Raw genomic sequence first — 41,501 nt, 5'->3', positions numbered from 1 at the left:
GCGGTCGAGCTCGGGCCCGCGGAGGTGGCCGAGCGGGCGGCGCGGCTGCGTGACGCCCTGCAGCAGGAGCTCACGGCGTAGCGCTCGGGGCATCGGTGGTGCGCCCGGGCGGTCGAGCTCGGGCCCGCGGAGGTGGCCGAGCGGGCGGCGCGGCTGCGTGACGCCCTGCAGCAGGAGCTCACGGCGTAGCGCTCGGGGCATCGGGGGTGACGGACGGGTAACCGGTTTGCTCCCGTCGTGGGCCTCGGGTTAAGGTTGCTTCACACCGACGCGGGGTGGAGCAGCTCGGTAGCTCGCTGGGCTCATAACCCAGAGGTCGCAGGTTCAAATCCTGTCCCCGCTACGAGAACGAAGGGCCCGGATCCTCCAGGATCCGGGCCCTTCGTCATGTCGGGTCATGCCGGGTCATGCCGGGTCGTACGGGGCGGTGCCGACCGGCGGCGCGGGGCCGCCGGGTCGCGTTTGCCCTCAGGCCGCGCAGTCGGGGCACAGGCCCCGATAGGTCACCTCGACCGCGGAGACCGCGAAGCCGAAGCGTTCCCGCGTGGGGAGGTCGGCCAGCGGGTCGCCGGTCGGGTGGACATCGCGGATCGTCCCGCAGCGCGCGCACACCAGGTGGTGGTGGGCGTGGTGCGCGTTCGGGTCGTAGCGCTTGGCGCGGCCGTCCGTGCTGACCTCGATCACCTCGCCGAGCGAGACGAGCTCTCCGAGCGTGTTGTACACCGTCGCGCGCGAGATCTCGGGCAGTCGGTCGGCCGCCAGCGCGTGTACCTCGTCGGCGGTGTAGTGCACGTGGTCCCCATTGAGGACCTCGGCGACGACACGCCGCTGCGCGGTGAGTCGCCAGCCGCGTCCCCGGAGCCGTTCCAGCAGGTCACTCATGCCATTCACCTATCAGTCAGATAAGGACAAGGGTAGCAGCGGGTCAGTCCATGCCCGGATCAGGTATCACTCTCCAGAAGTTCTTGACTTAGACATTGTCCAATATAGGATGCTGTGTAGCCCCAGACCAAGGGACACCTGAGTACGCAGGAGGCGCACGTGACGGTCCAGAGCGAAACCACTGGCCCGCTGACCACGGAGTCCGGGGCTCCGGTAGCGGACAACCAGAACAGCGAGACGGCGGGCGTCGGCGGTCCGGTCCTCCTCCAGGACCAGCACCTGATCGAGAAGCTCGCCCGCTTCAACCGGGAGCGGATCCCGGAGCGCGTCGTCCACGCCCGGGGCGCCGGTGCCTACGGCACCTTCACCGTCACCGCGGATGTGACGAAGTACACCCGCGCGAAGTTCCTCTCCGAGGTCGGCAAGCAGACCGAGACGTTCCTGCGCTTCTCGACGGTCGCGGGCAACCTCGGCTCGGCGGACGCGGTGCGCGACCCGCGCGGTTTCGCGCTGAAGTTCTACACCGAGGACGGCAACTACGACCTCGTCGGGAACAACACCCCGGTGTTCTTCATCAAGGACGCCATCAAGTTCCCCGACTTCATCCACACCCAGAAGCGCGACCCGTACACCGGTTCGCAGGAGGCGGGCAACGTCTGGGACTTCTGGGGCCTGTCGCCCGAGTCCACCCACCAGGTGACCTGGCTGTTCGGCGACCGCGGCATCCCCGCCTCGTACCGCCACATGAACGGCTACGGCTCGCACACCTACCAGTGGAACAACGCGGCGGGTGAGGTCTTCTGGGTCAAGTACCACTTCAAGACCGACCAGGGCATCAAGAACCTGACCACCGTCGAGGCGGCCGAGACCTCCGGCCTGGACCCCGACAGCCACCAGCGCGACCTGCGCGAGGCCATCGAGCGCGGTGACTTCCCGACCTGGACCGTGCAGGTGCAGATCATGCCGGCGGCGGAGGCGGCGAACTACCGCTTCAACCCGTTCGACCTGACCAAGGTCTGGCCGCACGAGGACTACCCGCCGATCGAGATCGGCAAGCTGGAGCTCAACCGCAACCCCCAGAACATCTTTGCCGAGGTCGAGCAGTCGATCTTCTCGCCGGCGCACTTCGTGCCGGGCATCGGCCCGTCCCCGGACAAGATGCTCCAGGGCCGTCTCTTCGCGTACGGCGACGCCCACCGCTACCGCGTCGGCATCAACGCCGATCATCTGCCGGTGAACCGTCCGCACGCCGCCGAGGCGCGCACTTACGGGCGGGACGGCTTCCTGTACGACGGCCGCCACGCGGGCGCCAAGAACTACGAGCCGAACAGCTTCGGCGGCCCGGCCGAGACCGGTCAGGCGCTGTGGCAGGGGTCCCCGGTGGCCGGTCGGACCGGTGACCATGAGGCCCCCTCGCACGCCGAGGACGACGACTTCGTCCAGGCGGGCAACCTCTACCGGCTGATGTCGGACGAGGAGAAGGAGCGCCTGATCGAGAATCTCGCGCAGTTCATCGCGGAGGTCCCGCGCGATGACATCGCCCAGCGTGCGATCGAGAACTTCCGCAAGGCGGATGCCGACTACGGCAAGCGACTGGAGACCGCGGTTTTGGCCCTGCGCGGCTGACGGACGCTTGTCGTAACACCGAAGAGGCCGGACGCCATGGGGCTCCGGCCTCTTCGTCGTGCCGGGAGCCTTCGTGGTGCCGGACCGGGCAGGGCAGCCCGGTCCGGCGGTCTAGGTCAGCGCGGGCTGCGGGACCGGGGCCCAGCAGCGGATGATGTCGCGCACCGACACCACCCCGACGGGGTCACCCGCGTCGAGGACGATGAGATGGCGGAAACCGCCGTGGGACATCGTGCGCGCCGCTTCGTCCAGCGTCCACCCGGGGGCGGCGAAGACGACGTCGGCGGTGGTGTGGGCGTGCGCGGTCTCGACGTCCGGGTCCTGGTCCGCGCCCAGCGAGTTGAGGATGTCACGCTCGGTCAGAATGCCGAGGCCGCTGGTGTCGGGATCGAGCACGATCGCCGATCCCACGCGGCGCGCGGACATCAGCCGGGCCGCCTGACGGAGCGTATGGGCGGGGCCGATGGTGAGGACCACCGAGCTCATGGCGTCACGGACGAGCATGGGCATGGATGGAGCCACCTCCTTGGTGAATCCATTAGAGAATGGATTCACAAGTTCACAAGGTTCTGGATTCTCATGTTCACATGCCTTGGTGGACTCAACAAGGGCGCGTGGAGGCCGAGCCACCGCTCAGTGCGCCCCCGGCTCACTACCGCAGATAGTCCAGCATCGCCCCGTGCAGCAGCCCGTTGGACGCCGCCGCGTCCCCGCTGTTGGGCCCCGGCACCCCGTCCAGCCCGGTGAATCGGCCGCCCGCCTCCTGGACGATCACCGCGTTCGCCGCCATGTCCCACAGCGACAGCTCCGGCTCGGCGCAGATGTCCACCGAGCCCTCGGCGACCATCATGTACGGCCAGAAGTCGCCGTAACCCCGGGTGCGCCAGCAGGCGCGGGTCAGATCGAGAAAGCCGTCGAGCTTGCCGCGCTCCTCCCAGCCGGTGAGCGAGGAGTACGCGAACGACGCGTCGGAGACCTTGCCCACCCGGGAGACCCGCAGCCGGGTCGCGGACGACAGGCTGCGCCCGGTGTACGCCCCGAGCCCCTCGGCGGCCCACCAGCGGCGGCCCAGCGCCGGTGCCGACACCACCCCGACGACCGGCCGGTCGCCGCCCTCGCCACGCTCCATCAGGGCGATCAGGGTGGCCCAGACCGGAACCCCGCGCACATAGTTCTTGGTGCCGTCGATCGGGTCGATGACCCAGCGGCGCGGACCGCTGCCCTGGCTGCCGAACTCCTCGCCGAGCACCGCGTCACGCGGCCGGGCACGCTGCAGTGAGCTGCGGATCAGCTCCTCGGCCGCCTTGTCGGCCTCGCTCACCGGCGTCATGTCGGGTTTCGTCTCGACCTTGAGGTCGAGGGCCTTGAACCGCTCCATGGTCGTGGCATCGGCGGCGTCGGCCAGCACATGGGCAAGGCGCAGGTCATCGTGGTAGTCGGCCATGGCCGAACAGTATCGATACGGAAAGAGCCGGATCCACACGGCGGGCCCGTGGCCCGGCGCATCGGAGCGCGCCGGGGCTCTTGACAGTATCTGGCGGGCCGTCAATTCTGTCGGGCACATGCCGGTCTGGGAGGCGATGATGCCCGCAGCGCGTGAATCCTTATTGGACGCGGCCTTCGCCGCCCTCGGCGGTCGCCCGTGGTCAGGAATCCGGATGGTCGATGTCGCGGCGGCGGCCGGGGTGTCGCGGCAGACCCTCTACAACGAGTTCGGCAGTAAGGACGGCCTTGCCCGCGCTCTTGTGCGGCGCGAGGCCGATGCGTATCTGAACGGTGTCGAGCGGGTGCTGGCCGGGATTCCCGGCGCCACGGCCCCGGGGGAGCGGCTGGCCGCCGTGGCCGTGTGGACGGTCCGCGCCGCGACCGAGAATCCGCTGGTGCGTGCGGTGCTCACGGGATGCTGGAGCGAGCGGCTGCCCGCGCCAGGCGTCCGGACCGCGCCGATCCGGCCGCCGCGGCCGCCCCGGTCACGGCGGCCCGGCGCGATGGAGCCGCTGCCCACGCCAATCGAGCTGATCGGCCAGGTCCGGGACCGGGCGGTGCGGCAGCTGGAGGGCGAGTGGCCGCGGGGCGGCGTGGGCGAGCTGGCGCGGGCCTGTGAGACGGCCGCACGGCTGGCGCTGTCGTATGTGGCCGCCCCGGCCCCGGCGGCGGATGTGGCGAGCGTGGTGCGCACCGCCCTGGCGTGAGGCGCCCGCGTCCTCAGTGGGCGGAGCCGGAGAGCTGGAGCCCTATCACGCCGACGATCACCAGGCCGATGGAGACGATCTTGAGCGTGGAGACGAGATCGCCGAGGAAGACCATGCCGTAGATCGCGGTGCCGGCGGCCCCGATCCCCGTCCACACCGCGTACGCGGGTCCCACATCGAGTTTCTTCAAGGACAGTGTGAGCAGCCCGAAGCTGCCGAGCGCGAACACGCAGAAGGCGATCGTCGGCCAGAGGCGGGTGAAGCCGTGCGAGAGCTTGAGGCAGACGGCGAAGCCCGTTTCGAGGAGCCCGGCGACCACGACCAGCAGCCACGCCATAGAGATGTCCTCCCGTACCGCTGACGGCTGCCTTCGCCGGAGGGTTCCTTGTCGGACCTTGATCCGATTATCCATTTACCTCATGGGGTGTGCGGCAAACGTGGCCGTCGGGAGGCGCCGGCGCCCGGTCAGTCGCCCTCGCGCCGCTCCCGGGTGGCCAGCAGCCGCCGCAGGGAGTACAGCCGGGCCGGCTCGGCGTGGCCCTCGGCCACCCACTGGTCCAGCGCGCAGTCCGGCTCGTCGTGGCTGCAGGCGCGCGGACAGCCCTCGGTGCCCGGCTCCAGGTCCGGGAAGGCGTGGATGACCCGCGACGGGTCCACATGGTGCAGCCCGAAGGAGCGCACGCCCGGGGTGTCGATCACCCAGCCCTTGTCGTCCGGCAGCGGCAGCGCGAGCGCCGAGGTGGTGGTGTGGCGGCCCCGGCCGGTGACCGGGTTCACCCCGCCCGTGGCCCGCTTGCGGTCCGGGACCAGGGCGTTGACCAGCGTGGTCTTGCCGACGCCGGAGTGGCCGACGAAGACCGTGATCCGGTCCGCCAGCCGCTCCCGCGCCCGGTCGCAGGCATCGCCGTCGGCCAGCTCCTCGCGGCTGGTGACGACATAGGGCACCCCGAGCGGCTCGTAGGTCTCCAGCAGGTGATCGGCGGATACCAGGTCTGACTTGGTGAGGACGAGCAGCGGTTCCAGGCCCGCGTCGAAGGCGGCCACCAGACAGCGGTCGATCAGCCGCGGGCGCGGCTCGGGGTCGGCGAGCGCGGTGACGATCGCCAGCTGGTCGGCGTTGGCGACGACCACCCGCTCGTAGGGGTCGTCGTCATCGGCGGTCCGCCGCAGGACGGACGACCGCTCCTCGACCCGTACGATCCGGGCGAGCGTGTCCTTCTCGCCCGACAGATCGCCGACGACCGCGACCCGGTCGCCGACCACCACACCCTTGCGGCCCAGCTCACGGGCCTTCATGGCGGTGATCGTGCGATCCCCGACCAGGACGGTGAGCCGGCCGCGATCGATCGTGAGGACGAAGCCCTCGGCGGCGTCCTCGTGCTTGGGACGGATGTTGGTGCGCGGCCGGTTGCCCTTGCGGTTGGGGCGGACCCGTACGTCGTCCTCGTCGGTGTGCTTGCCGTAGCGGCGCATGGCGGAAGGCTCTCAGACTCTCCGCGCCGAGGGTGCCGTCGCGCCGAGCATGCCGGTCCACAGGCCGGGGAAATCGGGCAGGGTCTTGGCGGTGGTCGCCACGTTCTCGATCTGGACGCCGTCGACGGCCAGGCCGATCACGGCGGCGGCGGTGGCCAGCCGGTGGTCCTCGTAGGTGTGGAAGATCCCGCCGTGCAGCGGACGCGGAGTGATCCGCAGCCCGTCCTCGGTCTCGGCGACCTCGCCGCCCAGCTCGCCCAGCTCCTTGGCGAGGGCGGCGAGCCGGTCGGTCTCGTGCAGCCGCAGATGCGCGATACCGCGCAGCACGGACGGGGAGTCGGCCAGCGCCGCGACCGCCGCGATCACCGGGGTGAGCTCGCCGACCTCGTGCAGATCGGCGTCGATTCCGGTGATCCGGCCGGTGCCGGTGAAGGTCAGACCCGCGTCGGTCAGCTCGCAGGAACCGCCCATGTCGGTGAAGATCCGGCGCAGCGCGTCGCCGGGCTGGGTGGTGTGCTCCGGCCAGTCAGGGATGGTCACCCGGCCGCCGGTGACCAGGGCGGCCGCAAGGAACGGCGCCGCGTTGGACAGATCGGGCTCGACGACCAGGTCCCGGCCCAGCAGCGCGCTCGGCGCGACCCGCCAGACGCCCTGCTCGCCGCCCGCCTCGGCGGTGTCCACGCGCGCGCCCGCCACCCGCAGCATGTCGACGGTCATCCGGATGTGCGGCAGGGAGGGCAGCGCGGCGCCGATGTGGCGGACCTCGACGCCCTGGTTGAAGCGTGGCGCGGACAGCAGCAGCGCGCTGACGAACTGCGAGGAGGACGAGGCGTCGATGCGGACCGGACCGCCGTCCAGCGCCCCGCCGCCGTGCACGGTCATCGGCAGGGCGCCGCGGCCGTCGTCGTCGATCCGGGCGCCGAGCGCGCGCAGCGCGTCGATCACGCCGTGCAGCGGGCGCTCATGCGACCGCGGGTCGCCGTCGAAGTGGATCGGGCCGTCGGCCAGGGCGGCGACCGGCGGCAGGAACCGCATCACGGTGCCCGCGTTGCCGACGTCGATGGTGGCCGGGCCGTGCAGACCGGACGGGATGACCCGCCAGGCCTCGCCCTCACCGTCGGGGCCCACCCCTTCCTCGATGCCGACGCCCATCGCGCGCAGCGCCTCGGCCATCAGCAGGGTGTCGCGGGAACGGAGCGGGCGGCGCAGCCAGCCGGGTTCGGCGGCGAGCGCGGCCAGGATCAGACCGCGGTTGGTAACCGACTTCGATCCGGGCACGGTGACGGTCGCGTTCACCGCTCCGTCGGCGGTCGGAGCGGGCCAGAGGGCGGTGTGCGCGCCCGGGGAGGTCTCAATGCCGGTCATGGGTCTCACTTTAGTGGCTCGCCGAAGGTGCGAATCTTGATCAAAAGCGGCGAAACCCAGTCGAAACACAGCACTGGTACACGCGGGCGGACGGGGCACGCCGGGGGCTCGTGCGCGTCACAACCCCAGCAGCCAGCGGCCGCCGCCGATCAGCGAGCACAGCGAGACGACATGGAAGAGCAGCAGCCAGGCCACGGCCGGGACGCCGGTGAGCCGGGCCAGCTGGTCGGGGTCGGAGTCGTACGCGCCGCCGTAACGGCGCTTGCGCTGGAGCTCGAAGGGCGGGCGCACGCCGCCCAGCAGCAGGAACCAGACCACCACATACGCGAACCCCGCCTGCACGTCCGGCTTGGTCAGCCAGGAGACGAGGAAGAAGGCGGCCCCGGCCGTGACGACCGTAAGGACGCCATAGGCGTTACGGATCATCACCAGCATCGCGGCGAGCAGCGCCGTCGCGCCCCACAGCAGCGCTGTGATGTGGTTCGCGGCCAGCAGCCAGGCGCCGGCCAGGCCGATCATGGACGGCGCGGTGTAGCCGGCGGCGGCGGTGAGGATCATGCCCAGGCCGGTGGGCTTGCCGCGCGAGACGGTCAGCCCCGAGGTGTCCGAGTGCAGCCGTATGCCGTCCAGCCGCCGCCCGCTGAGCAGCGCGACCAGGCCATGCCCGCCCTCGTGGGCGATGGTGATGGCGTTACGGGTTATGCGCCACGTGGTCTGCGAGACGACGGTCGCCAGCGCGACGATGCCGGTGGCGGCGACGAGCCAGGTGCTGGGGTCGGGCTGGGCGCCGACGACGCGGTCCCACAGATCGGCGGCGTTCGTTGCGTCCATGTGCGGGCGGCTCCTCGCGTCTCTCTCGCGGTGCGGGGGGTAATCGGGTCGGTTTCCCGGCTCGGTGGCCACCGGGCGCGGGCGTCGTGGCAGTGTGGCACCTATGTGCGGTCGATACGCAGCGAGCCGGAGGCCGGAGGATCTCGTCGGGCTCTTCGGAGTGGAGAAGTGGGAGCCGGCGGAGACCCTGGCGCCCGACTGGAACGTCGCGCCCACCAAGGACGTGTACGCGGTGCTCGAACGCCCTCTCAAGGACGCCGCCGAGCCGCGTCCGGTTCGCCAGCTGAGGGCGCTGAAGTGGGGGCTGGTGCCGTCCTGGGCGAAGTCGCCCGAGAGCGGGGCGAAGATGATCAACGCACGGGCGGAGACGGTGCACGAGAAGCCCTCGTACCGGCGTCCCTTCGCCTCGCGCCGCTGCATCCTGCCCGCCGACGGCTACTACGAGTGGGTCACCGGGCCGGGGGAGCGGCAGCTGGAGGAGAAGGGCAAGCGCAAGCGGCCGCGCAAGCAGCCGTACTTCGTGACGCCGGTGGACGGCTCGGTGATGGCCATGGCCGGGCTGTACGAGTTCTGGCGGGACCGCACGCTGCCGGACGAGCATCCGCGGGCGTGGTGGGTGACCTGCACGGTGATCACGACCGAGGCCGAGCAGGAGCCGTTCGGGGCCGGGAACGGCGGCGAGGGGGAGGGTCCGCGGTCGCTGGCGGACATCCACCCGCGGATGCCGCTCGTCCTCACCGAGGACCGCTGGGCCGACTGGCTCGACCCCGCCCGCACCGACCCCGACGACCTCCGCCCCCTGCTGGCCCCGCCCCCGGCGGGTCTGTTGCGCGCCTATCCGGTGGCGACGGAGGTCAGTGATGTCCGTAACAACGGCCCGGAGCTGCTGAAGGAGCTGGAGGCGCCGGAGGAGAGCACGCTCTTCTGAGCCCCCCGGCTGAGCCCCCCGGCTGCCCCCGGCTGCCCCCGGCTGCCCCCGGCTGAGCCCCCCGGCTGAGCCCCCCGGCTGTGCCTCCGCGCGGCTGTGCCTCCGCGCGGCTGTGCCTCCGCGCGGCTGTGCCTCCGCGCGGCTGGGCCTCCGCGGGGCTGGGCCTCCGCGCGGCTGGGCCCCCGCGCGGCTGTGCCTCCGCGCGGCTGAGTCCCCGCGCGGCAAGATGGTCGGGTGAGCGCGAAGGTGAGTACGAAGACGACCGAAACCGTGGAGACCCCGGCCGGGGACGCCCGGATCACCTGGCACCGTGCCCCCGGCGCACGCGCCGTGCTGGCCGTGAGCCACGGTGCGGGGGGCGGCATCGAGGCGCGGGATCTCCAAGCGCTGGCCGGGGCGGTGCCGGAGCACGGGGTGAGCGTCGCGCTGGTCGAGCAGCCGTGGCGGGTGGCGGGCAAGAAGGTCGCACCCGCCCCGAAGACCCTGGACACGGGGTGGCGCGCCCTGTGGCCCGCGTTGGAGAAGGCCGGGCTGCCGGTCGTCGCGGGCGGTCGCAGCGCCGGGGCGCGGGTGGCCTGCCGGACCGCCCGGGAGCTTGGGGCGCACGCCGTGCTGGCGCTGTCCTTCCCGTTGCATCCGCCCGGCAAGCCGGAGAAGTCCCGGGCCGAGGAGCTGCTGGGCGCGGGGGTGCCGACGCTGGTGGTCCAGGGCGGGCGGGATCCTTTTGGCCGCCCCGGGGAGTTCCCGGAGCTGCCCGCCGGGACGGAGCTCGTCGAGGTGCCGCACGGCGACCACGGCTTCGCGGTGCCGAAGGCGGCGGACATCGGTGAGAGCGAGGCGCTCTCCGTGATCACCGGAGCCGTCACCGACTGGCTGGCCCGGATCCCGCGCTGATGGGGGAATGCGACAGCGGGGGCGGATGTTGTACGCAGCGTCGGTATTGCCGCGCAGAGGCACCGTACGAGGAAAGGGAGTCCCCCGCATGGGTTCGCTTGCTTGCCCCGCCCGTCCGCATGCCGGTCTGGAGTGGGCTCGGCTGCAGGCGGTGCAGACCGCGAGGATTGAAGCGGCAGGCGGACCGGATCGTCGTCTATTCTCCGATTCGAGCGGGTCGGCATCCGGCACCGCCGCGAAGTTGGAGGAGGTGGGTCAGGTCACTGGGACCGACGCAGAGACCGACGGCGTTACCGAGGGAGAGCCGGTCGAGCAGTCACAGGAGTCGTCCGCGGAGCGCAATGCGCGCTTTGAGCGGGACGCTCTGACTTTCCTCGACCAGATGTACTCGGCCGCGCTGCGCATGACGCGCAACCCGGCCGACGCGGAAGACCTTGTCCAGGAGACGTATGCCAAGGCGTACGGATCCTTCCACCAGTTCCGCGAGGGCACGAACCTCAAGGCGTGGCTGTACCGCATCCTGACCAACACGTTCATCAACTCGTACCGCAAGAAGCAGCGCGAGCCGCAGCGCAGCGCGGCCGAGGAGATCGAGGACTGGCAGCTCGCGCGCGCCGAGTCGCACATGTCGACCGGGCTGCGCTCCGCCGAGTCGCAGGCCCTCGACCACCTGCCCGATTCGGACGTCAAGGAAGCCCTGCAGGCCATTCCCGAGGAGTTCCGCATAGCGGTCTATCTCGCGGATGTCGAGGGCTTTGCCTACAAGGAGATCGCCGACATCATGGGGACACCCATCGGTACGGTGATGTCCCGTCTGCACCGTGGGCGCCGCCAGCTGCGCGGTCTGCTGGAGGACTATGCCCGTGGGCGCGGGCTCGTCCCGGCGGGCGCGTCCGCCGCGGCGGACGAGTCGCACGATCGGAAAGGCGCGGACTCATGAGCTGCGGAGAGCCGCACGAGACGGACTGCTCCGAGGTTCTCGACCACCTCTACGAGTTCCTCGATCACGAGATGCCCGACGGCGACTGCGCCAAGTTCGAGGTGCACTTCGACGAGTGCTCCCCGTGCCTGGAGAAGTACGGTCTGGAGAAGGCCGTGAAGAAGCTCGTCAAGCGGTGCTGCGGGCATGACGACGTGCCCAGCGACCTGCGTTCGAAGGTCATGGGCCGGATCGAGCTGATCCGCGCGGGCGAGGCGGTGCCCGAGCGCGAGATCACCGCTGAGACCAACGAGATCACCGCTGAGACCAAAATGCCGAAGACCGTCCAGGAGTGACCGGCGGCGGGCCGCGACGGCCCGCCGCCGAAGGGCGACCAGAGCGACCTTAAAGGCGGCGCGCCCCAAGCGGTCCGATCATCACCCGAAGGGGTGCAATCGGGCCGTCCATCCGGTCTCATCCGCCGCTTACGGCTCTATTCTCCCCAGTCTGACCCACCCCTACAGGGGTGGCTGAGCGGACGCTGATGGGGAGGAGGGCGCCGTGCGGGCACTTCCCGTCGGGGCGCGCGCCTATGTGTTGTGCGCCGTGCTCGCCGGGGTGCTGTGCGCCGCCCCGGCCGTCGCGCGGTCAGGAGCGGCTGTTCCCTGGGCCACCCTCGCCCTGCTCGCCGCGGTCTACGCGGCCGGCGCCCGCGAGGCCAGGGCCCCCTGGCCCGAGTGGTGCGGCCCCGTCCTTTTGGCCGGGGCCTTTCTGCTGCCGCCCGCCGCCGCGGCGCTCGTGCCCGTGCCCGGCGCGCTGCTGGCCCGGGTCGAGCGGCGCCCGGCCGGGGTGCGGCGCGCCTGGCGCGCCGCACGGCTCTCGCTCGCCCTTTGGGCCGCCTCGTACGCCTTCGGGGCGCTGGGCGGCCCACACGCCCTGCGCGCCGCCCAGGACCCCGGTGCGCCCGGCTTTCCGCACGCCCTGACCGCGGCGCTGGGCGCCGCGGTCGTCCTGTGCCTGGCCGGCACCGCGCTGGAGGGCGGCGTCCTGGTCACCGCCGAGCGCCACTCCCCGCGCGCCGCCTGGCGCGGCGGGCTGCTCGGCTCCCTCGCCCCGCATCTGGTGCACGGGCCCGTGGCGCTGGCCATGGCGGTGCTGTGGCGCAGCCCGTACGGGCCCGCGGCGGCCCTGCCGGTGCTGCTGCCGATGTACGTCTGCGCCTGCGGCTTCGCCCTGTACCACCGTGAGCGCGCCGCCCATCAGGCCACCATCCGCGCCCTCGTCCAGGCGGTCGACATCAAGGACCGCTATACCCGTGGCCACGGCGAACGCGTCGGCCGCGCCTCCGCGATGATCGCCCGGGAGCTGGGAATGCGCGGCGACCGGCTGGAGGCGCTGCGGATCGCGGGCATCCTCCATGACGTCGGCAAGCTCGGCGTACCCACCCGGCTGCTGCGCAAGAACGGACCGCTGACCCCCGAGGAGCGCCGCGTCATCGAGCTGCACCCGGAGTACGGGCACGAGATGGTGCGCGGCATCGGCTTCCTGGGCGAGGCGCGGGCGGCCATCCTCCACCACCACGAGCGGCTGGACGGCAGCGGCTATCCGTACGGGCTCGCGGGGACGCAGATCCCGGAGGTCGCGCGGGTGGTGGCGGTCGCGGACGCCTTCGACGCGATGACCTCGACGCGTACGTACCGCAGGGCCCGGCCGGTGGAGACCGCGGTGGAGGAGCTGAAGCGGTGCGCGGGATCGCAGTTCGACCCTCGCATGGTGCGGGCCCTGGCCCGTGCCCTGAACCGCCACGGCTGGCACGCGGCGGTCACGGCGGACGCCGTCTCGACCGCGCAGGGCGCAGGTGAGGGGCGCGGAAACGTCCCGGCACGCCCCGCCGGCGTCCCCGCGCCCCTGGTGCGCACCGCGGCCACCGGCGCGGCGGACGATGCAGGTCCGCCGCCCGCCGCGGACGGCCCGGGCGGTGGCCGGTGAACCCGGAGGAAGAGCCGGACGCCGGGCGGCCCGGCCCGCGCGGCCGGGACGAGGGCGCGGCTCAATGGCCCGCCAGGGGAGGCGGTCGCGCTCCGGCGGGGCCCGCACGCGGCCCCCGCCCGGACGGGCCGCCCGGCGGCCTCGGCCGGATCGCGGAGCGGCACGCCCGTGCCGTCCGCCGGGCCCGCCGCCGGGACGAGGGCACGGCCGCCCGAGAGCAGAAGCGGAGCTGCCGCGCCCGTCACGGGCAGCGCGGGGGCGCGGCCGTACGGGAGCGCATATCGCGGCGCCACGGCGCGCTCACCCTCGGTGCGGTGTACGGCGCCGCCGGGGCGCTTGCCGCCGTCGCGCTGGGCTGGACCGAGTGGCACGGGGTGCGCGAGCCGCGGGCGGCGCTGGCCTTCGGGATGCTCATCGCCGTCGGGGAGGCGATCCGGTGCGCCGGTGCCCCGCCCGCGCTCCCGCGCGCGGGCGGGGCGCATGAGCAGCGCGGTGAGCCCGCGCCCGTCGCCGCCGCGGGCGCCCTCGGCTACGCCCTGCTGGGGCGGCTCGGCGGCGAGCCCACCACCCACGGTGTCCTCCAGGTCGTCACCGTCGTCGTGGCGGCCTCACTGGCGGGCATGGTGCCGCGGCTGGCGCTCGGGCGCCCGGCCGGCCCCGGGCACGCGGCCCGCCGGGTGCTCACCGTCGCGTTCGCCGCCACCTGCTTCCAACCGCTCCACCACAGCGGCCGCTTGGCCTCCTGGCTCGGCCATGGCCCGTACGTTGTGGCGTACTTGCTGGGCCTGCTGGCCCTGACCGCGCTGTGCGACGCCGTCCTGGCCGCCACTGTCGCCCGTGCCCGTACCGGCTGGCCGTACGGGCCGCTGCTCCGCGACGAGCTGCGGGCACTGCCCGGGGTGGGCTCGGCGATCTGCGCGACCGGGGTCGTGATGGCGCTCACCGCCGCCGTCGCGGGGCTGTGGGCGCTGCCGGTCCTGGCGGTGCCGCTGCTGCTGATCCAGTACTCGTTCCGCCGCTGTGCCGGCATACGGGCCACCTACCGCCAGACCATCGCGTCCCTGGCCCGCTCGACCGAGATAGCCGGGTACACACCGACCGGTCACGCCCGTAAGGTGGCCGCCCTCAGCCGGGCCGTCGGCCGTGAGCTGGGGCTGTCCGAGCCGGCCCTGACCGTGCTGGAGTACGCGGCGCTGATGCACGACATCGGGCAGCTGTCGCTGCTGGATCCCGTGCCCGCCGGGGCCACCGAACCGCTGCCGGCGGCCGAGCAGCGGCGGATCGCACTGCTGGGGGGCGCTGTGGTACGCCAGACCGGGGTACCCGCGGAGGTGGCAGTGGTCGTCGAACGGCAGGCGGACCCCTACCAAGAGCAGCCGCCGGCAGCACGTATCGTGCGCGCGGTGAACGCGTACACGGAGCTGGCGAGCGGTGGGACGGGCGGTCCGGCGGGCGCTCCGCTACGCGCCCTGGAGCGGCTGCGGCTGGCCACGGCGCGTGACTACGACCCGGTGGTGGTCGAGGCGCTCGCCACGGTCCTCTCGCGGCCGGTTCAGGGGGTTCAAGGCCGTCGTACAGGGAGAACTCATGGGTAATAAGCGGGTCTCCCGAGAGGCATGGTTGGATGCCAGGAGAGGGGTGTCGGGCCGATGGCCGGTGGCAAGGAGGTGTGGTGGGGCATCGTGTCCCGGCCGAAGTGTGAGGGGCCGGGCTGAGATGTCCGCGAATGTGTGGCAGGTTGTCTTCCAGGGAGGGCGACGCCGTCCGCGAAGGCATCTGGTGCGGGACTACTTCGATACCGGCAGGCGGGAATCGTGAAGATCTTCGGCAAGGTACGGCACCGGCCATCCGCCTCATGGCGGCAGGCCACGGACCGTGCGTTCACGCTCATCGGCGACGGCCGGTACGAGGACGCGGGCGCGCTGCTGACCCGCGCCGCCGACCTGGAGCCGTGGCTGTCGGAGTCCTGGTTCAACCTCGCGCTGCTGCACAAGTTCCGGCACGACTGGGAGCAGGCGCGCGCCGCGGGACTGCGCGCGGTGGCCCTGCTGGACCGCGAGACGGGCGCTCCGGACTGGTGGAACGTGGGGATCGCCGCGACCGCCCTGCAGGACTGGCCGCTGGCCCGCCGCGCCTGGCAGGCATACGGGCTGAAGGTGCCCGGAGAGGCGTCCGCGTCCGGTGAGCCGCTGGGCATGGAGCTGGGCAGCGCGGCGGTGAGGCTGTCGCCGGAGGGCGAGGCCGAGGTCGTCTGGGGCCGCAGGCTGGACCCGGCGCGGATCGAGGTGCTGTCCATCCCGCTGCCGTCCTCCGGGCGGCGCTGGGGCGAGGTCGTGCTGCACGACGGCGTCCCGCACGGCGAGCGCGTGACCTCGGCGGGCCCCTCGTACCCGGTCTTCGACGAGATCGAGCTGTGGGCGCCGTCCCCGGTGCCGACCTGGGTGGTGCTGCTGGAGGCGGCCACCGAGGCCGACCGGGACGCCCTGGAGCGGCTCGCGGCGGACGCGGGCTTCGCGGCCGAGGACTGGTCGTCGTCGGTGCGGCTGCTGTGCCGCTCCTGCTCGGAGAGCCGGATGCCCAGTGACGAGGGCGAGGGTGAGCACCTGGACCCGCACGACCACAGTGAGCCGGGTCACCCGGGGCCGCTGGGTCACCGCACGGCGGGCTCGGGCTCGCTGTGGGTACCCGAGCGCGAATGCGGGATCGCGGCGCCGAGCGGGCTGGTGCGGGGGCTGCTGGACGGATGGGTCGCCGACAGCCCGGACACCCGGGAGTGGCGTGACCTGGAAGAGGTCTGCTGACCGCCCGGGAGCAGCGCTCACGCCCCGGCCGGCCGGGCGGGCCCGTACTCTGTAGGGCGACGCATCACGGTTGACGGAAGGCATACGGCGGACGATGGCGCAGCAAGGGACTGAACAGCAGGTGGACGACGAGTTCATCGTGGACACGGAGGACTGCGAGGAGCGCGAGCGGGCCCACCGCGAGCGCGGTACCGCCCGCCCGATCACCGTTGTCGGCAACCCGGTGCTGCACAAGGAGTGCCAGGACGTCACCGTGTTCGACGAGGAGCTGGCCCGGCTGATCGACGACATGTTCGCCAGCCAGCGGGCGGCGGAGGGCGTGGGCCTGGCCGCCAACCAGATCGGTGTCGACCTCAAGGTCTTCGTCTACGACTGCATGGACGACGAGGGCGTCCGGCACGTCGGCGTCGTGTGCAACCCGGTGCTGGACGAGGTGCCCGCCGACAGCCGGGTGCTGGACGACTCCAACGAGGGCTGTCTGTCGGTTCCCACCGCCTACGCGGCGCTGGCCCGCCCCGACTACGCGGTGGTGCGCGGCCAGGACGCCGAGGGCAAGCCGATCGCGGTGCGCGGCACCGGCTACTTCGCGCGCTGTCTGCAGCACGAGACCGACCACCTCTACGGCCGTCTCTACATCGACCGGCTCTCCAAGCGCGAACGCAAGGATGTGCTCCGGCAGATGGCCGAGGGGACGCCGCGCTACGAGACGGCGCCGAACGACTGAGCGCGCTCGACGCCACGGCCAAGGGCCGGATCCCGGGAGGGATCCGGCCCTTCGCGTGTCGAATACGGCTCAGAAGTCGTCGTCGAAGGAGACCGAGCCCTCCACCGCGACCTGGTAGGCCGAGGCGCGGCGCTCGAAGAAGTTGGTCAGCTCCTGGACGTTCTGCAGCTCCATGAAGGAGAACGGGTTCTCCGAGCCGAAGACCGGCGGGAAGCCGAGGCGCTGGAGGCGCTGGTCGGCGACGCACTGCAGGTATTCCTGCATCGACGCGGTGTTCATGCCCGGCAGCCCCTCGCCGCACAGATCGCGGGCGAACTGCAGCTCCGCCTCGACGGCCTCCTTCAGCATGTCGATGACCTGCTGCTGAAGCTCGTCGTCGAAGAGGTCCGGCTCCTCCTCGCGCACGGTGTCCACGACCGAGAACGCGAACTCCATGTGCATGGACTCATCGCGGAACACCCAGTTGGTGCCGGTCGCGAGGCCGTGCAGCAGCCCGCGCGAGCGGAACCAGTAGACGTAGGCGAAGGCGCCGTAGAAGAACAGCCCCTCGATACAGGCCGCGAAGCAGATCAGATTGAGCAGGAAGCGGCGCCGGTCGGCCTTGGTCTCCAGCCGGTCGATCTTCTCGACGGAGTCCATCCAGCGGAAGCAGAATTCCGCCTTCTCCCGGATGGAGGGGATGTTCTCCACCGCCGCGAAGGCCGCGGCGCGGTCGTCCGGGTCGGGGAGGTAGGTGTCCAGCAGCGTCAGATAGAACTGGACGTGCACGGCCTCCTCGAAGAGCTGCCGCGACAGATACAGCCGCGCCTCGGGGGAGTTGATGTGCTTGTAGAGCGTCAGCACCAGGTTGTTGGCCACGATCGAGTCGCCGGTCGCGAAGAAGGCGACCAGCCGGCCGATCAGATGCTGCTCCCCGGGGGAGAGCTTGGCCAGATCGGTGACGTCGGAGTGGAGGTCGACCTCCTCCACGGTCCAGGTGTTCTTGATCGCGTCACGGTAGCGGTCGTAGAACTCCGGGTACCGCATCGGCCGCAGGGTCAGCTCGAAGCCCGGGTCGAGCAGGTTCTTGTGACGCCGGGGGGCGGCGCGAAGCGCCGTCGACGAGGGGTGGTGGTCGGGCGACGGGTGGGCACTCATTACTGGCATGCCTCGCAGGACTCGGGGTTTTCCAGGGAGCAGGCGACGGCGTCCTCTTCGGCGGCGGGCGCCTGCTGGACGGGGATGGTGGCCGCGGCGGATCCACCGCGCGCGGACTGGGCGATCCGGGTCGCCGGTCGCGAACGCAGGTAGTAGGTCGTCTTGATGCCCTGCTTCCAGGCGTACGCGTACATCGAGCTGAGCTTGCCGATGGTCGGCGAGGCCATGAACAGGTTCAGCGACTGGCTCTGATCGAGGTAGGGGGTGCGGGCCGCGGCCATGTCGATCAGGGCGCGCTGCGGCACCTCCCACGCGGTCCGGTACAGCGCCCGTACGTCCGCGGGCACCCAGGAGAGGTCCTGGACCGAGCCGTTGGCCTCGCGCAGCGCCTCGCGGGTCCGGGCGTCCCAGACGCCGAGCTTCTTGAGGTCGTCCACCAGATAGGAGTTGACCTGCAGGAACTCCCCGCTGAGGGTTTCGCGCTTGAAGAGGTTGGAGACCTGCGGCTCGATGCACTCGTAGACGCCCGCGATGGAGGCGATGGTCGCGGTCGGCGCGATCGCCAGCAACAGCGAGTTCCGCATCCCGGACTTCTTCATCCGCTCGCGCAGGGCCTCCCAGCGCTCCGGCCGGGTCGTCACCGCGTCCGCGTAGTGGTCGGGGTGCAGCACCCCACGCGCGGTGCGCGTCGCGGACCAGGCCGGATGCGGTCCGTGGCGCTCGGCGAGCGCACAGGACGCCTCGTACGCGGCGAGCATGATGCGCTCGGAGATCTGGGTGGAGAGCTTCTCCGCCTCGGGGGAGTCGAAGGGCAGCCGCAGCCGGAAGAAGACGTCCTGCAGCCCCATGAGGCCCAGCCCCACCGGCCGCCAGCGGGAGTTGGAGGCGCCGGCCTCTTCCGTGGGGTAGAAGTTGATGTCCACCACGCGGTCGAGGAAGGTCACGGCGGTGCGGACCGTGGCGTCCAGCCGCTCCCAGTCCATCGTGCCGTCCTCGCCGAGGTGCGCGGCCAGGTTGACCGAGCCGAGGTTGCACACGGCGGTCTCGCCGTCGTCCGTGACCTCGAGGATCTCGGTGCAGAGGTTGGAGGAGTGGACGACCTTGCCGGGCTCGGCGGTCTGGTTGGCGGTGCGGTTGGCGGCGTCCTTGAACGTCATCCAACCGTTGCCGGTCTGTGCCAGGGTGCGCATCATCCGCGCGTACAGCCGGCGCGCCGGGACCTGCTTGAGCGCCCGCCCCTCGGTCTCGGCCTTGCGGTAGGCGGCGTCGAACTCCTCGCCCCACAGGTCGACCAGCTCGGGCGCGTCGACCGGCGAGAACAGCGACCAGTCGGCGTCCGCCTCGACCCGGCGCATGAACTCGTCCGGGACCCAGTGCGCGATGTTGAGGTTGTGGGTGCGGCGGGCCTCCTCGCCCGTGTTGTCCCGCAGCTCCAGGAACTCCTCGATGTCCGCGTGCCAGGTCTCCAGGTAGACGCAGGCCGCGCCCTTGCGCCGGCCGCCCTGGTTGACGGCGGCCACCGAGGCGTCCAGCGTGCGCAGGAACGGCACGATGCCGTTGGAGTGCCCGTTGGTGCCCCGGATCAGCGAACCGCGCGCGCGGATGCGCGAGTACGACAGGCCGATGCCGCCCGCGTGCTTCGAGAGCCGCGCGACCTGGTGGTAGCGGTTGTAGATGGAGTCGAGCTCGTCCAGCGGCGAGTCCAGCAGATAGCAGGAGGACATCTGCGGATGCCGGGTGCCGGAGTTGAACAGCGTGGGGGAGCTGGGCAGATAGGAGAGCGTGCTGGTCAGCCGGTACAGCTCGGCCACATCGGCCAGCGCCCGCTCGGAGCCGTCCTCGGCGAGCCCGCAGGCCACCCGGAGCAGGAAGTGCTGCGGGGTCTCGATCACCTGACGGGTGATCGGGTGGCGCAGCAGATAGCGGCTGTGCAGGGTGCGCAGCCCGAAGTAGCCGAAGCGGTTGTCGGCGCCGTCGGCGAGCGCCTGGTCCACCAGCGCGTCGAGCCGGGCGGCGTGCGTGGCCACGAACTCAGCGGTGGAGTCGGCGATCAGGCCCTCCTGGTGGCCCACCCGGACGGAAGCGGAGAAGGAGACCGCGCCCTGCCCGGCGGCCTCCTCCGTGATCGCGAGGGCCAGCAGCCGCGCGGCCAGCCGTGAGTACTCCGGCTCTTCGGCGATCAGCCCGGCCGCCGCCTCGGTCGCCAGAGTGCGCAACTCCGCCTCGTCCGAGCCGGGATGACGGCCGCGCAGAGCGGCGGCCGCGACCTTGCCGGGGTCGGTGGCGGGAAGGTCGGCGGTGAGACCGGTCAGGGTCCGCAGCAGTGCGGTCCCGGGCGCGTCGGCCACTACCTGAGAAGCCGTTGCCTCTGAAACCGGATCCGCGGGCGCGATGGTCACTGAAGTGCTCTCCCTCGCTCGGCTGGGGGCCAGGAGGGCGGTGCGCGACGGTCGCAGACGGGCATGCCGATTCCGCACTCACGTACGGAGGCATACCGCGCAGCGCCCATCGGCCCAACCCGCGAGGCCCGGACGTATGCAGACGGCTGTCGGCAGGTCCTCGGACTCGCGGGTACGCACAATGCGCACACGTACACCGTTGCGGGACAGTTCCGGATTCCCACCGGATTCCCCTGCGGCGACAGCGAGCACGAGCATACATCTTGTGTTGGCCGCCGCACCCACCCCCACATCTTGTGTCGGGAGGTGAGGAGTTTCGCACGAATGATCTATTGCGTTCCGGGCGTGGGCCGTGACCTGCGGCCCCCCGGGACGGCGCTCAGGGCCCGCCACCCGCTGAGACCTCGGGGTCGGCGGGGGCGGCGGCGGTGGCGTTCCGGCCCGTGGGCGAAGCTCACGCCGACGCCCGCACGGGTCGCTGCGGGCAGACCGACGCTTACCGCCACGCCGTCCACGGGGCCGCGGGGCCCGTACGGCCACGGCGGCGTCAGCTCGCCGGTCCGCGGCGGCGAGGACGCGCAGGGGTGGCACCATATCCACGGACAGTGCCGCCATCGCCGGGATCAACGCGACAGCGCCAAAGGAGTCGCTACAGCTCGACCGTGAACGCCCACAGCGTGACGCCCGGTACCGGCTCCCAATCCCGCTCCGGCGCGCGGACGAAGCCCAGTCGCGCGTAGAGCCGGTGAGCGGCCGTCATCGACTGCTGGCTGCAGATCACGATCCGCTGCAGCCCGAGCCCCCGCGCCCCGTCCATGCAGGCCCGCACCAGCGCCTCCGCCGCCCCGCGCCGCCGTGCCCGAGGCCGCACCGCGAGCATCCGGAACGGCGGGAACCCCTCGACCATCCTGGCCGTCAACCCCGCCGGAACCAGCCTGGTCGGTATCACCCCGGCCGGCCCGGCCGCCGGTGGCAATGTCACCGTCACCCTCACCGGGCCCGGCGGCACCACCACCGTCCCCGGCGGCTTCACCTACTTCGTCGCTCCGCCCGCGCCGGCGCCCACCGCCATCACCCCCAGCACCGGACCGGTGGCCGGCGGTACCGCGTTCACCATCACCGGCACCAACCTCGGTGGGGTGCTGGGCGTGCTGTTCAACGGCGTTCCCGCCACCGGCGTGACCGCGAGCGCCACCACGGTCACCGGCACCAGTCCGCCCGGCGTGGCCGGGAACGCGACCGTCACCCTGGTGACGGCCTTCGGAACCGTCACCGTCCCCGGCACCTTCCTCTACGTCTGATACGTCTGACTCCCGCGAACGGGCCGCCGGCTCCCGCGAGGGAGCCGGCGGCCCAGTGCGGCGGCGGCAGGCGTCAGTGTCCGCCCGGCGCCCCCGCAGTGGCCGGGGGCAGCTCGGCCTGGACGCCCGGGTCGCCCGCGTCCGCCGTGTAGTCGGCGGGGGACGTCTCGTCGATCCCGTCCGGGGCCTTCACCGCGCGCAGGACGAGGGTGAGGGCGACCACCACGGCGACGTTGAGGACGAAGGCCGTGAAGCCGATGTAGCCGATCTCGCCGATGCCGGGGATATCGGCGGTGTTGCCGAAGTGCTTCTGGGTGGCGCTCGGGGTGTCGTACGCCTTCCAGGTGCCGTAGATCATGCCGACCGCCCAGCCCGCCAGCAGTGCCCAGCGGTGGAACCACCGGGTGAACAGGCCGCCCACCAGGGCCGGGAAGGTCTGCAGGATCCAGACGCCGCCCAGCAGCTGGAAGTTGATCGCGACCGTCTTGTCCATGCCCAGGACGAAGATCAGTGCGCCGACCTTGACCAGCAGCGATACCAGCTTGGAGATCTTGGTCTCTTCCTCCGGCGTGGCGTTGGGCCGCAGGAAGTCCTTGTAGATGTTGCGGGTGAACAGATTCGCCGCGGCGATCGACATGATGGCCGCCGGGACCAGCGCGCCGATGCCGATGGCGGCGAAGGCGACGCCCGTGAACCAGTCGGGGAAGAGGTTCTCGAAGAGCTGCGGGATGGCGAGCTGGCCGTTGGTGACCTTCACGTCCGCCGCGATCGCCATGAAGCCCAGCAACCCCAGCAGGCCCAGCATCAGGGAGTACAGCGGCAGGATCGTGGTGTTGCGGCGGATCACCTCGCGGCTGCGGCTGGAGAGCGTCGCGGTGATCGAGTGCGGATACATGAACAGCGCGAGCGCCGAGCCGAGGGCCAGTGTGGCGTAGGCCCACTGCTGTTTCTCGCCGCTGGCCAGGGCGCCGCGTGGCTGCCCGGTGGCCGGGTTCTTCTGGGAGAAGGCCTCGCCCGCCTTGGCGAAGATGTCGTCGAAGCCGCCCAGTTTCATCGGGATGTAGATGATCGCCACCGCGATGACGATATAGATCAGGGTGTCCTTGACGAAGGCGATGAGCGCGGGTGCGCGCAACCCCGAGGAGTAGGTGTACGCGGCGAGCACACCGAAGGCGATCAGCAGCGGCAGGTCCTTGATGAACCAGTTGGTGTTCTCCCCGCCGCCGACGCCCATCACGTCCAGCACCGCCTGGATGCCGACGAGCTGGAGGGCGATGTACGGCATGGTGGCGAGGATGCCGGTGATCGCGACGGCCAGCGAGAGCCCCTTGGAGCCGAAGCGGCCGCGGACGAAGTCCGAAGTGGTGACATACCCGTGCTTGTGGGACACCGACCACAGTCGGGGCAGGAAGGTGAAGATCAGCGGGTAGACCAGGATGGTGTACGGGACCGCGAAGAAGCCGGACGCGCCCGCCGCGTAGATCGCCGCCGGGACGGCGACGAAGGTGTACGCCGTGTAGAGGTCGCCCCCGAGCAGGAACCAGGTGATCCAGGTCCCGAAGCTGCGGCCGCCGAGACCCCATTCATCGAGGTTGTTGGCGTTCTCGGCGGCGCGCCAGCGCGCGGCCAGGAACCCTATGACGGTGACCGCCAGGAAGAAGAAGATGAAGACGCCGAGCGCGACGCCGTTCACACCGTCCTTCATGCGGGTCCACCTCCCTTGCGCGCCCGCTGCTCACGGCGGACCAGGACGTAGGCGACCGAGGTCAGCGCGGCCGAGATCGGCACCCAGAGCATCTGGTACCAGTAGAAGAACGGGATCCCCATGAGGGCGGGCTCGACCTTGGCGTACGAGCCGACCCAGAGCATCCCGATGAAGGGGGCGATCAGGCACAGACCGGCCACGACGCGCGTGGGCGTGATGACCGGTCTCCTGCCGGGTGAAGCGGATGTGTCGGACATGGTGGCGGACTCCCGTTCCCTCGGGTCATCACCTGCGTCACAGCTGATCATGTGTGTAATGCGCAGGAAACTTAAGCCAGGGGCCCGGCAGCCGTCACTACCCGTCCGTATATCGGTATGAGAAAGAAAGCGGCGCGTCAGCCGTTCGGCCGCTGGAGCCGGGCGACGAACTTGTAACGGTCGCCGCGGTAGACCGACCGCACCCACTCCACCGGCTCACCGGACGCGTCCCGGGAATGGCGCGAGAGCATCAGCATCGGCAGCCCGACATCGGTGCCGAGCAGCCCCGCCTCGCGGGGGGTGGCCAGGGAGGTCTCGATGGTCTCCTCGGCCTCGGCCAGACGGACGTCGTACACCTCGGCCAGCGCCGTGTAGAGCGAGGTGTACTTGACCAGGCTGCGGCGCAGCGCGGGGAAGCGCTTGGCCGACAGATGGGTGGTCTCGATGGCCATCGGCTCGCCGCTGGCCAGCCGCAGCCGCTCGATGCGCAGCACCCGGCCGCCGGTCGTGATGTCCAGCAGTCCGGCCAGCCGGTCGTCGGCGGTGACATAGCCGATGTCCAGCAGCTGGGAGGTGGGTTCCAGGCCCTGGGCCTTCATGTCCTCGGTGTACGAGGTGAGTTGCAACGCCTGGGAGACCTTGGGCTTGGCCACGAAAGTGCCCTTGCCCTGGATCCGCTCGAGACGCCCCTCGACGACCAGCTCCTGCAGCGCCTGGCGCACGGTCGTACGCGAGGTGTCGAACTCGGCGGCCAGGGTGCGCTCCGGGGGGACCGGGGTGCCGGGTGGCAGGGTCTCGGTCATCTCCAGCAGGTGACGCTTGAGGCGATAGTACTTCGGGACGCGCGCGGTGCGCGTTCCGCCGGAGCTGTTGCCGTTCTCGGTGGCCGTCGTGGTGGCCCCCGCTGCCGCCGTTGCCCCCTCGGTCTCCATCGCGCGCCCTTCCGACTCCTGGTCTGCTGCCGTCACCGGCTCCTCCAACTCAGCGGCTCACATCGTGGCACGGTCCCGGCGCCGCGCGGCCGCTCGGGCCGGATGTCGGCAGGTGTCGGTCCGGTAACGGAGCCGCCGGCGACTCTTGTACACCCTTGACACCCTCAAAGGTCTAGGCCAAGCTGCCCGCACTGGTCTAAACCATTAAACCCCTCATCCGGTCCTTTGAGGAGAGTGCTGTGAAGCGTGGGCTCATAGCGGCGACGGGCGTCGCGGCAATGCTGGTGAGCGTCTCGGGCTGTGGGTCCGGCGGCGATGACGACAAGGCCGGGGCGGACGGTTTCAAGGGGGAGACGCTGACCGTCTGGGCGATGGACGGATCCACCCCCGACGGCTGGACGAAGGATGTCAAGGCCGCTTTCGAGAAAAAGACCGGCGCCAAGCTGAAGCTGGAGATCCAGCAGTGGAACGGCATTCAGCAGAAGGTGACGACCGCGCTCTCGGAGTCCGACCCGCCGGACGTCCTGGAGATCGGCAACACCCAGACCCCCTCCTACGCCCGGACCGGCGGCCTCGCGGATCTGAGCGACCTGAAGGAGTCGATCGGCGCCGACTGGTCCGACTCGATCAACAAGTCCGCGGTCTACGACGGCAAGCAGTACGCCGCGCCCTGGTACGTGGTGAACCGGGTCGTTCTCTACAACAAGAAGATCTGGGCCCAGGCCGGGATCAAGGACACCCCGACGACCCGGACCGAGTTCTTCCGCGATCTCGACACCATCAAGAAGAAGACGGACGCCGAGCCCATCTATCTCCCGGGCCAGAACTGGTACTTCTTCGACGGTCTGGCCATCGGCACCGGCGCCGACCTCGTCAGGAAGGACGGCGACAAGTGGGTCTCCAACCTCGCCGACCCCAAGGTCGGCAAGGCCATGGACATCTACAAGCAGTACCAGTCCTTCAGCAAGGCCCCCAAGGACAAGGACGAGGCCACCCCGCAGCAGGGAGAGGTCTTCGCCAAGGGGAAGACCGGTGCCTTCATCGGCATGGGCTGGGAGGCGGCCATCGCCATCAAGGCCAACCCGAAGATCGAGAAGGACATCGGCTACTTCACCATCCCCGGTGAGACGGCCGGCAAGCCGGAGGGCGTCTTTCTCGGCGGCTCCAACCTCGCCATCGCCGCGGGCAGCAAGAAGCAGGAGCTGGCCAAGGAGTTCCTGAAGATCGCGCTGAATGACACCCACGAGGGGCAGCTGGCCAAGGAAGGCGGCGTGATCCCCAACAAGGAGTCGCTGCAGACGCGGCTCAAGGGCAACGCCGCGGCGCAGGCGGCCGCGCCGGCCGCGGCGAGCGGCGGCACCACCCCGCTGATCCCCGAATGGGCGCCGGTGGAGAACGCCCCCAACCCCGTCAAGTCCTATATGACCGCGGTGCTCAAGGGGAAGTCGCCCGCCGAGGCCGCGAAGTCGGTCGAGGACGAGATGAACAAGCGCCTCAGCCAGGAGCAGTAGGAAACGATGGCCGTAGCGACCGAACGCAATGACCCCGGCCCGGCGGCGGCCGGGGTCCGCCGGAGCGGGGCACCGCCGGTCCCCACCGCCCCGGCCCCGGGGCCCTCCCGGCGCGGGCGGCTGACCGGCGCCGCCCCGTATCTGCTGCTTCTGCCCGCGCTCGCGGTGACGGCGGTGCTGCTGGGCTGGCCGCTGGTGAAGAACGGCATGCTGTCGTTCCAGAACCTCAATATGCGGCAGCTGATCCAGCACCTGACCGAGTGGAACGGTGTCGACAATTACCGTGAGGCGCTGACCAGCGAGGACTTCTGGCGGGTCACCGGCCGCTCGGTGGTCTTCACCGGGGCCAATGTGGTGCTGATCATGGTGCTGGGCACCCTGGTCGGGCTGCTGCTGGCCCGGCTCGGGACGAGGATGCGGCTGCTGCTCTCGGTCGGTCTCGTCCTGGCGTGGGCGATGCCGGTCATCGCGGCGACCACCGTCTTCCAGTGGCTGTTCGCGTCCCGCTTCGGGGTCGTGAACTGGGTGCTGGACAAGCTGGGCTGGCACGCCATGGCCGACCACAACTGGACCGGCAGCCAGTTCTCCACCTTCTTCGTGATCACCGTGCTGATCGTCTGGCAATCGATCCCCTTCGTGGCGATCAACCTCTACGCGGCGACGACCACGATCCCCAAAGAGCTCTACGAGGCGGCCGCGCTGGACGGCGCCGGCACCTGGAAGAGCTTCACCTCGGTGACCTTCCCCTTCCTCAAGCCGTTCGTCTTCGCCACGACCTTTCTCGAGGTGATCTGGGTCTTCAAGGCGTTCCCCCAGGTCTTCGCGATCAACGAGGGGGGCCCGGACCGGCTCACCGAAACCCTTCCCGTCTACGCCTTCGTCGAGGGCGTCGGCAATCAGCACTACGGCATGGGCGCCGCGATCTCCCTGCTGACCATCCTGGTGCTGCTGGCCCTGACCTCGTACTACCTGCGAATCGTGCTCAGGCAAGAGGAGGACGAGCTGTGAAGCGCTCGCCGCTCGCCCGGCTGTGGCCCAACGCGCTGGCCGCCGTGCTCTTCATCGGCTTCGCCTTCCCCGTCTACTGGATGTTCTCCACGGCGCTCAAGCCGACCTCGGCCATCATCTCCGAGGACCCGGTGTGGTTCCCGACCAGCGCCACCCTCGAACACTTCCGGAAGGCGGTGAACGCCGAGAACTTCTGGACGCTGGTGGGGAACTCCCTCACCGTCACCCTCTCGGCGGTCGCCCTCTCCCTGGCGATCGCGCTCCTGGCGTCCTTCGCCCTGGCCCGGATGCGCTTCAAGGGCCGCCGCGGCTTCCTGGTGACCTTCATGGTCGCGCAGATGGCGCCCTGGGAGGTCATGGTGATCGCCATCTATATGCTCGTGCGCGACGGCGACATGCTGAACAGCCTGCTTCCCCTCACCCTGTTCTACATGGTCATGGTGCTGCCCTTCACCGTCCTCACCCTCCGCTCCTATGTCGCCGCGGTGCCCAAGGAGCTGGAGGAGTCGGCCATGGTCGACGGCTGCACCCGGACGCAGGCATTCCGCAAGGTGATCTTTCCGCTGCTGGCCCCCGGGCTGATGGCCACCTCGCTCTTCGGCTTCATCACGGCCTGGAATGAATTCCCGCTGGTGCTCATCCTGAACAAGGACCCGGGCGCGCAGACCCTTCCGCTGTGGCTGTCCAGCTTCCAGACCCAATTCGGCGACGACTGGGGCGCCACCATGGCGGCCGCCTCCCTCTTCGCCGTCCCGATCCTGCTTCTCTTCCTGTTCCTGCAACGCAAGGCGGTCGGTGGGCTCACTTCCGGCGCTGTGAAGGGATGAATCGCGGCCATGACGACCCTCGCTCACGACTCGGCCACCCTCACCCGGGACGCCCTCACCGTGCTGCAGCCCGGCTTCACCGGTACGACGGCCCCCGACTGGCTGCTGCGCAGACTGGGCGAGGGGCTCGCTTCCGTCGGGCTGTTCGGCCGTAACATCGCCTCGCCCGAGCAGCTCGCCGCGCTCACCGCCCAGCTGCGCGCCGAGCGCGACGACGTCCTGGTGGCGATCGACGAGGAGGGCGGCGATGTCACCCGGCTGGAGGTACGCACCGGATCGTCCTTCCCCGGCAATCTCGCGCTCGGCGCGGTCGACGACCCCGAGCTGACCCGCGCGGTCGCCCGGGAGCTGGGCCGCCGGCTCGCCGCATGCGGTGTCAACCTCAACTGGGCGCCGTCCGCCGACGTCAACTCCAACCCCGGCAACCCGGTCATCGGCGTCCGCTCCTTCGGCGCCGAGCCCGGGCTCGTAGCCCGGCACACCGCCGCGTACATCGAGGGGCTGCAGGGCGCAGGAGTCGCCGCCTGCACCAAGCACTTCCCCGGACACGGTGACACCGCCGTCGACTCCCACCACGCCCTGCCCCGGATCGACGCCGGTCTCGACACCCTGGCCACCCGCGAACTGGTGCCCTTCCGCGCCGCCGTCGCCGCCGGGACCAAGGCCGTGATGAGCGCGCACATCCTGCTGCCCGCGCTCGATCCCGAACTGCCCGCCACCCTCAGCCCCGCCGCGCTGCACGGCCTGCTGCGCCGCCCCGCCGCCGACGGCGGACTCGGCTTCGACGGACTCATCGTCACCGACGGCATGGAGATGCGGGCCGTCTCGGGCACCTACGGCATCGAGCGCGGCAGCGTGCTGGCGATCGCCGCGGGCGCCGACGCCATCTGCGTCGGCGGCGGACTCGCCGACGAGGACACCGTTCTGCGGCTGCGCGACGCGCTGGTGGCCGCCGTACGCGAGGGACGGCTGCCCGGGGAGCGGCTGGCCGACGCCGCGGCACGGGTGCGCGCCCTGGGGGAGTGGACGCGCCGCCACGGCGGGCCGGGCGCGGCCAAGGGGATCGCGCCCGCCCCCGAGGCCGGGCTCGCCGCGGCCCGCCGGGCGCTGCGGGTCACCCTCGGCGGACCGGCGTACGAGGCCCTGACCGGCCCCGGTTACGTCGCCGGCTTCACCCCGGTCGCGAACATCGCCGTCGGCGACGAGACGCCCTGGGGCGTCGCCGCCGAACTGGCCCGGCTGCGACCCGGCACCGCGACCGCCACCTACGGCCGGCAGGACGCCGAGACCGCGGGCATCCCCGCCCTGATCGAAAAAATGCTCGACGATGCGGCGGACCGTAGGATCGTCGCAGTGGTCCGCGATGTCCACCGTCACCGCTGGATGGCCGACGCCCTGGACGCCCTGCTCGCCGCCCGGCCGGAGACGGTCGTCGTGGAGATGGGGGTACCCCAGGCGCCACCGGCCGGAGCGCTGCACATCGCGACTCATGGCGCCGCCCGGGTCTGTGGCCGGGCCGCCGCGGAAGCCATCACCGGCGACGCCGCCGGGGACTGACACCACCCAGCTCAGCCGGCACAGCCACCTGGAGGCACCCAGCATGTCCGCCACGACGACGGCCCAGCGCAGCGACCAGCCGGGCCGGATCATGTCCGGCGAGATGGCCGAGCAGCCCGCCGTGCTGCGCCGTTTGCTCAGTCGGGAAGAAGGGGACGGCGCCCCGAAGATCCGTGAGGTCGCGGAGCGGATCGCCGCACGCAACCCCCGCTTCGTCCTCCTCACCGCCCGGGGCACCTCCGACAACGCGGCCCTCTACGCCAAGTACCTGCTCGAAGTGCTGCTCGGCAAGCCCTGCGGCCTGACCTCCATGTCCACCACCACCGCGTACGGCGCCCGGCAGGACCTCACCGATGTGCTGGTGATCACCGTCAGCCAGTCCGGCGGCTCCCCGGACCTGGTCGCCTCCACCGAGGCCGCCCGCGCGGCCGGTGCGATCACCCTGGCGGTGACCAACAACGCCGACTCGCCGCTCGCCGCCGTCTCCGAGTTCCACATCGACGTCCTGGCCGGACCGGAGAAGGCGCTGCCCGCGACCAAGACCTACACCGCCGAACTGCTGGCCCTGTATCTGTTCGTGGAGGGGCTGCGCGGCGGTGACGGCGCGGCCGCCAAGGCGCTGCCCGACCTCGCCCAGCAGATCCTGGACCGCAAGGAGGAGGTCAGGCAGCTCGCGGGGCGCTACCGCTTCGCCGAGCGCATGGTCCTCACCTCGCGCGGCTACGGCTACCCGACCGCCAAGGAAGCCGCGCTGAAGCTGATGGAGACCAGCTACATCCCGGCGCTGTCCTACTCCGGCGCCGATCTGCTGCACGGCCCGCTCGCCATGGTCGACAACATCTCGCCGGTCATCGCGATCGTCACCGAGGGCAAGGGCGGCCAGGCGCTGCAGCCGGTGCTGGAGCGGCTGCGCGGCCGGGGCGCCGATCTGGTCGTCATCGGTGCGCGGTCGGAGGTGGACCGGGCGTCCGCGGGGTTCGCGCTGCCGACCGAGGGCGTGGCCGAGGAGGTCCAGCCGATCCTGGAGATCCTGCCGCTGCAGATGCTGGCGTACGAGGTCACGATCGCCCGCGGCCAGGACCCGGATGCCCCGCGTGCGCTGGCGAAGGTGACGGAGACGCGCTGACCCGACATGCGGAAGGCTCCCGCCGCCTCCGGTGAGGCGTGGGAGCCTGTGGGTGACACCCGCGGGCCGCGGGTGTCAGGGCGGGACCCTCAACCCGCCCGGCACCGCAGCCCGGAGTTGCATCGGCCAAGCGGGGCGCCCGCGGCCAGGACCCGGATGCCCCGCGTGCGCTGGCGAAGGTGACGGAGACGCGCTGACCCGACATGCGGAAGGCTCCCGCCGCCTCCGGTGAGGCGTGGGAGCCTGTGGGTGACACCCGCGGGCCGCGGCGCCAGGGCGGGACCCTCAACCCGCCCGGCACCGCAGCCCGGAGTTGCATCGGCCAAGCGGCCGATCCGAGGCTCCCGGGGCAGTCAGGGCAGAGCGCGCCGGGTCCTCGATCCGCCCTCCTGTGCGGGGAGAACGGAAGATCGTAGTGCTGGTTATTGTGGACTAGACCACTGCTGGCTGTCCACGCTTGTGCGCGAATAGGCTAATCCACTCGCGGCACCCGCGCGGACAAGTTTCCTCCACCCGTCCGGGTAGGCTCGCAGCGTGCCCTCCATGAACGACCTCGTCCACCAGCACACCGCGCTCGACGATTCCGATCTCGAGTGGCTCCACCTGCTGGTATCGGAGTGGCAGCTGCTCTCCGACCTCTCCTTCGCCGATCTCGTCCTGTGGGTCCCGACCAGCGATGGGACCCGGTATGTCTCGGTCGCGCAGATGCGGCCCAACACCGGGCCCACCTCCTATCAGGACGACATGGTCGGCCATCTCGTTCCCCGGGGACGCCGCCCCATGCTCGATGCCGCCCTCGACGAGGGCCGTATCGTCCGCGAGGGGGATCCCGAGTGGCGCGAGGAGGTGCCGGTCCGGGTCGAGTCGATCCCGGTCCGGCGGGACAGCCGGGTTCTCGGGGTGATCGCCCGGAACACCAATCTGCTGACCGTACGGACCCCCAGCCGGCTGGAGCTCACCTATCTCCAGAGCGCGTCCGACCTCGCCCAGATGATCGCTGCGGGAGCGTTTCCCTTCCCCGGCCAGCAGGTCGACATGGACGCCTCGCCGCGCGCGGGCGACGGACTGATCCGGCTGGACGCGGACGGTGTGGTCCAGTACGCGAGCCCCAACGCCCTGTCCGCGTACCACCGGCTCGGGCTCGCCGCCGATCTCGTCGGCCACCATCTGGGGCAGACCACGGCCGAACTCGCGCCGGTGCGCGGCCCGGTGGACGAGGCGCTGGTCAAACTCGCCAGCGGCTGGGCGCCGCGGGAGTTCGAGGTGGAGGGCGGCGACGGGGTCATCCAGCTCCGGGCCATTCCGCTCAAGCCCAAGGGCACGCACATCGGTTCACTGGTGCTGCTGCGGGACGTCACCGAACTGCGCCGCCGCGAGCGCGAGCTGATCACCAAGGACGCCACCATCCGGGAGATCCACCACCGGGTGAAGAACAATCTCCAGACGGTGGCGGCGCTGCTGCGGCTGCAGGCGCGGCGGATGGACTCCGCACAGGGGCGGGAGGCGCTCAATGAGGCGGTGCGCAGGGTCGGTTCGATCGCCATCGTGCACGAGACCCTGTCCCAGAACCTCGATGAGCGGGTCGAATTCGACGACATAGCCGACCGGGTGCTGGCCATGGTGGCCGAGATATCACCCGGCAAGGTGACGGGCCGGCGCACCGGCCGCTTCGGGATTCTCGATGCCGAGGTCGCCACTCCGCTGTCGATGGTGCTCACCGAGGTGCTGCAGAACGCGCTGGAGCATGGCTTCGGGCCGGGGGAGCACGGCACGGTCGAGGTTTCGGCGGTCCGCAGCGGCAGCGGTGAGGACAGCCGGCTGATGGTGATCGTCCAGGACGACGGGCGCGGGCTGCCGGAGGGGTTCGACCCCCAGCGGTCCGGGAATCTCGGGCTTCAGATCGTCCGCACCCTGGTGGAGGGGGAACTGGGCGGGACGTTCGACATGGTGCCCGCGCCGGAGCGCGGCACCCGCGTCGTCCTCGACTTCCCGGTCCGGGCCGAAAAGCACTGAGACCCCCGAAAAGCACTGAGCCCCGGACCGGCTGGTCCGGGGCTCAAAGCTCACGTTGCTGTGCGCATCGGGGTTACTGCGCGCTGCGGCTCGGGGGCCACGGGGTGTGGGCGTCAGGCGCTGGCGTTGCGTGCCCGGTTGCGAGCGGCACGGCGCTTCATCGCGCGGCGCTCGTCCTCACTGAGTCCACCCCAGACGCCGGAGTCCTGGCCGGACTCAAGCGCCCACTGCAGGCACTGCTCCATGACGGGGCAGCGGCGGCAGACGGCCTTGGCTTCCTCGATCTGCAGCAGCGCAGGACCGGTGTTGCCGATGGGGAAGAACAGCTCGGGGTCTTCCTCGCGGCAAACGGCGTTGTGACGCCAGTCCATGGCTGCTCCATCTCCTCGTATTGCGGGCTCGTTGCTTGTGAATGTGAACGCTTTCACGAATCCCCCCGCAAGGGTAGGGACGTCGACCAGTTGGGGCTGGTGCTGTCCCGTGGAATGAGGTGGGGGTTCGGGCTCTCAAGGGGGCCGCGAAGTGCCGTCCCGATCGCCAAGAAGAGACTCGCAAACCTCGGCGGCGGATACAACCCCTTCCGGAAAGTTTTTTTTGATTCCTTGGTGTCGACTGGATCACAGCCGTACTTCCCGGGGGTGGATGCCAGCCTAAACGTTCGACTGGAAGGACTTTATGCGGTCTGACTCACACAATCACACGCAGTGCACGGCGTACGCCTGTGAACGTCACGCTCGTTCGCAGTCCCAGATGGTCACCGTCCATCTGAAACGGCAGTGGCGCCTGGGATTGCAAGGTGAAGTCGGTCTGATCGTGGAGCGACGCCACGTGCTTGCCGTAGGGGCCGCGCTCGGGCGTGGACCTGAGCAGCTGGGTCGCGTAGCGGGTCACCGCCGAAGTTGACAGCTTGGTGAGTCCCAGCACGTCAAGGGCGGTGTCGAAGGACGCTTGAGGCGATGCGTAGATCGGGCGGTTGCCCAGATAGGTCCACGGGGCGGTGTTGCAGACTATCGACAGCGCCAGCTCCTCGATAGGGTCCTGGCCCGGCCGCCGAAGGGTGATGGTGCCCTGCCGTCGATGCGGCTCCCCGAGGAACTGCCGCACCATTTGGCGTATATAGAGGGCGTGAGTCGAGCGCTTACCGCGTTCGCGCTGCTGTTCGACCCGGCCGATGACGCTCGCGTCGAAGCCCAGGCCCGCGCAGAAGGTGAACCAACGGGCCGGCACCGCCTCGTCCGCGGTGCCGGGAGTGCCCGCCGCGAGCCCGAGGCCCACGGTGCGCTCGGTGCCGTCCCGCAACGCGTCCAGCAGCGCGCCGGTCGCCTCGACGGCGTCATTGGGCAGGCCCAGTGCGCGGGCGAAGACATTGGTGGAGCCGCCGGGCACCACCGCGAGGCGGGGCAGCTCGCGCGGGGCGGGGCCGTGGTGCAGCAATCCGTTGACGACCTCGTTGACGGTGCCGTCGCCGCCCAGGGCGACGACCAGCTCATGGGTGCCGCCGTCGGCCGCGCGGCGGGCCAGATCGCGTGCGTGCCCCCGGTACTCCGTGGTCGCTACATCGAGCTTCAGATCGCTGGCGAGCGCGTGGATCAGGACGTCACGGGTGCGGGCACTGGTGGTGGTAGCCGCCGGATTGACCACAAGGAGTGCGCGCATGCGCGCCAGCCTACCCATTCGGCGCATCCACTCTCTAACCCCCTGGGGTGCGCCCCGGGATCCCCGGGCTCCGCACGGCGGCTACCCTGCTGGCCCCGGGATCCCCGGGCTCCGCACGGCGGCTACCCTGCTGGCCCCGGGATCCCCGGGCTCCGCACGGCGGCTACCCTGCTGGGGTGAGCCGTGAGAAGTCCGCTACCACCAAGAAGACCGCACCCGCCGCGGAGGCCGACGCCGCCCCCGCCGGGCCCCGTCCAGCGCGGCTGACCGCCGCCTCGGTGCTCGCCGCCGTCGAGGGCGTGGTGCTGCTGGGCTTCGGCGTCTATGTGCTGATCATGGGGCTGACCGGAGACCCGGAGAGCCCGCAGCAGGCGGAGACGCTCGGCGTCACCGTGCTCGCGCTCGCGGCCCTGCCCCTGCTGGCGGCCCGCGGGCTGTGGCGGTGCCGCCGCTGGAGCCGCGGCCCCGCCATGATCACGCAACTGATGGCGCTGCCGGTGGCCTGGACGCTCATCCAGAACGACGGCTGGCTGATGATCGCCGGAGTGGCCACCGCCCTCGTCGCCCTGGCCGGCCTGGCGCTGCTGATCAATCCGACGGCGACCGAGGCGCTGGGCATCGGCCCGCGCGACGCATAGACGCCTGACGCCGGTGCCCGGGACGAGTCCCGGGCACCGCTCGCTACTCCTCGACAAGCAGCCTGTCCCGCAGCTGTGCCAGCGTGCGGGCCAGCAGCCGTGAGACATGCATCTGGGAGATGCCGACCTCCTGTGCGATCTGCGACTGCGTCATATTGCCGAAGAAGCGCAGCAGCAGGATCTTCTTTTCGCGCGGGGGCAGATCCTCCAGCAGCGGTTTGAGGGACTCGCGGTACTCGACGCCCTCCAGCGCCTCGTCCTCGGCGCCGAGGGTGTCGGCGACCGCCGGGGACTCGTCGTCCGTGTCCGGCACATCCAGGGACAGGGTGCTGTAGGCGTTGGCGGACTCCAGCCCCTCCAGCACCTCCTCCTCGGAGATGGACAGCTGCTCGGCCAGCTCATGCACGGTCGGGGCACGGCCGTGCCGCTGGGAGAGCTCCGCGGTGGCCGTGGTCAGCGAGAGCCGCAGCTCCTGCAGCCGGCGCGGCACCCGCACCGCCCAGCCCTTGTCGCGGAAGTGCCGCTTGATCTCGCCGACGACCGTGGGGGTCGCATACGTCGAGAACTCCACCCCGCGGTCCGGGTCGAACCGGTCCACGGACTTGATCAGCCCGATGGTGGCGACCTGGGTCAGGTCGTCCAGCGGCTCGCCCCGGTTGCGGAACCGCCGCGCCAGGTGCTCGACCAGCGGCAGATGCATTCGCACGAGGTGGTTGCGCAGCTCGGCCCGCTCGGAGGAGCCCTCCGGAAGCCGTCGCAGCTCGATGAACATCGCCCGCGCGCCGGTCCGGTCGTGCGGATCGTGCTGCTGACGCACCTGCTCGTGCTCGTGCTGGTCCATGTGGTCCGCCCGCTCTGGTCGGTCTCCTGCCGCCTCCGAGTCCGCGGGATGCGGCCGGGCCGGCGGGTGCGGGATGGCCGGGGTACCCACTCCCCGCGATGATGCAGTGCTCACGGAGCCCCCTCGTTCCGTCACGGCTGTCCGGGGCCGGCGCCGCGCTCCTTGTACAGGCTGATGCAGACCGTGCGATCCTCGTCCACGGTCGAGTCCACCTTGCCCGCCAGTGCGGAGAGCACCGTCCAGGCGAAGGTGTCGCGCTCGGGGGCACGGCCGTCGGTGGTGGGAGCCGAGACGGTGACCTGCAGTGCGTCGTCGATCAAGCGGAAGACGCAGCTCAGTACACTGCCGGGCACGGCTTGCTGCAGCAGGATCGCGCATGCCTCATCGACGGCGATACGCAGATCCTCGATCTCGTCGAGGGTGAAGTCCAAGCGGGCTGCGAGGCCGGCGGTCGCCGTACGCAGCACCGACAGATAGGCACCCGCAGCGGGCAGCCGGACTTCGACGAAGTCCTGGGTCCCGGGCTCGCCTGCGATCTGGGACACCCTCACCTCCAAGGTGACACAAGCTGGTTGAGCTGAGTTGATTGGAGCGTCGGCCCTGAACCCTTATGGTGGAGAGTGGACGGACCGGCGCTATCTGTGGTTCGGCTGCGACGCTATCGCGATCTGCGGCTCGGTGTCGCCCGGACGAAGCACGGCCCCCGTCACGGGTGAAACCCTGACCCGAAGGTTCCCGATATCACTCATAGTAAGCACATGAGTACGCAGCGTGGCTAGGGGTCTGCGGTCTCAATTCGAAAGAGATGTCGCCTCACTCAGTGAATCGCTGGTCGTAGCGGTGCCCGAGCCCTGGGCGGCCAGCGCTCGCAGCGGCTCGCCCACCAGTCTGCGCACCGTCCATTCGTCCATCGGCTCGGCGCCCAGCGAGGCGTAGAAGCCGATCGCCGGCTCGTTCCAGTCGAGCACCGACCATTCGAAGCGGGCATACCCCCGCTCCACACAGATCCGTGCCAACTCGGCCAGGAGCGCCTTGCCGTGGCCGCCGCCGCGGGCCCGCGGGGTGACATACAGGTCCTCCAGATACACGCCATGGGTGCCCGTCCAGGTGGAGAAGTTAAGGAACCACAGGGCGAAGCCCACCGGCCCGGCGGGCTCCTCCGCCTCCTCGGCGATCAGCGCGAAGACCGCGGGACGCGCCCCGAAGAGCGCCTCGCGCAGCTGCTCCTCGGTGGCCCTCGCCTCCTGCGGCGCCCGCTCGTACGCGGCCAGCTCGCGGATCATCGCGTGGATCGCCGGGACATCGGACGGCTTCGCTGATCGGATCATGTGTGAAGGCTAACCGCCCGCACCGACAAAACGGCAGGGCTTGTCTACACGATGCGCTGGTCCACATAGCACCAGCGCCACGCCTCGCCCGGTTCGAAGCTGCGGATCACCGGATGGCCGGTCTCCTCGAAGTGGCGGGTGGCGTGCTGGTGCTGTGAGGAGTCGCAGCAGCCGACATGGCCGCAGCTCAGGCACAGCCGCAGCTGCACCGGGTGGCTGCCGGTCGCCAGACACTCGGGACACGTGTCGGTCAGCGGCTCCGGTTCGGGGCGCGGCAGGCCGAGGACGTGCGGACACTGGCTCATGATTGCCAGACTAAGCCAACCACGGGACGGGACGGGCTTGGCTGATGGACGTATTGCCGTTGTTGATGCTGGTCGCGGGCAGCGCGGCGGTCGCCGGGGCGGCCCGCCGGACCCCGGTGCCCGCGCCGCTGCTGCTGGTCACGGCCGGGCTGGTGGCCTCGTATCTGCCGGGGGTGCCCGACTACACCCTCGACCCCCATATCGTGCTGCCCCTGGTGCTGCCGCCGCTGCTGCACACCGCCGCGCTCGAGAGCTCCTATCTGGATCTGCGGGCCAATCTGCGGCCCGTCGCCCTGCTGTCCGTCGGCTACACCCTCTTCGCGACGGTCGCGGTCGGCTGGATCGCCTATCGGCTGGTGCCGGGGCTGCCGCTGCCCGCCGCCCTGGTGCTGGGCGCGGTCGTCGCCCCGCCGGACGCCGTGGCCGCCACCGCCATCGCCCGGCGGGTCGGGCTGCCCTCCCGGGTGACGACGGTCCTGCAGGGCGAATCCCTGGTCAACGACGCGACGGCGATCACCGCCTACCGGGTGGCGCTGGCCGCGGCGGTGGGGGAGGGGGCCACCTGGATCGACGGGGTCCGGGAGTTCGTCCTCGCGGCCGTCGGCGGGGTCGGGGTCGGTCTGGTCCTGATGGTGCCGCTGCACTGGCTGCGCACCCGGCTGCGCGACCCGCTGCTGCAGAACACCCTCTCGCTGCTCATCCCCTTCGTCGCGTACGCGGCCGCCGAGCAGGTCGGGGCGTCGGGCGTGCTGGCGGTCGTGGTGGTCGCCCTCTACCTGGGACACCACTCCTGGCAGGTCGACTTCGCGACCCGGCTCCAGGAGGCCGCGGTATGGCGGGTGATCGCCTTCGTGCTGGAGTCGGCGGTCTTCGCGCTGATCGGGCTGCAATTGCGGGTCGTGGTGCGGGGCTTGGGGGAGTTCGGGGCGGGTGAGGCGGCCCGGTACGCGGTCCTGGTCTTCCTCGCCGTGGTGGTGGTGCGCTTCCTGTGGGTCCTCCCGGCGACCTTCCTCCCGCGCGCCCTCTCCAGGCGGGTCCGGGAACGCGAGCCCGACACCGACTGGAGACAGGCGGTCGTCGTCGGCTGGGCCGGGATGCGTGGTGTGGTCTCGCTGGCCATCGCCTTCTCGATCCCCGAGAAGGTGCACGGCGGGGCGCCCTTCCCGGACCGCGATCTGATTCTCTTCCTGACCTTCACCACCGTCATCGGGACACTGGTCATCCATGGCCTCACCCTGCCGGGCCTGATCCGGCGGCTCGGGCTGCCCGGCCGCGATCTGCGGGCCGAGACGCTCGCGGAGGCGCAGGCGCAGAACGAGGCGTCCCGGGCCGCAGAGCGCCGGCTCGACGAACTCCTCGCCGATGAGCGCAACGCCCTGCCGCCACCGCTGGAGGAGCGGCTGCGCTCGGTGCTGGAGCGGCGCCGTAACGCGGTGTGGGAGCGGCTCGGCGCGGTCAACGAGGTGACCGGCGAATCGGCCGACGACACCTATCGCAGACTGGCCCGGGAGGTGATCGACAGCGAGCGGGAGGTGTTCGTGAAGCTGCGGGACGAACGGCAGATCGACGACGAGATGCTGCGGACGCTGCTGCGGAGGCTGGACCTGGAGGAGGCCGCGGCCTACCGGGAGGGGGCCCCGGAGGACGGGGACTGAGCCCCGCCCTCCCTCGGTCACCTCAGGCCGGTACCACCTCGCCCGGAATCATTTCAGCCGCTCATGGATCCGCGCCCGCATCGCGTTCATGGTGAAACCGCGCGGGTCGATCTTGCCCGGCTGCCATTCGAGGTGGCCGATCACCGAGCGCTCCGTCCAGCCGTGGTAGCGGCAGACCGCCGCCGACGCCCGCGCGATCGCGTCCAGCTGGGCCTCCGGCCAGGGGTCCTGGCCATCACCGAGGTTCTCGCATTCGAAACCGTAGAAGGCGCGATTGCCGTCGGTGTTCGCCTCATTGTCCGGCGGCAGCGCCCGCTCGGCGATCACCGCGCGCAGGACGTCGTCGTCGCCGAGGCCCGCGTGGTTGGCCCGACCGTAGCCGACCAGATGCACTCGGCCGTCCTTGGAGATCACGCCGTGGCACAGCGGGCCGGGCAGCCCCTCGAAGCCGTCCCGGCAGATCTCCACGGTCAGCTCGGTGCCCGAGGTGACGGTGTGGTGGATCATCACGCCGTGGACCGGGCCCCACGGCCCCTTGTGGTTTCTGTTGTGATGCCGCCAGTCGCCGACCTGCTCCACTCGCAGGCCCTCGCCCTTCAGCGCCGCCAGGAAGTCCCCCGCGGACATGGGTGTGGCCATGACCGCCTCCATTTCCGATCGTGCGGCGGGCCCCGGTCGCGGCCCGCCCGTGTCACTGGTTGCTTACCCATGGCGTACGTATCAACACATGGGGTGATGAATGCGCTGCTGCGGATATCGTGCGTGAGACCCCCTCGACGACACGCAGGAGAACCACGCCACCATGGACTACCGGGCAGTACTCGACGAGGTCGCGGCCCATGTGGAGCCGGAGATCGGCCGGGGACGGCCGGCCCAGCACATCCCGGCGCTCGCCTCGGTGGACCCGGGCCGCTTCGGGATGGCCCTCGCGGACGTCGACGGCGGCGTCACCGGGGTCGGCGACTGGGAGCACCCCTTCTCCGTGCAGTCCATCTCCAAGGCGTTCAGCCTCGCGCTCGTCCTCGCCCAGGACGGGGAGAAGCTCTGGCGGCGGGTCGGCCGGGAGCCGTCGGGCAACCCCTTCAACTCCCTGGTGCAGCTGGAGTACGAGAACGGCATCCCGCGCAATCCGTTCATCAACGCCGGCGCGCTCGTCGTCACCGACCGGCTGCACACCCTCACCGGCGACGCCGGCACCACCCTGCTGGACTTCCTGCGCGCCGAGAGCGGCAACCCGGGCCTGGCCTTCGATCCGGCAGTCGCCGAATCCGAGTCCGCCCATGGCGACCGTAATGCCGCCCTCGGCCACTTCATGGCGAGCTATGGCAACCTCGACAACCCCGTCCCGACCGTTCTCGAGCACTACTTCCGGCAGTGCTCGATCGAGATGAGCTGCCGCGATCTGGCCCTGGCCGGCCGCTTCCTGGCCCGCCACGGACTGCGCGCCGACGGTTCCCGGCTGCTGTCCGGGCGCGAGGCGAAGCGGGTCAACGCGGTCATGCTCACCTGCGGTACGTACGACGCGGCCGGCGACTTCGCCTACCGCGTCGGACTGCCCGGCAAGAGCGGCGTCGGGGGTGGCATCGTCGCGGTGATACCGGGCCGCTGCGCGCTGTGCGTCTGGAGCCCCGGGCTGGACTCGCGCGGCAACTCGGTGGCCGGGGTGGCGGCGCTGGACCACTTCACCACGCTGACCGGGTGGTCGGTCTTCTAAGGTGGCGTCCGGCGTGGGGCGGCGGGACCATGGTGGGTAGTGGTGGTGAGCAGGAGGTGAACCGCCATGCTTCATGAGATGCGCGCCGAATACGAGGAGGGCAGCTCCGGGAAGGTCGCGGGTGCCCCGGTCAAGATCTGGCACATGGTCCGCGGCAACGGCACGACCGCCATGTGCGGGCGGGAGCTGGCCCCGGACGCGCAGACGCAGGCCGCCGACCTGTGGGCCACGGACGAGTCGGGTCCCTTCTGCCACTCCTGCGGTGCGATGTATCTGCGCGAGGTCCCTTGAGCGGCGGCTACCGGGAGCGGACATCGCGGCTTGGTGGCGGCGCGGTCGTATGGGCCCGTACGGCCGGGGCCGGCGAGCAGCGGGTGCTGCCGGACGGCTGCACGGACCTGATCTGGAGTGACGCGGGGCCCGCGGGCGAGCTCATCGTCGCCGGCCCCGACACCCATGCCCAGCTGGCCGCCGCCCCGCCCGGCAGCCACTACGTCGGGCTGCGCTTCGCCCCCGGCACCGGTCCCGCCGTGCTCGGTGTGCCCGCCCATGAACTGCGGAATCTGCGCGTCCCGTTGGCCGCGTTGTGGCCGCACGCGCAGGCACGCGGGGTCCAAGAGCGGCTGGCGGAGGCCGGCGGCGGCGCGGGCCGCGTCCTGGAGGAGGTCGCGCTCGGCCGGCTGCGGGACGCGCAGCCACCCGATCCGGCGCTCCGCGCGGTCGTCGCGGGCCTGAGCGGCGGGGCGAGCGTGTCCGAGGTCGCCGCCGCGGTGGGCCTGGGCGAGCGCCAGCTCCACCGCCGCTCCCTGGCGGCCTTCGGCTACGGCCCCAAGACGCTGGCCCGTGTGCTGAGGCTGAACCGTGCGCTGACGCTGGCGCGGGGAGGCGTCCCGTACGCGGAGGTGGCGCTGATGGCGGGGTACGCGGACCAGGCGCATCTGGCGCGGGAGGTCACGGCGCTGGCCGG

At 71.0% G+C, this 41,501-nt stretch carries 42 protein-coding genes, 1 tRNA gene, 1 pseudogene and 1 riboswitch; of the genes and pseudogenes, 23 read left to right on the top strand and 21 right to left on the bottom strand.

Going from position 1 to position 41,501, the window contains the following annotated elements:
* On the bottom strand, positions 1-201 hold a 201-nt coding region (locus tag ABZU99_RS01645), incomplete at its 3' end, for a hypothetical protein (RefSeq protein WP_356227663.1).
* A gap of 68 nt (positions 202-269) precedes the next feature.
* Here ABZU99_RS01645 and ABZU99_RS01640 point away from each other — a divergent pair.
* Positions 270-343: transfer RNA gene (locus tag ABZU99_RS01640), tRNA-Met, on the top strand.
* A 125-nt stretch (positions 344-468) separates the two neighbouring features.
* On the opposite strand, the gene ABZU99_RS01635 is transcribed toward ABZU99_RS01640, so the two are convergent.
* Complete coding sequence (locus tag ABZU99_RS01635) at positions 469-882, bottom strand: Fur family transcriptional regulator (RefSeq protein WP_355943196.1); 414 nt, start codon at positions 880-882, stop codon at positions 469-471.
* 159 nt (positions 883-1,041) lie between these two features.
* On the opposite strand from ABZU99_RS01635, the gene ABZU99_RS01630 reads away from it, so the two are divergent.
* Positions 1,042-2,508 (top strand): catalase, encoded by a 1,467-nt coding sequence (locus ABZU99_RS01630; protein ID WP_356049634.1) that lies wholly within the window; start codon positions 1,042-1,044, stop codon positions 2,506-2,508.
* A gap of 111 nt (positions 2,509-2,619) precedes the next feature.
* Here the strand turns inward: ABZU99_RS01630 and ABZU99_RS01625 are convergent, their stop codons facing one another.
* Both ABZU99_RS01625 and hisN read right to left on the bottom strand, forming a co-directional pair.
* Positions 2,620-3,012: a CBS domain-containing protein gene (locus ABZU99_RS01625; protein ID WP_355943658.1), complete on the bottom strand. Its 393-nt coding sequence runs from the start codon at positions 3,010-3,012 to the stop codon at positions 2,620-2,622.
* 148 nt (positions 3,013-3,160) lie between these two features.
* The gene (hisN, locus tag ABZU99_RS01620; RefSeq protein ID WP_355943192.1) at positions 3,161-3,952 is read right to left on the bottom strand and encodes a histidinol-phosphatase; all 792 of its coding nucleotides are present in this window, start codon (positions 3,950-3,952) and stop codon (positions 3,161-3,163) included.
* Between the two features lie 139 nt (positions 3,953-4,091).
* Here hisN and ABZU99_RS01615 point away from each other — a divergent pair, with 139 nt between their 5' ends.
* Positions 4,092-4,700, top strand: coding sequence for a TetR/AcrR family transcriptional regulator (locus tag ABZU99_RS01615; RefSeq protein WP_355943190.1), 609 nt, complete (start codon positions 4,092-4,094; stop codon positions 4,698-4,700).
* A gap of 13 nt (positions 4,701-4,713) precedes the next feature.
* On the opposite strand, the gene ABZU99_RS01610 is transcribed toward ABZU99_RS01615, so the two are convergent.
* The 4 genes from ABZU99_RS01610 to ABZU99_RS01595 form a co-directional block, all read right to left on the bottom strand.
* On the bottom strand, positions 4,714-5,037 hold the full coding sequence (locus ABZU99_RS01610; protein ID WP_355943189.1) for a multidrug efflux SMR transporter: 324 nt from the start codon (positions 5,035-5,037) through the stop codon (positions 4,714-4,716).
* 128 nt (positions 5,038-5,165) lie between these two features.
* Positions 5,166-6,173 carry a ribosome small subunit-dependent GTPase A gene (rsgA, locus tag ABZU99_RS01605; protein ID WP_355943187.1) on the bottom strand — a complete coding sequence of 336 codons (1,008 nt, stop codon included), beginning with the start codon at positions 6,171-6,173 and terminating at the stop codon, positions 5,166-5,168.
* 12 nt (positions 6,174-6,185) lie between these two features.
* Complete coding sequence (aroA, locus tag ABZU99_RS01600) at positions 6,186-7,538, bottom strand: 3-phosphoshikimate 1-carboxyvinyltransferase (protein WP_355943186.1); 1,353 nt, start codon at positions 7,536-7,538, stop codon at positions 6,186-6,188.
* A 117-nt stretch (positions 7,539-7,655) separates the two neighbouring features.
* Positions 7,656-8,369, bottom strand: coding sequence for a M50 family metallopeptidase (locus ABZU99_RS01595; RefSeq protein WP_355943185.1), 714 nt, complete (start codon positions 8,367-8,369; stop codon positions 7,656-7,658).
* A 103-nt stretch (positions 8,370-8,472) separates the two neighbouring features.
* Between ABZU99_RS01595 and ABZU99_RS01590 the strand changes: the two genes are divergently transcribed.
* The 8 genes from ABZU99_RS01590 to def all read left to right on the top strand — a co-directional run bounded on the left by ABZU99_RS01590 (position 8,473) and on the right by def (position 16,624).
* Complete coding sequence (locus ABZU99_RS01590) at positions 8,473-9,297, top strand: SOS response-associated peptidase (protein WP_355943184.1); 825 nt, start codon at positions 8,473-8,475, stop codon at positions 9,295-9,297.
* A gap of 234 nt (positions 9,298-9,531) precedes the next feature.
* Positions 9,532-10,191, top strand: a complete 660-nt coding sequence (locus ABZU99_RS01585) for an alpha/beta family hydrolase (RefSeq protein WP_356049629.1) — start codon at positions 9,532-9,534, stop codon at positions 10,189-10,191.
* A 250-nt stretch (positions 10,192-10,441) separates the two neighbouring features.
* A complete protein-coding gene (locus tag ABZU99_RS01580) occupies positions 10,442-11,131 on the top strand; it encodes a sigma-70 family RNA polymerase sigma factor (protein WP_355943181.1) in 690 nt (229 codons plus the stop codon).
* Positions 11,128-11,466: a mycothiol system anti-sigma-R factor gene (rsrA, locus tag ABZU99_RS01575; RefSeq protein WP_355943179.1), complete on the top strand. Its 339-nt coding sequence runs from the start codon at positions 11,128-11,130 to the stop codon at positions 11,464-11,466. Before ABZU99_RS01580 ends, rsrA begins: the two co-directional genes overlap by 4 nt.
* Before the next feature lie 205 nt (positions 11,467-11,671).
* The gene (locus ABZU99_RS01570) at positions 11,672-13,099 is read left to right on the top strand and encodes an HD-GYP domain-containing protein (protein ID WP_356227660.1); all 1,428 of its coding nucleotides are present in this window, start codon (positions 11,672-11,674) and stop codon (positions 13,097-13,099) included.
* Between the two features lie 314 nt (positions 13,100-13,413).
* Positions 13,414-14,694: an HD domain-containing protein gene (locus tag ABZU99_RS01565; RefSeq protein ID WP_355955206.1), complete on the top strand. Its 1,281-nt coding sequence runs from the start codon at positions 13,414-13,416 to the stop codon at positions 14,692-14,694.
* A 219-nt stretch (positions 14,695-14,913) separates the two neighbouring features.
* A complete protein-coding gene (locus tag ABZU99_RS01560) occupies positions 14,914-15,900 on the top strand; it encodes a hypothetical protein (RefSeq protein ID WP_355955198.1) in 987 nt (328 codons plus the stop codon).
* Between the two features lie 94 nt (positions 15,901-15,994).
* Positions 15,995-16,624, top strand: coding sequence for a peptide deformylase (gene def / locus ABZU99_RS01555; protein WP_355955200.1), 630 nt, complete (start codon positions 15,995-15,997; stop codon positions 16,622-16,624).
* Positions 16,625-16,693: 69 nt separating this feature from the next.
* Here the strand turns inward: def and ABZU99_RS01550 are convergent, their stop codons facing one another.
* The 3 genes and pseudogenes from ABZU99_RS01550 to ABZU99_RS01540 form a co-directional block, all read right to left on the bottom strand.
* Positions 16,694-17,761, bottom strand: coding sequence for a ribonucleotide-diphosphate reductase subunit beta (locus ABZU99_RS01550; protein WP_355955202.1), 1,068 nt, complete (start codon positions 17,759-17,761; stop codon positions 16,694-16,696).
* Positions 17,761-20,160, bottom strand: coding sequence for a ribonucleoside-diphosphate reductase subunit alpha (locus ABZU99_RS01545; RefSeq protein ID WP_356049905.1), 2,400 nt, complete (start codon positions 20,158-20,160; stop codon positions 17,761-17,763). Before ABZU99_RS01545 ends, ABZU99_RS01550 begins: the two co-directional genes overlap by 1 nt.
* Before the next feature lie 133 nt (positions 20,161-20,293).
* Positions 20,294-20,431, bottom strand: a riboswitch (cobalamin riboswitch).
* Between the two features lie 378 nt (positions 20,432-20,809).
* A pseudogene (locus ABZU99_RS01540) lies at positions 20,810-21,046 on the bottom strand (GNAT family N-acetyltransferase); the annotation flags it as partial.
* Here ABZU99_RS01540 and ABZU99_RS01535 point away from each other — a divergent pair.
* Positions 20,976-21,461 carry an IPT/TIG domain-containing protein gene (locus ABZU99_RS01535; protein WP_356049903.1) on the top strand — a complete coding sequence of 162 codons (486 nt, stop codon included), beginning with the start codon at positions 20,976-20,978 and terminating at the stop codon, positions 21,459-21,461. The pseudogene ABZU99_RS01540 and the gene ABZU99_RS01535 sit on opposite strands and share 71 nt — an antisense overlap.
* A gap of 73 nt (positions 21,462-21,534) precedes the next feature.
* On the opposite strand, the gene mctP is transcribed toward ABZU99_RS01535, so the two are convergent.
* From mctP to ABZU99_RS01520, 3 genes are all read right to left on the bottom strand, one after another.
* Entirely contained in the window at positions 21,535-23,166 is a 1,632-nt protein-coding gene (gene mctP / locus ABZU99_RS01530; protein ID WP_356049901.1) for a monocarboxylate uptake permease MctP, read from the bottom strand.
* Complete coding sequence (locus tag ABZU99_RS01525; RefSeq protein WP_355946742.1) at positions 23,163-23,423, bottom strand: DUF3311 domain-containing protein; 261 nt, start codon at positions 23,421-23,423, stop codon at positions 23,163-23,165. The genes mctP and ABZU99_RS01525 overlap by 4 nt, the downstream gene beginning before the upstream one ends.
* Before the next feature lie 137 nt (positions 23,424-23,560).
* Positions 23,561-24,355 carry a GntR family transcriptional regulator gene (locus ABZU99_RS01520; protein WP_355946996.1) on the bottom strand — a complete coding sequence of 265 codons (795 nt, stop codon included), beginning with the start codon at positions 24,353-24,355 and terminating at the stop codon, positions 23,561-23,563.
* Between the two features lie 239 nt (positions 24,356-24,594).
* On the opposite strand from ABZU99_RS01520, the gene ABZU99_RS01515 reads away from it, so the two are divergent.
* From ABZU99_RS01515 to ABZU99_RS01490, 6 genes are all read left to right on the top strand, one after another.
* Positions 24,595-25,866 (top strand): extracellular solute-binding protein, encoded by a 1,272-nt coding sequence (locus ABZU99_RS01515; protein ID WP_356049899.1) that lies wholly within the window; start codon positions 24,595-24,597, stop codon positions 25,864-25,866.
* A gap of 6 nt (positions 25,867-25,872) precedes the next feature.
* Positions 25,873-26,874, top strand: a complete 1,002-nt coding sequence (locus ABZU99_RS01510) for a sugar ABC transporter permease (RefSeq protein WP_356049897.1) — start codon at positions 25,873-25,875, stop codon at positions 26,872-26,874.
* Entirely contained in the window at positions 26,871-27,701 is an 831-nt protein-coding gene (locus ABZU99_RS01505) for a carbohydrate ABC transporter permease (protein ID WP_355946751.1), read from the top strand. Before ABZU99_RS01510 ends, ABZU99_RS01505 begins: the two co-directional genes overlap by 4 nt.
* A 9-nt stretch (positions 27,702-27,710) precedes the next feature.
* Complete coding sequence (locus tag ABZU99_RS01500) at positions 27,711-29,258, top strand: glycoside hydrolase family 3 protein (RefSeq protein ID WP_356049895.1); 1,548 nt, start codon at positions 27,711-27,713, stop codon at positions 29,256-29,258.
* Between the two features lie 43 nt (positions 29,259-29,301).
* The gene (locus tag ABZU99_RS01495; RefSeq protein WP_355946756.1) at positions 29,302-30,384 is read left to right on the top strand and encodes an SIS domain-containing protein; all 1,083 of its coding nucleotides are present in this window, start codon (positions 29,302-29,304) and stop codon (positions 30,382-30,384) included.
* 543 nt (positions 30,385-30,927) lie between these two features.
* The gene (locus ABZU99_RS01490) at positions 30,928-32,397 is read left to right on the top strand and encodes a PAS domain-containing sensor histidine kinase (RefSeq protein ID WP_355946758.1); all 1,470 of its coding nucleotides are present in this window, start codon (positions 30,928-30,930) and stop codon (positions 32,395-32,397) included.
* 113 nt (positions 32,398-32,510) lie between these two features.
* Here the strand turns inward: ABZU99_RS01490 and ABZU99_RS01485 are convergent, their stop codons facing one another.
* On the bottom strand, positions 32,511-32,768 hold the full coding sequence (locus tag ABZU99_RS01485; RefSeq protein WP_003953983.1) for a WhiB family transcriptional regulator: 258 nt from the start codon (positions 32,766-32,768) through the stop codon (positions 32,511-32,513).
* 316 nt (positions 32,769-33,084) lie between these two features.
* The gene (locus tag ABZU99_RS01480) at positions 33,085-34,053 is read right to left on the bottom strand and encodes a diacylglycerol kinase family protein (protein ID WP_355946760.1); all 969 of its coding nucleotides are present in this window, start codon (positions 34,051-34,053) and stop codon (positions 33,085-33,087) included.
* 176 nt (positions 34,054-34,229) lie between these two features.
* On the opposite strand from ABZU99_RS01480, the gene ABZU99_RS01475 reads away from it, so the two are divergent.
* Positions 34,230-34,691, top strand: coding sequence for a hypothetical protein (locus tag ABZU99_RS01475; protein WP_355946763.1), 462 nt, complete (start codon positions 34,230-34,232; stop codon positions 34,689-34,691).
* A gap of 43 nt (positions 34,692-34,734) precedes the next feature.
* Here the strand turns inward: ABZU99_RS01475 and ABZU99_RS01470 are convergent, their stop codons facing one another.
* The 4 genes from ABZU99_RS01470 to ABZU99_RS01455 all read right to left on the bottom strand — a co-directional run bounded on the left by ABZU99_RS01470 (position 34,735) and on the right by ABZU99_RS01455 (position 37,165).
* Positions 34,735-35,622, bottom strand: coding sequence for an RNA polymerase sigma factor SigF (locus ABZU99_RS01470; protein ID WP_355946999.1), 888 nt, complete (start codon positions 35,620-35,622; stop codon positions 34,735-34,737).
* 41 nt (positions 35,623-35,663) lie between these two features.
* Entirely contained in the window at positions 35,664-36,077 is a 414-nt protein-coding gene (locus ABZU99_RS01465; protein ID WP_355946766.1) for an anti-sigma regulatory factor, read from the bottom strand.
* Positions 36,078-36,323: 246 nt separating this feature from the next.
* Positions 36,324-36,860 carry a GNAT family N-acetyltransferase gene (locus ABZU99_RS01460; protein WP_355946769.1) on the bottom strand — a complete coding sequence of 179 codons (537 nt, stop codon included), beginning with the start codon at positions 36,858-36,860 and terminating at the stop codon, positions 36,324-36,326.
* Between the two features lie 44 nt (positions 36,861-36,904).
* Entirely contained in the window at positions 36,905-37,165 is a 261-nt protein-coding gene (locus tag ABZU99_RS01455) for a UBP-type zinc finger domain-containing protein (protein ID WP_355946771.1), read from the bottom strand.
* A gap of 44 nt (positions 37,166-37,209) precedes the next feature.
* Between ABZU99_RS01455 and ABZU99_RS01450 the strand changes: the two genes are divergently transcribed.
* Positions 37,210-38,820, top strand: a complete 1,611-nt coding sequence (locus ABZU99_RS01450) for a Na+/H+ antiporter (RefSeq protein ID WP_356049891.1) — start codon at positions 37,210-37,212, stop codon at positions 38,818-38,820.
* 48 nt (positions 38,821-38,868) lie between these two features.
* Here the strand turns inward: ABZU99_RS01450 and ABZU99_RS01445 are convergent, their stop codons facing one another.
* On the bottom strand, positions 38,869-39,459 hold the full coding sequence (locus ABZU99_RS01445; protein WP_355946775.1) for an N-acetylmuramoyl-L-alanine amidase: 591 nt from the start codon (positions 39,457-39,459) through the stop codon (positions 38,869-38,871).
* Positions 39,460-39,622: 163 nt separating this feature from the next.
* On the opposite strand from ABZU99_RS01445, the gene ABZU99_RS01440 reads away from it, so the two are divergent.
* The 3 genes from ABZU99_RS01440 to ABZU99_RS01430 all read left to right on the top strand — a co-directional run.
* Positions 39,623-40,534, top strand: coding sequence for a glutaminase (locus ABZU99_RS01440; protein WP_355946777.1), 912 nt, complete (start codon positions 39,623-39,625; stop codon positions 40,532-40,534).
* Positions 40,535-40,600: 66 nt separating this feature from the next.
* Positions 40,601-40,825 carry a hypothetical protein gene (locus ABZU99_RS01435; RefSeq protein WP_355946779.1) on the top strand — a complete coding sequence of 75 codons (225 nt, stop codon included), beginning with the start codon at positions 40,601-40,603 and terminating at the stop codon, positions 40,823-40,825.
* Positions 40,822-41,501, top strand: a 680-nt coding sequence (locus ABZU99_RS01430; RefSeq protein ID WP_356227657.1) for a helix-turn-helix transcriptional regulator, incomplete at its 3' end; no start/stop codon positions are given. The genes ABZU99_RS01435 and ABZU99_RS01430, both read left to right, overlap by 4 nt.

It is taken from the genome of Streptomyces sp. NPDC005266, from assembly GCF_040607655.1.
Lineage (GTDB): Bacteria > Actinomycetota > Actinomycetes > Streptomycetales > Streptomycetaceae > Streptomyces.
This window is presented reverse-complemented; position numbering and strand designations above follow the sequence as displayed.

Bases quoted from the DNA above. Each gene is read 5' to 3' on its own strand.
- ABZU99_RS01635 (WP_355943196.1), bottom strand. From the start codon at position 882: ATGAGTGACCTGCTGGAACGGCTCCGGGGACGCGGCTGGCGACTCACC.
- ABZU99_RS01625 (WP_355943658.1), bottom strand. From the start codon at position 3,012: ATGCTCGTCCGTGACGCCATGAGCTCGGTGGTCCTCACCATCGGCCCC.
- hisN (WP_355943192.1), bottom strand. From the start codon at position 3,952: ATGGCCGACTACCACGATGACCTGCGCCTTGCCCATGTGCTGGCCGAC.
- ABZU99_RS01615 (WP_355943190.1), top strand. From the start codon at position 4,092: ATGCCCGCAGCGCGTGAATCCTTATTGGACGCGGCCTTCGCCGCCCTC.
- ABZU99_RS01610 (WP_355943189.1), bottom strand. From the start codon at position 5,037: ATGGCGTGGCTGCTGGTCGTGGTCGCCGGGCTCCTCGAAACGGGCTTC.
- rsgA (WP_355943187.1), bottom strand. From the start codon at position 6,173: ATGCGCCGCTACGGCAAGCACACCGACGAGGACGACGTACGGGTCCGC.
- aroA (WP_355943186.1), bottom strand. From the start codon at position 7,538: ATGACCGGCATTGAGACCTCCCCGGGCGCGCACACCGCCCTCTGGCCC.
- ABZU99_RS01595 (WP_355943185.1), bottom strand. From the start codon at position 8,369: ATGGACGCAACGAACGCCGCCGATCTGTGGGACCGCGTCGTCGGCGCC.
- ABZU99_RS01590 (WP_355943184.1), top strand. From the start codon at position 8,473: ATGTGCGGTCGATACGCAGCGAGCCGGAGGCCGGAGGATCTCGTCGGG.
- rsrA (WP_355943179.1), top strand. From the start codon at position 11,128: ATGAGCTGCGGAGAGCCGCACGAGACGGACTGCTCCGAGGTTCTCGAC.
- def (WP_355955200.1), top strand. From the start codon at position 15,995: ATGGCGCAGCAAGGGACTGAACAGCAGGTGGACGACGAGTTCATCGTG.
- ABZU99_RS01550 (WP_355955202.1), bottom strand. From the start codon at position 17,761: ATGAGTGCCCACCCGTCGCCCGACCACCACCCCTCGTCGACGGCGCTT.
- ABZU99_RS01535 (WP_356049903.1), top strand. From the start codon at position 20,976: ATGCAGGCCCGCACCAGCGCCTCCGCCGCCCCGCGCCGCCGTGCCCGA.
- mctP (WP_356049901.1), bottom strand. From the start codon at position 23,166: ATGAAGGACGGTGTGAACGGCGTCGCGCTCGGCGTCTTCATCTTCTTC.
- ABZU99_RS01525 (WP_355946742.1), bottom strand. From the start codon at position 23,423: ATGTCCGACACATCCGCTTCACCCGGCAGGAGACCGGTCATCACGCCC.
- ABZU99_RS01520 (WP_355946996.1), bottom strand. From the start codon at position 24,355: ATGGAGACCGAGGGGGCAACGGCGGCAGCGGGGGCCACCACGACGGCC.
- ABZU99_RS01510 (WP_356049897.1), top strand. From the start codon at position 25,873: ATGGCCGTAGCGACCGAACGCAATGACCCCGGCCCGGCGGCGGCCGGG.
- ABZU99_RS01500 (WP_356049895.1), top strand. From the start codon at position 27,711: ATGACGACCCTCGCTCACGACTCGGCCACCCTCACCCGGGACGCCCTC.
- ABZU99_RS01495 (WP_355946756.1), top strand. From the start codon at position 29,302: ATGTCCGCCACGACGACGGCCCAGCGCAGCGACCAGCCGGGCCGGATC.
- ABZU99_RS01490 (WP_355946758.1), top strand. From the start codon at position 30,928: ATGAACGACCTCGTCCACCAGCACACCGCGCTCGACGATTCCGATCTC.
- ABZU99_RS01485 (WP_003953983.1), bottom strand. From the start codon at position 32,768: ATGGACTGGCGTCACAACGCCGTTTGCCGCGAGGAAGACCCCGAGCTG.
- ABZU99_RS01480 (WP_355946760.1), bottom strand. From the start codon at position 34,053: ATGCGCGCACTCCTTGTGGTCAATCCGGCGGCTACCACCACCAGTGCC.
- ABZU99_RS01460 (WP_355946769.1), bottom strand. From the start codon at position 36,860: ATGATCCGATCAGCGAAGCCGTCCGATGTCCCGGCGATCCACGCGATG.
- ABZU99_RS01455 (WP_355946771.1), bottom strand. From the start codon at position 37,165: ATGAGCCAGTGTCCGCACGTCCTCGGCCTGCCGCGCCCCGAACCGGAG.
- ABZU99_RS01450 (WP_356049891.1), top strand. From the start codon at position 37,210: ATGGACGTATTGCCGTTGTTGATGCTGGTCGCGGGCAGCGCGGCGGTC.
- ABZU99_RS01445 (WP_355946775.1), bottom strand. From the start codon at position 39,459: ATGGCCACACCCATGTCCGCGGGGGACTTCCTGGCGGCGCTGAAGGGC.
- ABZU99_RS01440 (WP_355946777.1), top strand. From the start codon at position 39,623: ATGGACTACCGGGCAGTACTCGACGAGGTCGCGGCCCATGTGGAGCCG.
- ABZU99_RS01435 (WP_355946779.1), top strand. From the start codon at position 40,601: ATGCTTCATGAGATGCGCGCCGAATACGAGGAGGGCAGCTCCGGGAAG.